Below are 54,944 nucleotides of genomic sequence, written 5' to 3'. Positions count from 1 at the left end.
TTATTCCTTGCGGTTTCCGTCCGAGCGGAAACCGTCACCGCCGCCGGCGACCCCTGGCCTCCTTTTATTGATCCTAACGACCCGGATGGCGGCGTCGCCGTGTCTCTGGCTCGAGAGGCTTTTTCCCGTTCCGGGTTCACTCTGGAAATGAATATCATGCCCTGGGCTCGCGCCATTGACGGCGTCAAAAACGCCAAATACGACGTGCTGATCGGCACCTGGTGGACGAAAGAGCGAACGGAGTTCCTCCACTACAGCGAGCCCTATCTGACCAATGAGATTAAATTCATCAAACGCAAAGGCGATCCATTCGAATACAACGGAATGGACAGCCTGACCGGCAAGTCCGTGGGAATCGTCAGAGGCTACGGATACGGAGATGAGTTCCTCAACGCCACTAACTTTAAGCGCCCGGAAACCGCGGACTTTTTACCGAACGTGAAGAAGGTGGTGTCCGGCAGGGTGGATCTTACCTTGGAAGATGAACTGGTGGCGCGCTCGCATATCGCCAAAGAAGAGCCAGGGCTGCTTGATCAAATCGACTTCACCCAGAACGCGCTGAGCGCCAATGCCTTGCACGTCACCTGCGGCCTCGCCAACGCCAAGCATGAAGAAATCATTAACGCATTGAATAAGGGCATGGCGGCGATGAAAGCGGATGGAACTTTTGATCAGATTTTGAAGAAATATGGCATGAAGTAGCGCTCGCGGACCCTGTCTAGTCCTGAAACAGGCGCCAACCTATTTCAGGACGGGGCGCCCTAAAGTAAAAAGCCGGACGTTTAACAGCGTCCGGCTTTTTCTTGGAGTCGTTCTAACGGCAGGTTAGAAACTGACCATCATGCCTTGCGGCAGCCACTCGTTGAAGACAGCGGAGGCCAGCAGTTGCTTGGCTTGCTCGATGTCCGGGCCGAAATAGCGGTCGTGATCGTAGAACGGCACCACCTGACGCACTGACTTGCGCGCTTTCTCCACCAATGCGGAGGACTTCAGCGGGCTGCGGAAATCCATGCCCTGAGTGGCGGCCAGAATTTCGATGGCGAGAATGCCGCGGGTGTTGTCCGCCATGTCGGTCAGACGACGGCCGGCGTAAGTCGCCATGGACACGTGATCTTCCTGGTTGGCGGATGTCGGCAGGCTGTCCACGCTGGAAGGGTGAGACAGACACTTGTTCTCGCTGGCCAGCGCGGCGCTGGTCACCTGGGCGATCATGAAACCGGAGTTCACGCCGCCATTGTCCACCAGGAAAGGAGGCAGCTTGGACATGTTCGGATCGATCAACAGCGCCATACGACGTTCGGACAGAGAGCCGATTTCCGCCAGCGCCAGCGCCAGATTGTCCGCCGCCATGGCGACCGGCTCCGCGTGGAAGTTGCCGCCGGACAGAATATCGTCTTCGTCGGCGAACACCAGCGGGTTATCGGATACCGCATTGGCTTCCGCCTGCAACACTTCCGCCGCGTTGCGGATCTGGGTCAAACAGGCGCCCATGACCTGAGGCTGGCAGCGCAGAGAGTAGGGGTCCTGCACCTTGCCGCAGTTGCTGTGGCTCTGCGCGATCTCACTGGTGTCAGCCAGCAGGTGGCGATACATGACCGCCGCGTCGATCTGGCCTTTCTGGCCGCGTGCGTCATGAATACGAGGGTCGAAAGGCGTGCGGCTGCCCAGGGCGGCCTCTACGCTCATGGCGCCGGTCACAGTGGCCGCCGCGAACAGATCTTCAGCGAAGAACAAGCCTTCCAGGGTGAACGCCGTGGAGGCCTGTGTGCCGTTTAGCAGCGCCAAGCCTTCTTTCGGCGCCAGAGTGACAGGTTGCAGGCCAGCGATGTCGAGAGCGGTCATAGCGTCGACGATTTTGCCATCGTGTCTGGCCTGACCTTCGCCCAGCAGGACGCAGCTCATATGCGCCAGAGGGGCCAGGTCACCGGAAGCGCCTACGGAGCCTTTCTTGGGCACGATCGGGTAAACTTCAGCGTTAACCAGTTTGATCAGCGCGTCCACTACCAGGCTGCGAATACCGGAGTAGCCCCGCGCCAGCGCATTGATTTTCAGCGTCATCATCAGACGCACGGTGGCGTCGTCCATGAAGTCGCCGGTGCCTGCTGCGTGAGACAGCACGATGGAGCGCTGCAGCACTTCCAGTTGGTCTTCGGCGATACGGGTGTTGGCCAGCAGGCCAAACCCGGTGTTGACGCCATAGACCACGCGACCTTCGCGCATGACGCGGGCGACGGCTTCGTGGGATTTATCCATGACGCGGTAGGCGTCTTCGCTCAGTGACAGTTTCACCGGGCCGCGGCTGACTTTGCGCAGATCCGCCAGGGTAAGTTGACCGGGATTAATTAACAGCTCGTTCACGTTATGTACTCCGCTACGCATTAGTCTTTCAACATCGGCAAGTCGAGGCCGTTCTCTTTGGCGCAATTACGAGCGATGTCGTAACCTGCGTCGGCATGGCGCATTACGCCAGTGCCGGGATCGTTGCGCAGCACGCGGGCGATACGCTGATCCGCCGCTTCGGTGCCGTCACAGACAATCACCACGCCGGAATGCTGGCTGAAGCCCATTCCTACGCCGCCGCCGTGGTGCAGAGACACCCAGGTGGCGCCGCCGGCGACATTCAGCATGGCGTTCAGCAACGGCCAGTCGGAAACTGCGTCGGAACCATCCATCATACTCTCGGTTTCCCGGTTGGGACTGGCGACGGAGCCGGAATCCAGGTGGTCGCGGCCGATAACCACAGGGGCTTTCAGTTCGCCGTTACGCACCATTTCATTGAAGGCCAGACCCAGACGGGCGCGGTCTTTCAGTCCCACCCAGCAGATACGCGCCGGCAAACCCTGGAAGCTGATGCGTTCGCGCGCCATATCCAGCCAGTTGTGCAGGTGCGGGTTGTCGGGAATCAGTTCTTTGACCTTGGCGTCCGTTTTGTAAATGTCCTCCGGGTCGCCGGACAACGCCGCCCAGCGGAAGGGGCCTACGCCTTCGCAGAACAGGGGACGAATGTAGGCGGGCACGAAACCGGGGAAATCAAATGCATTCTTCACGCCTTCTTCCAGCGCCATCTGACGGATGTTGTTGCCGTAGTCCAGGGTCGCTGCGCCAGCTTCCTGTAACGCCAGCATGGCTTGCACCTGCACCGCCATCGATTGCTTGGCCGCTTTGACCACGGCAGCGGGGTCTTTCAGACGCATTTCCGCTGCGTGCTCCATGCTCCAGCCTTGCGGGAGGTAGCCGTTCAGCGGGTCGTGAGCGGAAGTCTGGTCGGTGACCACGTCAGGAGTAACGCCGCGCTTGACCAGCTCCGCGTATACGTCCGCTGCGTTGCCCAATAGACCGATAGAGATGGCTTCGCCGGTCTTCTTGGCGTCTTCGATCATCGCCAGAGCGTCGTCCAGATTTTTCGCCTGCTTATCCAGGTAGCGCGTGCGCAGACGGAACTCGATGCGGCTGAGATCGCAATCCACCGCCAGCATGCAGAAGCCGGCCATGGTCGCCGCCAGAGGCTGCGCGCCGCCCATGCCGCCCAGACCGCCGGTCAGAATCCATCTGCCGTGGGCCTCACCGTTGAAGTGTTGCTTGGCCACGGAAACGAAAGTCTCGTAAGTGCCTTGCACAATGCCCTGAGAACCGATGTAGATCCAGGAGCCGGCGGTCATCTGGCCGTACATCATCAGGCCTTTCTTATCCAGCTCGTTGAAGTGTTCCCAGTTGGCCCAGTGGGGCACCAAGTTGGAGTTGGCGATCAGAACGCGGGGCGCGTCGGCGTGAGTCTTGAATACGCCTACCGGTTTGCCGGATTGCACCAACAGCGTCTCGTCATCTTCCAGGCGCTTCAGCACTTCCACGATTTTGTCGAAGCATTCCCAATCGCGGGCGGCGCGACCGATGCCGCCATACACTACCAGGGATTTAGGGTGCTCGGCGACTTCCGGGTCCAGATTGTTCATCAGCATGCGCAGCGGCGCTTCGGTCAACCAGGACTTGGCGTTCAGCTCAGAGCCGCGTGGGGCGCGGATCTCTCTCTGGTCGTCATGGCGAGGATCTTTCATCGGTTTCTCCTGTGAGTTACTTCTACGCTTTTGTTGTTGGTTTTCCCAGCAGCCCGGCCAGGCGCGCGGCGAGTCGTGCGGCGACGCGGGCGGTTCTGCTGTCGATATCGTAAGTGGGGTTGTACTCGGCGATGTCCGCCATCAGCACTGGCAGGCCTTTACGCTGAATTGCGTCCAGCATGGCTTCGACGATTTCCAATGGAACGCCGCAGGCCGCCGGGGCGCTGACGCCGGGAGCGGTGGCCGCCGGCAGTACATCCAGGTCGATAGTGAGATAGAGACAATCAATTTTGCTCATGAAGGCGTCCAGCGCGCGCAACATGGGGCCCAATTGGGTAAAGCCGCAATGGGTGTCTTTCAGATAAGTGACGCCCAGTTTGTCGGCGCGGTCGAATAAGGCCTGGGTATTGGCGTATTCACTGATGCCGAACACCGCATAGTGAAAGGGCTTGCCGGTGTTTTTACAGTATTTGGCGATCTGCTGGAAAGGCGTACCGGAGCTGGCCCCTTCGCTGTCGCTGCGCAGATCAAAGTGAGCATCCAGGTTAAGGATGCCGAGCACTTTGTCCGGCGCCGCCTGATCCATATGTCGGCGCAGGCCCTGAAAGCTGCCCCAGGCGACGTCATGGCCGCCGCCCAATACAATAGGGTTGTGTCCCGCCTGCAGCTGCTTGAATACCTTGTTGGCCAGCGCCGCCTGGGCGTCTTCCAGCTCGCCCTCCCACTTAATATTGCCGCAGTCATAAACCGGGCGGGAAAGGCGCCAGGGCAGGTTCGCCAGAGCCTTGATGATTTCGTCAGGGCCGTTCGCCGCGCCCACGCGGCCTTTGTTGATATAGACGCCGAGATCGCAGGGGTAGCCGATCAACGACACGCCCGCCGGACTGTCTTCCTGCGGCGCGCGAACTTGCTGGTGCCAGCGTACGGCGGTGGGGCCGTCGGCGCTGTCGATGCGACCTGACCAGACTTTTGCCTCAGACATTGTGAATTTCTCCATGAAAAACCCGTTGATGCGGACCGGTGACGCCGAATTCGTAGCTCAACTGAGCCGGGTGCTGACAATCCCAGACAATAAAGTCCGCAGCCATGCCCGGCGCCAGATGGCCGATGCGGTCCTGCATGCCAAGCGCCTTAGCGCCGTGGCGGGTGACGCCGGCGAGGGTTTCTTCCGGGGTCATGCCAAAGAAGGTGCAACCCATGTTCATCATCAGACGCATTGACGCCAGAGGGCAGGAACCGGGATTAAGGTCTGTGGCCAGAGCCATGGCGACTTTGTGCTTGCGCAACAGATCCATGGGGGGACGCTGGGTTTCCCTCAGGAAATAGAAGGCGCCGGGCAGCAGCGTCGCCACCGTGCCGGAGGCCGCGATAGCCTGCACGCCAGCCTCGTCCAGATATTCCACATGATCGACGGACAGCGCGTTGAATTCCGCGGCGAGCTGGCTGCCGCCGCTCAACGTCAGTTGCTCCATGTGGCCTTTCACCGGCAGGCCCAGTTTCTGCGCGGCTTCGAATACCCGGCGGCATTGCTCTGGGGTGAATGCGATGGATTCGCAGAACACGTCCACGGCGTCAGCGAGCTTTTGCTCATGGGCCAAGGGCAGGGCTTCTTCGCAGATCCAGGATATATAGTCGTCGGAGCGACCGGCGTACTCGGGAGGCAAGGCGTGAGCCGCCAGCAGGGTGGTGCGGACGTTGACCGGATAGCGTTGCCCCAGACGTCGCGCTACGTGCAGCATCTTCAGCTCTGACTCCAGATCCAGGCCGTAGCCGGATTTGATCTCTACTGTGGTCACGCCTTCCCGCAGCAGGGCCAGCAAGCGTTTCTCAGATTGCTGCAACAGCTCTTTTTCAGTGGCGGCGCGGGTGGCGCGCACGGTGGAAATAATGCCGCCGCCCTGTTTGGCGATGTCAGCGTAGGAAACGCCTTGCAAGCGCATTTCGAACTCAGCGGCGCGGTCGCCGCCGTAAACAAGATGGGTGTGACAATCCACCAGGCCGGGGGTGATCAGGCGACCATTGGCGTCAGTGATGTGATCGGACGCGCCGCCATCCCATTCAGACATGGGGACGATGGCTTCGATATTGCCGTGCGCCACGCCGAGTGCATGGTTTTCCAGCAGTCCGTAAGCGTGTTGGGCGTCAGGATCGAGGGTGGCGATCCTGGCGTTGATCCACCAATCCATAAAATCTCGCTCTCCGCAGTGTTTTTATAAATGTATATACATTTAAAGACGAAAACGGCGGTTTGCGCAAGAGGGGGGACGAGAAAAACTTCTTTTCATAACGAACACAGAAACTGGTGTGGGGTAGCCTGAAGACTGTGCTGTCATGCCGTGATGGCTATAAAAATAGAGGGTTTAAGACATTTTTTGAATTTGGCTGGCTGATGCGAATGTAGCGGACTCTGCGTCTGCACCACCCGCATGTAGCGAGGTTTTTAGAGGCTAGGAATTTTAAATGTATATACAAATTTATGGTTCGTTAACTGCTTGATCTATAGTCAAGATGGCTGGAAACAGAGGAAAAGATAAGGAAACCACACGCGTCAGCCCGCGCGTAAGGCGAGCCTGAGGCTGTCAGTCGCTACAAGATAAACTGATTTGATCGTCGCTATGAGAAGAGGGAAGCGATGCCTATGAAAAGTGGCTGTCGGATTGCAGGCGATAGCGGCTGCCAGGATAAGTCAGGTGGGCGCTGCTGACTAATTGCTGACGGCTCCAGGTGCGACGGTAGATGCGCAGGCAGGGCTCATTGGTATTGATTTCCAGCAGCTTGCACTGGTCCGGGTCCGCCAGCACCGCTTCGATAATATGCTCCACATCGGAAACCGGATAAACGGAAGTGAGGTATTGATTGGGAGTGACGACGGAAAAATCCTGGTCCAGATATTCCGGCGCCAGCAAAGGGTTGATGTAGCGATCTTCCAGTTGCACCGGCACGCCGTCTTCCTGGTGGACGATTAAGGTGTGAAACACCGCTACGCCGGTTTTGACGCCCAGCTGCACCGCCACATTGGAAGAGGCGCGCAATTGCTCCTGCTTGACGATGCGGGCGCTGTATTCATGCCCCCGGGCTTTGATTTCTTCCGCGATGTTGCGGATATCCTGAAAAGAAGAGGTGGGCTTGGCGTCGTTGACGAAAGTGCCTTGCCCCTGATATCTCACCAGACGCCCTTCATTCACCAGATCCCGTATCGCTTTGTGCACCGTCATGCGGCTCACCTGAAACTGCTGCGCCAACTGCATTTCCGTGGGAATGCGTCCTCCGACCACATAGCGCTGGCTTTCGATGCCGCTGACGATAAAGTCCTTAACTTGCTGAAACCGGGGTTTGGATGACACGAATAATTTGTCCTTGCGATTACCTGACGAAAGCCGTCAATGATTCGGGCGCATATTGTATAGGCATTTTAGCGGCGAATCAGGAGGTTGTAATGGATGAGGTAGAAAATAGCGCTTGAACCCCCACAAAGGCTTCCAGGAAGGCTTTCGGCATAATGATGAGAGAATTAACTGTTACTCAGTTGTTACGGATATTGAAATCATGACTCGCAGGGGGCTTCATTTGTGTGGCATCGTTCAATGGGGGCCTTAGGGCTTTAAATATGTGTCTTGAAAGGAGGTATGTATAATGGGGCGCTCCTTAGCTGGCGCAGACGCGTATGCCATTTAATACCTATTTGTTTTTCATCTTCTTCGCTACCGTATGGATAGCCTTTAGTACGTGCAATAACTGGCGGCTTCAAAAACTAATACTACTTATCTCTAGCTATATATTTTACTCTGCCTGGAATCCAGGTTTTGTCTTCCTGTTGCTATTTTCAACAGTTTGTGACTGGTATATAGCGAAAGGTATCTTTCGCGCAGAATCGAAAAAGAAGAAGAAAGCATACGTTTGGGGGACGCTCTTTATTAATTTAGGCTTACTGGGCTTTTTCAAGTACTGGAGCTTTCTCTCGGAGAACCTTTCCTTTATCAGTGGTGGGCTTATCCAGGCGTCATCATTCGATATATTACTGCCGATGGGCATATCATTTTATACATTCCAAACAATCTCATACTCAATTGATGTTTACCGAGGAAAGATTAAGCCCGCTACCTCGTTCAGCGACTATGCGCTGTATGTCTCGTTTTTTCCACAGCTGGTAGCTGGTCCAATTGTTAGAGCCAATGATTTTTTACCACAGTGCGAGAAGCCAAAGAAGGCTTCTGCTGATCAGCTGGGATGGGGGTTGTGCTTGCTCGTATTTGGCGTGTTCCAGAAAGTTGCGTTAGCGGATAATCTTTTTGCTCCAATCGTTGATGCGGTATACCAAAGTCCTGATACATATGGGCAACTTGAGACCTGGATTGCGGTATTTGCTTTTTCGGGGCAAATATTCTGTGACTTTTCCGGCTATTCGACTAGCGCCATAGGTGTTGCGCTATGTTTTGGATTTGTATTGCCCGACAATTTTAACTCTCCCTATGGAGCAATAGGGATACAGGACTTTTGGCGACGCTGGCATATTAGTCTGTCTACCTGGCTCAGGGACTATGTATATATATCTATGGGCGGAAACCGTTTAGGTAGCGGCAGGACATACTTTAATCTTTTTTTTACAATGCTTGTCGGTGGATTATGGCACGGCGCCTCATGGATGTTTGTTATCTGGGGGAGTTTGCATGGGGTTTATCTTATAATGGAGCGCCGCTTTCGTAGAGTCTCGGTTTCTTTCAACAAACCAGTCGGAGCGTTCAAAAGTTTTATATTGGCCTTTCTAACATTCGTATTGGTTTCTTTGACATGGGTATTTTTTAGAAGTCAAAGCGTAGAAGAGTGCGCTCAGATACTGCTGAATTTAGTTGGCGGCGCTAATGCATCCGATAAAATTGCCTCTGATAAAACCGGGGCGATTCAGAATAGCCTGTTTTATGCATGCGTTGGAAGCATTGGGCTCTTCGTTATACATTTTAATTTGCGTGAGAGAAGTATTGAGTATCTATTCTCTAATATGGGACCGCTTTTGCGATCGCTTTTTTTAAGTGGTTGTCTGATTTGCCTGTTTTTGTTATCGAGTGGTGACTCCCGTGCGTTTATCTACTTCCAGTTCTAATGATCGCATTCCCAAAGGGAAATGGAGGACGACTTGGTTGGCCGCCATATTGTTAACTGGAGTTACAATATTGGTATTCGAAGTAGGGTTGAGGTTTTCTGGATATACGCCAACACAGGTTGACGCCGTAGAGTATTGGATAGATCAGCGAGATAAAATTGGAGGCGGCTCCGAGCGTCCTGTAGCTCTGATTGGAGCGTCGCGTATTCAATTAGGAATAGATACAGACAGGATGCGTGAGAGGGTAAAGCGCCCGGTTTTTCAGTTAGCCATTGACGCGTCCTCTTTTATCCCTGTCCTCAGAGATATCAGTGAAAACTCCAGCTTTACTGGCGATTTAATCGTATCAGTGCACGAAAAATTCTTGCTTTCAACATCCTTAATGCAGCGCTCTGAAGATTGGATTAGCGCATACCATAAGCAAAAGAAAGAGCCGGTGGAGCCATTTAGGCAGGTAGATAACGCTATAGATCGAGAGTTGAGGTCAAGGCTTGCAAGTAGGTTTATGGGGGCCAAGCCCATGGATTTGATTGATAAATGGGAACCTTCATTAAAGAGTGAGAAAAAGTTAGACATCATTACAAATCCAGACCGAAGTCGTGACGCCTATTATCATCTTCAAGATATGAGTGAAACTTATATGGTAAGAGTGTATAGGTATTATGGCTTGGAGCCTCCTTCTGAAGCTCATGACTTGCCTTATTTTAATAAATATATTGTGGATCAGCTTGCAGGTATAGAAGCCGGAGACATAACCATATTTAGAAAAAATGTTGATAAAATTAGTGCGTATGTAAAAAAAATAGAGAAACGTGGAGGTAAAGTTTACCTTGTGCGTTTTCCTACAGATAAACTAATTTGGGCCTACGACGAACATGTATGGCCAAAGAACGAGTATTGGGACAGATTCATCAGCAAGCGATTTAATGCGGTTCACTTTGCGGATTTTCCTACACTAAGCGGTTTTTCTCTTCCAGATGGCTCCCATTTGGATGTGAAGGATAAAGAATCCTTCACTCGTGCGCTTCTGGATATCTTGCAGGAAAGAGGGTTGAAATAGCGCCCAATTGGACCATTTATTGATCACAGTCTACCCTTTATATCTGAGCCGGGCGTTGGATAGAGTGGTTGCCTCCAGCCAGACGCCGTCTGTGTCCGCTGTATTCATCGTAGTGCCTGTGTTGTGCTCGCCAGAGGGAACTCTGATCAGCCAGAGGAGTCCCTGCAGGATACCGCGGCCGGCTTTTGCGAGTTGCTTCATCCGTTCCCCTGCAGGCGTGGCTAGAACGCCGACAACAACGAGGAGCGAAGCAATGATGATCAAACCTGCCCCGACGCATTCCTATCCGGTTGTTCCAGCAAATCTGAAAGTATTTCTGTTTTATGTGGTAGCGATTCTGTTCGCGGTGAGCGGTATCGCACTGGGTTGACGTTTCTTACGCCCGCTGGGTGGCGGGCGTCATAGCAGTTTGCGGTTGAGCGCGACGTCCTTGTATCCCTTCTGCACGTCGAACATGCGGCTTAGAGAAACGAGGTAGGGACTGTCTGTGGCTTTTTCACCGTTAATGGTTTCCAGGTTGATGCTTTTGAGCGGCTGATGGAGCCGATACAGCAGGTTGCGCAAAGGCGCCAGACAGGCCTCTATGTCTGGATGGTCGGGCGCAATCAAGATCTCCAGTTGTTTGCCGTTACGGCGGGAGATCATGACCAACTCAGGCCCCATGAAACTCATGTGTATGGAGTCCAACCGTTTCGGCAGCCGTTGTTTCAAGCCCGCCAGACCCAGTCCGCAAAGGGACGCAGGATCAGTGGCGTTGAGCCAGTATATGCGCGCCTGCGGTAGGCCGCTCTGTAGTTTCTGCAACGCCGCTGGCGTGATGAACTGTGGGCCGGGAATATCTTTGAAAAAGTAGCCGCCAATAATCTCTCTGGAAAGCTCCATCAGGCGCAGGGAGCGAAACACTGCGCTCCAACGCATTTCCGGCAGCTCTCTTTGTAGCAGTTCGCGAAACACTACGCCGTAGCGGCTTAACAGCAGACGTGCGCGGTCTTTGCCGCGCTCCTGTTCCGTTATCGGGTCTTCCTGCCGCAGGGGCCAGCGCACTTGCCGCCAGGTTCCGGGACTGTTCGCCGCCTGTTTTGACTGGGCGAAGGAATGGCGCATGGCGCGTCGGCGCGAAGGAGGCCTGCCGGAGCTCTGAGCGGGCAGCTCGGGAATAGTGAACTTGTTTTCCACCCCCCTGCGCAACGCGGCGAAGGTGTCATTGTTGACGCGTTGCTTCCATACCCAGTCCCATAAACGTTCCGTCAGCGTAGTGTTGTCCAGCCCACTTTTCACGGAGAGGGCTTGGAAGTCGTAACGACTGTCGGCGTCTGGAAACAGGGTCTGCAGTTCGCTGGCGTTTGCTTCGTTCAGAGAGGCGGGGGCGTCAAGCAGATCCAGGTCCGCATTGAAGCAGAATAGGGTTTTGCCTTCCTCCACGCCAAGCCACTCCAGGTCGGATTCCTGAAACAGATGGTCCAGCAAGGCCGGGTTGTAGTCCGGCAAGCGCGCAGGGAGTATTTCATTCTCCCACAGCGCGGCGGGGGCGGGCGCTCCCTGCAGGCGTTGCAAAATATCGAAGAGTCGCTCATGGGGATCGTCATCACGCTCGCACGCCTGGGTCTGCCAGCAATGTAAGAACAGGGGAAGCTGCTCCAGGGGGAGGGGGGCGAATTCCGGTGCGGCCTCTTTGCGCGCCATATGCAGGAGGATTTCGAAGTTCTCCCTATCGCAATAACGCAGCTCGGAGTCCCCCTCGATCAACGGGCCGGCCACGATTGCGCGCGCTTCCACCAGATCGTCGAGAGCCCGCTGCAAACGTTGTGGATCGACGCCAAGCCAGTGGCTTATCTCCGAGGAGGATACCGGGCCGTAAAAGCGCAGCCAATCGCCCAACAACGTATCGAAGAGCGCATCGGATTCCGCACCCGCGTCGGTTTCCGGATAGAACGCCTGTGCGAAGGAGTCCTGGTTTTCCCGCGCCACCATAATCTGGACGTCGCGATACGTCAGGCGAATGAGTTTGGCCTCCGTCGCCGTCAACATGTCTTGCAGTGTCTCCTTGCCGGATTCCGACTCAATACGGGCGAGTAATTCGCGCCATTCAGAGTCCGCAATAGCGCCGCGTTCCTTGATCCAGTCCAACAGGTCTCGCGCGCTGTCCGGCGCATAACCCGGCGCCAGGCGCTGGCGCTTCTGCACGAAGCGCTGACACAGTTCAGCGTTTACGGTGGGACGCAGCTCATCGTTGTACAACAGCTCTCGCAGCAGCTCCTCACTGAGATTGGAGGTCTTGTCCGAGGTGGGCGTGTCGTCCTTGTACATGTACAGGTTGACCTGTTCCCAGGCGATATTCTGCGCCATGGGGCTGGGCGTTCGGGTGTTGGCGACAGACCACTGAATCTGTCCGGTTTGCAGCTCCTCCAGCAGTTGCTTTAACGCGAGAAGATCGAACTCGTCCTGCAGACAGGTGCGCCAGGTTTCCAGCAGAATGGGAAAGTCCTCGTACTTGAGCACGGAGTTCAGCAGTTTCTGTGACTGTAAGCGACTCATCCACAAAGGCCGGCGCTCATTGAACTTGCCTCTGTTGAGCAGCAACGCCCGGCCTGCGCATTCCCGGAAACGTGCGCCGAAAAAGCCGGAACCCTCCAGACGGGCGCGTAACAGCGTCTCTATCCGCTCCGGGGAGACCAGAGAGAGAATGGTTTCGACGGGAATCTCCTCTGGCATTTGCAGGACGATGCACTCGTTACTGACGTATACCACCGGCTGCTCGCCGAAGGATTCCAGCCAGGCGGCTTCCAAAGCCATGCCCCAGGGGCGGTTCACTTCCGCGCCCCAGCCGGTATGCAGCACCATCTGACGGCCGTGGCTGTGTCCCAGTATTGAGTCGACGATCTCCACCAATAGGTGGTGACGATGCGGCAGGGGGCGTCCCGTGTGGGCCCGTTGGCGACGCAGGAAATCCAGCAGGGAGTCCGCCGCTTCCGCAGTCATGCAGTATTGCGACTGCAAGGTGGCGACCAGATCAGCGGCGTCCAGATTGGCATCGAGATGCTCCAGGAACAGGCCAATTTGTTCGGAGAAGTGGAAATTACGGCTGATGGACTCGGCTTTCCAAAACGGCGGCGTAGTGGCGCCCGCTTTGGCGGGAAGCACGAATACGTCGTTGTGGGTGATTTTCTGGATTTGCCAGAATTGTGCGCCGAGAGTGAAGCTTTGTCCGATTTTCGCCTCCCAGACAAACTCTTCGTCCAGCTCGCCGATACGGGCGCTGCTGTCCTGATGACGCAGATGAAAATAACCGCGATCCGGTATCACGCCCCCGGACTGATACAGAGAGAGCAACGCGCCCGGTCGCGCAGTGACCGTGTTGTCCAGGCGATCCACGGAGACCCGCGCCTGCAGTTCGCGGATGCGACTCTCCGCATAACGCCCTGCCAGCATGTCAATCAGCAGATCAAATTGGCGACAGGGCAAATGGTGGTAAACGCTGGACATGCGCAAATGGGCGTACAGCTCATCCAGGTCCCAGGTGGCGACGCCGGTCATAGAGATAATTATCTGCGCCAGCACATCAAGGGGGCATTGCAATGGGCGCACCGGCTCCAGATCTTTTTCCATAATGGCTTTGGCCAGGACGGCGGACTCCAGAAAGTCCTGCGGGTGTGTGGGAAACAGCGAGCCGACGCTGACGTCGCCCACATTATGTCCGGCCCGACCCACGCGCTGGATCGCCGCCGCCACCGAACCGGCGGTCTGCACCAGTACGACTTCGTCCAGCGCGCCGATATCAATGCCCATCTCCAGAGAGCTGGTGGCGACGATAGCGGCCAGTTCGCCTCCCTTGAGGCGTTGCTCCACCTCGGTGCGAATCTCCCGCGACAGCGAGCCGTGGTGCGCGTAGGCCACCATAGCGTGCGCCGCCTGATTGATTTTGTAAGTGAGCTTTTCACACAGGGCGCGATTATTGGTGAAGATCAGCGTGGCGCGGTTAGCCTGAATTCGCGTCAGCAGGGTTTCCGCCAGGGCGTCCCAGAGGTGTTTATCCGCTCCGCGATGGGCGATGGCGGCCGGGTAATTGACGCTGAGCCGGTAATGCTTGGCGGCGTTGGACTCCACCAGCGTGATCGGACGCTTGCGGTATTGCGGGTGGCGTGCGTAGTCCGGCTGGGCGACATCCAGTTCGTAGCCGGCGATAAAGTCCGCGGCGACGGAGATGGGGTTGATAGTGGCGGACAGGGCGATGCGCTGGAACTCACCGGAAAGGTCTACCAGACGCTCCACGGCGGAGATCAGGTAAGCGCCCCGTTTGACGCCAAGCAGGGAGTGCGCTTCATCAATGATGACCGTATCCAGGTCCTGCAGCAGGCTGAGGCCGCTTTGCGAACTCAGCAGCAGGTTGAGGCTTTCCGGTGTAGTGATGAGTATCTCTGGCGGTTGGCGCAGCATCTGGCGGCGCTCGCCTGAGGGGGTGTCGCCGCTGCGGGTCTGTGCGCGGATAGCCGGGAAGGGCTCGCCTTTGTGTTCAAAGCAGGCTGTCAGCTCCGCCAGCGGGCGGCTGAGGTTATTGCGGATATCGTTATTCAGCGCTTTCAGTGGCGAAATATAGAGGATTCGCGTACGCCCCGGTTGCAACTCACCGGTGGCGAAGCGGTTGAGGGCCCAGAGAAAGGCGGTGAGGGTTTTGCCGCTGCCGGTGGGAGCCGTGATCAGGCAGTGCTCGCCAGAAGCAATGCGCGGCCAGGCTTTGGTTTGAATATCCGTAGGCGCGCCTAAATTGGCGGCGAACCATTCCGCGATAATTGGATGAAATAAAGCCAGGGCCTGGGACATAAGAAACTGTTGTCGTCGTAAATAATGATTGTCGATAAAAGTAACCAGAATCATATATGAATTCGGCGAAAGTTTGACGGTTATGGACTTCGCGTAAAGAATTGAAGGTATAACGTCTATGTCTGGTTTCAGCAGGATGGGGAAACCGATTTGGTGTGGAGGCTTAAAAGCATGCGATGGTATTTCTCTCCTGCCATGGTGGTGCTGGTTGGGTTGCTGACCGCATCCATGAGTCGGGCTGACGACGCGATAGAAAAATTGACGTTTATGACGGAGGACTATCCTCCTTTTAATTATGTGCAGGACAACCAGCTCAAAGGCTTTTCCGTTGACCTGCTGGAACTCATCCTGAAAAAACTGGGTTCGAAGAAGACGCGTAAGGATATTCAGGTGCATCCCTGGGCGCGCAGTTACAGACTGACCTTGAAAACGCCCAATACGGTTTTGTTTGTTATGACCCGGCGGGGTCCGCGGGAAGATCTTTTTAAATGGGTTGGCCCGGTGGCGGCGTCGCCGATTGTGTTGATGGCCAAGAAAGAGCGTAACCTGAGGGTGCGCTCGTCGGAAGAAGTGAAGCAATTCCACATCGCCTCCGTACGTGAGGACATCGCGGAAATCGTACTGGATGAATACGGCGTGCCTCCCGAAAAGCGCGAGCCGGTGCCTTACCCGGAACTGGCGGCGAAAATGCTGGAGGCGGACCGGGTGGACATGTGGGCCTACGGCGACATCGCCGCCTACTGGATCATCAAACAGAATGGCTTCAATCCCTCCGAGTACGCTCCGGTGTATGACTTTGGCTCCGCTGGCGACAACTACTACGCCTTCAATATCGATACGCCGGACTGGGTTATCGAACGCTTTCAGAATGCGTTGGATGAGTTAAAGACGGAAATGGAAGATAACGGCCAGTCCGTCTACCAGAACATCATTGACCAATACATCAAATAGGAACGGACCTCCTGGCATGAACAAAGATCTCCGTCTCGGCGCCCTGTTCGGCCTCGCTTCAGGCTTGATTATCGCCGGCATCGGCGTAGTGCTCGATCTGGCGGATTTGAGCGACGCGCTGTGGGTGAACTACTGGATGCCTGGCGGCGTGTTCGGCGCCGCCATTTGTCTGGGCGCCTGGCGTCGGGGCTGGAACGCCGGGCGCAAGGGGCTGACGCTGTTGATCGTTATCGCCGCCACGATTCTAGGGTGGCGTTTATGCTTACTGTTTTTTATCGCTTCCTGGGAGGTGGTGTCACTGGCGCTGATGGGCGCGGTGGGCGCCTGCGTCACCGCCGTCGGCGTCATCCTCGCCTGGCGCATACGCGCCTGGATGATCTTTTTAGCCTCATGCACTTTGGCCGGCGCGGCGGGGGGCGTCGTCGATTTTGTGCTGATTAACAGCTTGCCAGACACCGCCAAGGACGCCGCCTGGCGCGGCTTTTGGGAGAGTGTGGCGATTTTCCCCGTTTGGCAGGCGATAACGCTGGCCTGCGCCCTTGCTGTAGGCGGCCCCCGCCCCGTCAGGTAGGGCTTCCCAACGCCCAAAGTGGGTAAACGTCGTTAAATTAAATTTGCGTAACCCTTGATCCCCGACTAGCCTTTCAGCTATCCAGTTAGCGGTCCCTGCATTACCGGCGAGCCAAGGTCGGCGACAATACTTTTTTCTTAAAAAACAGGAGCGAAGCCGGTAGGAGAGACTGGATTGAATTGCGTTTCCAATTAATGGAGGAAAAGACAATGCAATCCAGAACAAAAATAAAAACAGCGGTATTTCTAGGTCTTCTTGGCAGTTCAGTTGGCGTATCCGCAGAAATGGGCGACTACTCATTCTGGGATACCCTGGGCAATCTGATCTGGCCCCGGGGCGCGAATAACCCGGTCACGCAGGAGCAGCAAAACGCAGCGCAGTACCCTTTAACGCCCAACCCCTCCGAAGTCGCCGATGGCTTCAGTCCTGGCGGCTATCTGCAATGGCAGACCATTCAACTGCACCCAGACACCGGCGCTATCTGCGGCAATGGCTCGCCCTACAAATTCTTCGTCAATCGCGTGGCGCATTCCAGCAACACGGTGATTTACATGGAAGGCGGCGGCGCCTGCTGGGATTATGAAAGCTGCACCGGCCAGACCGGCATTCGCGGCGCTCGCAATCCCAACGGTATTCCCGATGATTACATGAGCTTGCAGAACCCGTCCGCCAGCCTGGTGAGTCCATTCGTGTTCCGTTTGCATCCCTGGACCCGCACCAAAACCCAGAACTGGAACATGGTATATGTACCGTATTGCACGGGGGATATTTATACCGGGGACAAGGTTGCGATCTACGACGACCCCACCGGAGAAAATGACCCGCTGGTATGGCGCCATAACGGCGTGCGCAATATGCGCGCTGTGGTGGCCTGGCTGAAGAATAACCTGGAGCAACCGGGACAAATGCTGATGACCGGCTGCAGCGCCGGCGGCGCGGGATCTTTCGCCAACTATCACCCGGTTCGTCGCGACATGGACCCCGGCAGGGCCTATCTGATCAACGATTCCGGCCCTATTTTCCCTGCGCCGGTGACCGGTTCTGAAGAAGAATATCCCTCTCTCAAACTGCAAAACACCATTCGTAATGTGTGGGGGCTGGACGGCGATGGCGACGGACCTTTGTATTACCTGCAAAACGAACTGTCGTCTCTGAACCTGAACGACCTGGGCACGCTTTACACCGCACTGGGCGAGCACTATCCAAACGACCGTCTGGGCCATACGCATTTCTGGGATGACCTCAATTACTCGTCATACTCGTATGAACGTTTCTACGACGATATCCAGAACGAGCCGGATGAAGAGAAGCGCAAGCAGAGAATTCATCAGCGCTGGTACAAGGACACCAGCCACCTGATGACGTCGTTGGACGGCTATGATAACTGGGGCTATTACATTCCGCGCTTCCGCGACGTGAATGAAAGCCACTGCACCAGCATTATCGAGTTCAACAACGCGGACATTCAGGAAGACGGACTGGAGCTGGACGACTTCGTCAATAATGTGATGGAAGGCTCCGGCCCGGTCATGTCAGCGTCGGAAGAAGACTCTGTCAGCGATTATCAGAAAGGCTTCAACCTGTTGTACTGGTTGCTGGATCAGTTGCTGTAAACCGATCTTGCCGGTGAACTGGTACGTTGCGATAAAGCCCCCGGATGGGGGCTTTCCTTTGTTTGAAGAGATGGGATCGAAACGGGGTGGGCGCGGGAGCTTTCCTGCGGTCAGGATTAATTCGTCGCTCCACTGCCGTCCAGCGCGTAGGCCTGCTTGAGTTCTTCGTTCAGGCGCTGGGCGAGATAATCGTCGCGACTAAGGCCATTGGGATAATGGGTCATCGCCAGCACTTCCTTCACTATTTCCGCTTCGCGTTTTTTGTATTCGGCGAAACGTGGGTCTGGATTATCCTTGAACTCCTGCATGCGCGCTTCGCCGGCCTTTTTGTATTGCTGGATCAGTTCTATGCCCTTGGCTTTGGCCTCCGGGTCATTGGGAGTAATTTTCAGCAACGCCAGTTTCATAATTAATGCTTCCGCCGCTGAGAGTTTGTGCTCTTTTTCCAGACGCTCGATATTCTGCTCCGCCCGGGAGAATTTTTCCCGGAGGGTGGCGCTGTCCATTTGCTCCGCATGTTGCAGCAGCTCGCGATAATCGCGCCCATAATCAAAGTAGGATTGATATTCCGCATAACGCTCCAGCGCCTGATCCTCCAGCAAAGAGTCCTGGTTTTGGGTCAGGGTGGAAGGGCGCGCCTGAGCGGAAAAATTCTGCATGCCGATGGGGAGAAAAGCGTTGGCGTCGCTGACGGCGGCGGCGACATTGGCGGATGTAGTTGTGTCAGGTGCGGAGGGAGACGGGGAGGAGGAGCCTCCCAGCAGCCAGGTGGAGAGACCCAGTGTGGCTGTTATGAGGGCAATGCCGAAATAGGCCTTGGGTGTCATGATCAGTCTCCTTTTTCTTATTTGAATATCCAATAGTGAGAGATCTTCTCATTTACAAATATAGTCCCCTAATCGGGGTTTAATAAAATTTTTTCTTTTTATGCATCCAAATTGATAACTGGCGTCGTCTTACTAAGTGAAGACATTCTAAACCCAAAAAAATCATTCATTAGGAGACGCTGATTATGAAACTCAAAAGCTTTACCGTTCTAGCCGCTGCGATGATGCTGACTGCTTGCGCCGCTAACTCTCAAAATCATGGCGGCGAACCAGTTTCCAGCAGAGACACCTCTCTTGGTTCCGTGATGACCAACAAGCAGGGCATGACGCTGTACACGTTTACCAAAGATGCAGCCGGCGTTTCCAACTGCAATGGCGGTTGCGCGGAAAACTGGCCTCCATTCATGGCCGGTCCATCTGCTCATGATGCCGGCAAGTTCACTATCATTACCCGCGCTGACGGCTCCAAGCAGTGGGCGTATGAGAACAAGCCTCTGTACTTCTGGGTTGGCGACCGTGCGCCTGGAGATGTTAATGGCCACGGCATCAAAGACGTATGGTTCACAGTGAAAATGGACTCGGCGAAAAGCCACAAGCAAAGCAATTACAGCAGCAGCTACTACTGATAGTCTGGCCTGATCGAGCGCAAGCGCGCGTCTTGTTGCGGCAACGCGAAAACGAAAAACCGCTGCAAACGCCAAGTCCGACTGGTATGCGGCGGCTACCTGGATATAATGCCTGGGAACCTTCGGGGGAATCGATCAGGTGAATTCAATTCAGGAGCCGTCTTTGAAGACCGCAACCGACACAGAATGGTCTGTGGAGCTGGCGCCGCTGTTGCGCCGCATCGTAGACCAGGACCGAGCCGCGCTGAAGCGTCTGTATGATTTAACCGGCGCTAGGCTGATGGGCGTCGCCATGCGTATCCTGCAGGATGAAGGCGAGGCCGCTGACCTGTTGCAGGAAGTGTATATGAAGCTTTGGCGGCAAGCGTCCCAGTATTCAGGAGCAGGGTCCGCCTGGGGCTGGCTCTGCGTGCTGACCCGTAACGCCGCGCTGGACAAACTGAAGAGCCGACAGCGCAAACGTGAAGATCTCATGGATGATGTGGAGCCGTTGATGGCGGATCTGGCGGGCGACGGATGCGGACTGGCGGACCAGGAAGGCATGCGACAATGCCTTGAAAAACTGAATGAAGAGCCTCGTAAAGCGATTTTATTGTCTTATATCCACGGATACAGCCACGGCGAACTGGAAACTCGGCTAGAGCGCCCGTTAGGGACGATCAAAGCCTGGATCAGACGCGGACTGCAGGAGTTAAAACAATGTCTCGAAGCATGAGATATAAAAACGCCACAGTTTGCGACCATCTGGCGAGTCAATATGTGGCGGGGGCGATGAGCGCCCGAGTTCGTCGACGCATGGAAACCCTGATGCGCGACTATCGTGAAATGGATACGGCGGTGGCCTACTGGTCAGACTTGATGACGCCAATGCAGGAGAGTCTGCCGGCGCAACAACCGCCTGCGGATCTGTGGGCGAAGATAGACGCCGCGACAGCGCCAGCCGCGAAACCACAAACGGCCAGGGCGCAGGCGCAGGTCGCCAAAACCAGTTGGTTAGCCAGTTTCTGGGAAAATCTCGCCATGTGGCGTTTCTCCGCGATGGCGGGAACGGCGGCGTCAGTGGTGTTCGCTGTGGCGTTGCTTTGGAACGTCATGGGCGGCGCGCCGGGGCGAGGGGCTGATTACATGGCTCCAATGAGTCGCAACGGTCAGGTGGCGTTGGTGATCTCCGCCTATAAAGGCGAGGAGCCGGGAACCTCTCAGTTGGTGACCCAGTGGTCCAAACGCTTCCAGGACAAACCTTCAGGCCCGCTGCATTTGTGGGCGGAGAAGATGGATGACCATAGCTTGGTGTATCTGGGGCAGATTGACTCAGGTAAAGAGAACTGGACGCTGACCTCCGCGGAATGGAAAGTCATCGCCAACAGCAGCCGTCTGTTGATCAATGACAACCCCACCACGCTGGATGTCGCCTCAGTTACCTTTGAAGGTCCCTGTGTCCAGCTAAACGCCTGGAAGAGCTAAAAGGCTGGCGTCCCGAGTAAAGCTGGACAAGCTGGAATAGATGAATAGAATTGCGCGGAATCTGATCCGTCGTGCTTAGCCCGCGCAATTTTTATTCTCAGATATTCAGAGGCAGTCCCATGGAAAACCCGTATCAAACGCCGCAGGCCGAGCTGGATACGCACAGCGAATCTTCAACTCCCTTCTTCACCACCTCAATTACCAAGCTGATTGTTTTATATATCGCTACGCTGGGTTTTTATCACCTCTACTGGTTTTACAAACACTGGAAAGCGCTGCAGGTTCATGAAGGTCTTAAAGTCGCGCCGGTATGGCGCTCTATATTCAGTATCTGGTTCACGCACTCTCTTTTTAAACGCATTGCCAATAGCCATCAGGAGCAGGGTCTGGGAAGTTGGGGCTCACACGAAATTGTGGCGACCTTATATGTGTTGATGACGATCGGGGGGACAATCATCAGCCGTAAACTGACGAGCGATGTTTTTGGTGTTTGGGATATTGTGCTGCTTGCCACCTCTACCATCTCTCTTTACACGCTGTATGAGGCGCAAACACATGCAAACCGTGCGAATCAAGATTCCGAAGGGAAAAGCAACAGCCGTTTTAGTCCCTGGAATATTCTGTTCATCCTTATTGGTATCGCTATTTGGGGCGTAGTTGTGTTAAGCGTGCTAGTGCAATACACCACCATTCTGGACTGATAATTCCGCACATCTCCCCGGGAGCCATGGTTCGTGACTCCCCAATCTCCCCCTCAAATTCCCCCTCTAAACTCCACTTGGATGGATGTCCGTTCACGTCGTCGCGACTAATGTTACTCCGTGGATGTGCGCGGGTGCTTAACCTTGACGGGCCATCCACGAAAGGAGTTAACAATAATAAGCTTGCGGGAGAGCTGACATGGTCATGGATAACGTGAATAACAAGAATGGCGATAACAGGCTGGGCGAGGGCGTGAAGCGACTTATTTTTGCTTCAGTCTGTGCGGGAGCGCTGTGCGCCGCCGGAAACAGCTATGGCGAGGTGAATCGTCACGCCTCGGTGATGGTGCATTTGTTCGAGTGGAGCTGGGAGGACGTGGCGCAGGAGTGTGAACAGTATCTGGGGCCGAAAGGATTTACGGCGGTGCAGGTGTCGCCGCCGCAGGCTCATATTGAGGGAGCGCAATGGTGGACCCGCTATCAGCCCGTCAGCTATGCGCTGAACAGTCGTAGCGGCGACCGGGAGCGATTTCGGAATATGACGCAACGGTGCGCCGCGGCGGGCGTGGATGTGTATGCGGACCTGGTGATCAATCATATGGCGTCCACCGGGTTCGACTTTCCTGAGGTTCCCTATGGCGTCAATGACTTCCATAACTGGAACTGCGGCGGCATTAACTACGGCGACGCCAATCAGGTCTGGAATTGCGATCTGGTGGGTTTGAAAGACTTAAAGACCGAGAGCGATTACGTGCGCGGCAAAATTGCGGATTATATGAACGACCTGATCAGCCTGGGGGTGAAAGGCTTTCGTATCGACGCCGCCAAGCATATGCCGCCTGCGGACCTAGAAAATATCGTCAGTCGCGTTCAGGACTCACCCTATATCTTTCAGGAAGTGATCAGGGCGTCAGGAGAAGCGGTGCAACCAGAGATGTACACCCATATCGCCGATGTCACCGAATTTCAAATGGAGCGTGATCTGGCCTGGCATTTTCGTAATGGCCGCATGGCGACTCTGGTTGATTTCTCTCAATGGGGCGGCCGCGTGGCCAGCAACGACGCCATGGTGTTCGTCGCTAATCATGACGATCAGCGCCAGCACCCGGAATGGGCGCTGAACTGGAATGATCCTCAGGGCATGTACTATCTCGCCCATATTTTTATGCTCGCTTATCCCTACGGCTATCCCAGAGTGATGTCCAGTTATTACTTCAATGATCACGATCAGGGGCCGCCTAATTCCGGTCCGCATACCCGCGGCGCCTGCGGCGTGGACTGGGTGTGTGAACATCGCTGGGGCGGGATTGGCAATATGGCGAAATTCCGTCAGGCCACCGCCGCCAAGGCTTATATTTCCAATGTGTCCCGCGACGGGGACAATCGGCTGGCCTTTGGACGCGGCGGACTCGGCTTTGTGGCGCTGAACAATGACACAGGGGCGTGGAGCGCCTCGCTGAATACAGGTTTGCCGGCGGGAGAATACTGCGACATTCTGCATGGCGATTACGTCACAGGCGTCTGCACTGGACCCACGGTTTTCGTGGACAGCGCGGGCTATGTTGCCGTCAATCTCGCTGGCCGCGAGGCTATGGCGATTCATGTGGAGGCCAGAGTGGCGGATTGTCCGCAGTGTCAGTCACAAAGGGTGGATGTCTCTTTTACCTGCGATAACGGCCAAACCCAATGGGGACAAAGCGTTTACGCCATAGGCAGTCTCCCTGAACTGGGCGGCTGGAGCCCCGCAGGCGCAGTCAAGCTCGACCCATCCGCCTATCCGGTATGGAGCGGCGTCATTTCCGTCCCCGCAGGAACGCAGGTCGAGTGGAAATGCCTGAAACGGGACGAAAACAACGCTGGTGCGGGAATTGAGTGGCAGTCCGGAAGCAATACGGTATTCAACTCTGACTTGGTCAACGCCACCCGCGGCGGCTGGTAATTAAAAAATCCGATTGAAAGCTCATGACTGAAAGTGAGCCACTGAAAAGACAAGATCCGGCTTCGCCGGGTCTTGTTTAGGTGCGATTCTGAGTATCCGATTGTAGCTTCGCGCATTTCTCCTGAGTTTCAAAAAGAAAGCTGCTCTATACTTTTCCGTTAATTTCTCTGGATACCCGTCCCCCAAATGCGCGATGAGTCATGCTGAACAAGAAAAAATTCCTTACTGAGTTGGCGTTGAAAAATGCGGCGTTATTACTGGTCTTTGCGCCGGCGATGATTCTGTTTACCCTGGATAGCATGCAGCATATGGAGGCGGGCAATCAGTCCGCCATTCTGGCGGTCATCGGGTTATTGATGGCGTCGGCGATTGTGGGGATATTCGAGACTACCTATCAGAAGTCCGTGTTGGAGAAACCGCTACAACGCTGGTTGGCGCACTTGACCAAGGCGTTGCTGTATCTTGGCGTGACCGAATTGATGGCCATCGCGATCGCCGCAGTGGGAACCACTTATCCGTTCTGGGACGATCCATTGATCTGGGCGTTATCGCCGATTTATCTGGCTTTGTATCTGTACGACTGCTGGGATGGCCTGATCGCGGCTGATAGCCTGCCTTGATCATCTCGTCGGGCCTGGACAACAGGCCCAAACAATTGTGTTTACTCCGGCAGCAGGATGCGCACGGATTTAGAAGGCAGAGGAAGCGTCAGCGTACGTTCCTCCGTGATGAAAATATCCCCGCTGAACAACTCCCGCCAACGGCTTCCAGGCGCGCCCAGCAACCGCGTATCCAGAAGCGCTGTAGAGGCGTCGCCCCGATTGGCGGCGATGATGACTGCGCCTTCCTGAGCGGTTCTGGCGAAGCAATAGCTGGCCGTATCCGCCCATAGATCAATGTGTCCTCCCCGACACAGAGCCGGCGTGCTTTTACGCAGGGCGATCAGGGTTTTACACCAGTTCAGAATGTCCATATCCCAACGCTCCCGATCCCAGGGGAAGGGGCGACGACAGTCTGGGTCGCCGCCGCCGGGCAGGCCGATTTCATCGCCGTAATACAGACAAGGCGCGCCGCTGTATGTGAACAGCAGGCCCAACGCCAACTTGTACAGGTCGCGATCCCCTTGCAGCAGGGTGAGGAAGCGGGGCGTGTCATGGGTGTCCAGCAAGTTAAGCTGGCTCAATTGGATGGAGCAGGGAACCGCCGCGCGCGCCTCCGCCAGCCAGGCGGCGAACTCGTGTCCGTCAATGTCCCCCGGTTGTCCAGAGATATCCAGGCCGGCCAGCCAGGCGCGCAGAGGGTGGGCGAAACCGTAGTAGTTCATCGCGCCGTCTTCCTGATCGCCTTGCAACCACTCTGTCGCTTCAAAGAAATGCTCGCCCAGCAGATAAGCCTGCGGCGCTTCCTGTTTGACGCACTCGCGCATGGCGCGCATATGCGTTGCGTTATTGTGGGCGCTGGGACCGTCGCCCAGCATATGCACGGCGTCCAGACGCCAGCCGTCGATGGCGTAGGGAGGACGCAGCCAATGGCGAAGAATGGCGTTGTCGCCCGAGTACATGCTGGCCGCCACTTCGGGATTGGCGTAATTCAGCTTGGGCAGGCTTTCGAAGCCTTTCCAGGCGGCGTAGCGACCTTCGGAGTCAAAGTTATAGAACGCGCGGTAATGCTCATCGCCCGCCTGCGCCTGTTGAAACCAGGGATGATGGACGGACGTGTGGTTGACGACGGCGTCCAGTATCAGCCGCACACCCCGCGCCTGGGTTTCTTTACGCAGCCGCAGCAGCGCGGACTCTCCGCCAAGGCGCGGCTCCACTTGGCTGTAATCATCCGTGTCATAGCGATGGTTGCTGTGAGAGGCGAAAATCGGGTTGAGATAAATCGCGCTGACGCCCAGCTCATCATGCAAATACGGTAAGGCGTCAACTACGCCGTTCAAATCGCCGCCGAAGAACTCTGACGATCCCTTGGACGGATCTGGGGTGGCGTTCCAGTCGCTGAGGGGCGTCTGCTCTTTATGTTCATTAAGTTCTTGGTTAATCGGTGCGGAAACATCGTCGCCGATGCGAAACCGGTCTGGAAAGATCTGGTAGAACACCTGATCCCATACCCATTGTGGCGTCTGTAGAGCCTGTACATGTTTGAAGTGAAAGGAGCGCGAACGAATACGAGGATGCAGGCCGCCAGCGTCAAGACAAAACTGCCGCTCTGCGCAGATAAATTTGAACAGATAATAGGTGGTTGCAGCGCCAGGGTTAGTGGGAATTTCGACCTGCCAGTATTGCGCGCCCGGAGAGCTCTCTGTTGGCTCCAGGGCGGTTAAATACTCTTCATTGTCCAGTTCGTAGCGAATCCAGGCGCCATTGATGTCGACATCGGACGCAGTTTTTACGCGGAGGCGAATTTTGCTGTCATTCAGCCGCTCGACATCGGTGAGAGGATGGTGATGGGCGATGAAATCGGTCTGCATCGTGGCGTTCTCCGGCGTTAAAAATTAGTCGGGCTTTGTGAAGTCGTTCTGGGTATGCTAGTGACGCAATGCGCGCTTGGCATCAGCCGGCGACACGCGTGTTCTACGCCCCCCAAGAGAAGGGTTCGTCAAAGGCCGGGTATGAGCCAACTTGCGCAGCGCTGGCTGCAATTGATCAACGACGCCAGAGCGCAAAGCCGTTATTGCGGCGAGGCGTTTTGTCCGACTGCGCCGCCGCTGTGCTGGAGCGAAAGTCTGGCGCGGGCGGCTCAGGAGCATTGTCGGGATATGGCGGAGAACCACTTCTTCGACCACATTGGCGGCGACGGCTGGCCAGCGGGAGAGCGGGCGACGCGCAACGGCTATGTGTGGTCGCGGGTGGCGGAGAATATTTCCTTTGGCCCCTATCTGGTGGAAGAGGTCATTGTTGGTTGGTTGGGCAGTCCGGGTCATTGCGGCAATATCATGGCGCTGGAATATACTGATATGGGAATGGCGTGCGATTACAGCGATAAAGCGCCTGCAAGCAATTATTGGACATTGGTGCTGGCGCGTCCGTTGTCGTCGAGCTGAGGGCGCGCCTGTTGTCGTGCGAATGCAATCATCGACGAACAGAGTATGAATAGCGGGACGATATGAAGATAGCCATAGTCACATGCGACGGATTCAATGAAATGGATTCCTTTATGGCGCTTACCCTGCTCAATCGGGTGAAACAACCGGGCTGGCGGGCGGAGCTGGCCTGTCCCTCCATGCACGCCTTGTCGATGAATGGCGTCAAGATCACTGCGCAACGACCGCTGATGTTCGCCAGCGAAGCGGATGCGGTGTTATTCGGCAGCGGCGTACAAACCCGCGAGCATGTGAAAAATGACAGCATTATGTCGGCGTTTCATCTTGACCCGGAATATCAGCTGATCGGCTCACAATGTTCCGGCGCGTTGTTTTTACATAGTCTGGGATTGTTGAACAACACGCCGGTATGCACGGACGCGACCACGGGCCCGGTTTTGCAAAGTCTGGGTGCGCAAGTGGTGGAGGGCCCGTTTCACGCCAAGGGTAATGTCGCCACCGCGGGAGGCTGCCTGTCCGCCACTTATCTGGCCATGTGGGTGATCTGGCGCAGTATGGGCGAAGAGGCGGCTAGAGACGTCATCGCCTATGCGGCGCCGGTGGGACAAAAGGAACTGTATGTGGACATGGCCGCCCATGCGATTGCCTCATTCATCTGATTTCCATGTGGAATAGGTTATAGTGCGCGTTGGGTAAAGAGACGGTTAAGGCTTTTCTCATTGAAACCTACGCGCTGAGGTAGTCCGAGGCGTGGCGAAAAACGGTCGTTATACGGCGGCTCCCTGGTATTAAACACGTTTAAATCAGAGACATGTATTCGTTAGTCAGATCCAGCAGTGTGTTGATTCTCCTCGCAGCCTTGTGCAGCGGGTGTGCGAGCCAGTTCAAACCGCAAAACGAACCGATTAAATCCTACAGCAGCGACCACGCTTACCGCTTCCGCACTTACCAGCGCGACAACGACCTGGGGGAAACCCTGTTGATTCTGGCGTTTTCCGGCGGCGGCACGCGGGCTTCCGCTCTGTCTTATGGCGTCATGGAGGAGCTGAAGGATACCCGCATTGAAATCGAGGGCGTCAAAACCCGGTTGCTGGATGAGGTAGACTACATCTCCGCTGTATCCGGAGGCAGTTTCACTGCGGCTTATTACGGCCTGTTTGGCGACAAATTATTTACAGACTATGAAAAAGTGTTTCTGCGTCAGAGCGTTCAGGGCGCATTGCTGTGGCAGTTGCTTAGCCCAGGCTACTGGTGGCGTTCGCTGTTCACGCGATTCGACCGTACGGAAATGGCGGTGGAGTACTATGACAACTACATTTTCAAGGGCAAGACTTTTGGCGATATTCCCCTGAGTCGTCGCCCTTTTATCAATATCAACGCCACGGATTTGAGTCAGGGGCACCGTTTCTCTTTTGATCAGGACACCTTTGATCTGCTGTGCTCGGACCTGGATAAGTTCAATATCGCGCGGGCGGTAACCGCTTCTTCAGCGGTGCCGGTGGCGTTTCCCTCTATCGTGTTAAAAAACCACGGCGGCGACTGCGACCTGAGTGAATCCGCCATGTTCCGCATGTTGAATGAATCCAAGCCTCTGGATATTCGCCAACGTGAACTGGTCAGTGGCTTGTTGTCCTATAACGACAGCAAGCAGCACCCTTATATTCATCTGGTGGATGGCGGCATCTCGGATAACCTGGGTTTGCGAGGGGTGATAGACGGCTTGCAATTGGCTGAGCTGGAAAACGCCGCGCAGGATCAAACCAAGAAAGTAAAGCGAGTGGCGGTGATTCTGGTGAACGCCGAGGTCCGGCCGAAACGAGGCATTGACGAAAGTCCTAACAAACCTTCCATCACAGATACCATCGACGCTGTCACCAATGCGCAAATTCAGCGATACAATGTGGAGTCACGGGCGATTCTGCAGGACCAGGACGACCGTATTGTCAGAGGCTTTCAACGTTTCGGACGGATTCCCTATTACTTTATAGAAGTGAATTTCCAGTCTTTCTCATCGCCGTCGCTGAAAGAATTCTTCAATAGCCTGCCGACCTCCCTGGAACTCAGTAACCGTGAGATAGATACATTGGTTCAGGCTGGGCGCTCATTGCTGCGGAACTCAGAGGAATACACAGAGTTTCTGGAGAACTTTACGACGGAAATGCCGGACGGACACATTGAAATCAGGATTGATGATTTAACGGGCGAAGATGAGTGAACTTATTAAATCATGTTAAAAAATATGTTGTTCCTGATGCTCTGTATCCTGATATCCGCATTGGTGTGGTTTTTTTATTTACTGGGCGAGTACGCCTTTCCTGTTCTATCGCTAATGTCTTTGGTGGGGTTACTGGCTCACAAGAGGAAAAATCGAAAGCCGCAGAAAGCGCTTCTCAATAACACTCCACATCGTCCATCGGACTTTGTTTATGGCGTAGCGCGTCGTCATATACGATGGCGCTGTTTGCGTCAGACTTCGCCAAGTATAGCGCTTGGTCCGCTCTCTCAATCAGCCGCGGCGCCGAATATTCCGGGTTCACCCGGGTAAAGCCGATGCTGACGTTGATTTTGCCGGCGGGGAAGGGGTGCAAGGCGACGTTTTTACGGAAACGCTCCAGGGAAGTCTCTACGCCCTCTTTGTCAGTCTGATTCACGATGACGACAAACTCCTCCCCATCAAAGCGGAATAACAAGTCGGACGAGCGGAAGCCTCTTTTCAACAGGGCGGACACATGCAACAGCGTTTCATCACCATCGGCGCCATTGGAAGGGGCTATGTGATCGATATCCAGTAAGGCGAGCCAGGACGACTGGGCTTCCTCCTCCGGTTGTTTCAAATGGTAAAAGTCGACAACCTGCTCCAGCGCTCTATCCATCGTATTCCGATTTAACAAACGAGTGAGAGGATCTCTTTCCCTCGCGTCGAGCAACGCAACCTGATTGCTGTAGATGCCGAACAAGCCTCTGATCACCTCAAAATCGTAGGTGCTGACTGCGCCTTTAATCAGGATTATTCGTCTGGGTTCCAAAGCGCTGGCGACGTCGTAGTAAATAATCGGCGCGGCGCTACTAATCCAATACCCCACGCCGCCCTGACACTCGGCGATCAGTTTCTTCAATACGTCAGCGTTTTGATTATCAAAGTCGTCGTTGGTGACAAGGGGAAAACGTCGAACCAGAGTGTCTCTTTGATTTGTCTGGTCTGTAGCGGCGATGGGCGCAGCGCTGAATACTTCGTAAGCGGACACTTCGTCAACGCCTTCTATGCTGCGTATGAGACTGATCAGGTTCTGCGTTAAATCATGATAAGACTGGTTTTGCAACAACTCAGCAGAAAGCTGAAACGCTCTCTGCAAATCCTCTGTCGACATGGCGGCGTCCTATCCGTCCGGGAATGAACTTATTAAGAATAGATGTAATCCCCGTCAGGCGCTATTAAAATTTCCGGTTTCCACTTTTGTATAGACGCCCTGAAAGATGAAGCAGGTTCTTATGCACCCTGAAGATGAAAAACTGTGCCGGACGATCTTTTTTATCAAGCATGAGACCAGGGGACGTGAGTCGGTAGTGGCTCGAATCAACGCCGAACGGATATTGCGTGCCGGATTGGCCAACGCGGACTTGGAAGTTGCAACTGAACAACACGAGTTGATGGGTTCAATCAGCTCGCCAAAGAGTTTCCTGGCGCTTTGGGGGCTACTGGAAGAAGCCGCCCCTCAAATGGATGTACTGAATCATGCGGGTCTTATCGCGCTAAAAGAAGGCTTGGAACGGTTTGATCGGTCGGGGGCTTCAGGTATCGCCAGTAGTTGGAGAGGGGCGTTGCAAACGCTGATGTGCAGCGTTCCTCCTGAGCGAACATAAAGACATTGTTCGGCGCTCTATTCTGATATCGCAAACTTTACAATTGCCCTGCGCTGAAAGTGCTAGGATTAATAGCATTAAGTTAAAATTAGCGCTGGCGAACGCTATTTAAAGCAACGGTTTGGATGGCAATGGATACCGAAACCTTCGCAGCTATTCTGGCGAATATGCGGGAACGTTTCCTGCAAGAGCTGGATGAGCGTTGCAACAAGCTTGAAGAGTTGATTCTGACTCTTGAAAGAGATGGCGCGAACAAGGAAGTATTCAATGAATTGTATCGCGGCATCCATAATGTCAAAGGGGCAGGGGGGACGCATGGCCTCAATGTGGTGACCACTATTTGTCACCAATTGGAGAGCTTTCTTGCCGAGCTGGGCGCCAACGCCGCCCTGGACGCCAGCTCCGCCAACAATGCACTGTCTTATCTTGATCTTCTGCGACGGGTCAGCGTCGTTCACCGCAGCGAGCTGATGCAGCAGTCGGACATAGAAACTGAGCTGGAGCGGTTGAATCACCGGGTGCTGGAAAAACGCAAGTCCGGCTTGCTGGCGGAGTCTTCGCAAACGCTGGCCAGTTACTACCAGCAGGCGTTGGAGCCGCTTCCGGTGCGTCTGGTGTGGGAGCAGAACGGCTTAAGCGCACTGGGCCGTCTGCTGCGGGAACATTTCGATTTCATTATCGCCGGCGGCGAACTCAAAGAACTTAACAGCCTTGCCGTCGTCGCCGCTCTACGCGCATCGCAAACCCGCAACCACAATATCCCCGCTATACTCATCACCAGTCGCCAGGGCCTCAAAGCGGAAGAAACCCAATTCGACGCCATCCTCTCCAAAAATAAAGAACTGCCGGAGACATTATTGGCGGCGGTGCGGAAGGCGCTGTCGTTGTGATTTTTCGAACTGCAATTAGCCGTTTGGGCAGTTTAGCAGCGTAACCGAGATGGGCTGGCGCTCATTCAACGCCTTGGCGTCTGTTTTAAACCGCTCTTTTCCGAACACCGTTTCAGACTCGCCACATTGAGCCCTTACAGTAAACTCCCCCTGACTAAATCCTAAGTAGGACGCTTCTGTAATCTGGTAACTAATGCGACCGCCAGCCTCCACTGATACCCGAGGGAACTTGAATCTGTAAGGGCTATCCGGCGTACTTCGAATTTCCAGAATGGTCAGCGGCATGGCTGATGGGTTGCTTATTTCAATCGTTTCAGAAAGCGGAATATCAATATTTGGCCGTTGGTAATTGCAGCATCCTGAAAGAAGTGTAATGAATATTATCGGTAGGGCTATTCTTTTTATGCTCATATCTACTTGAATGACTCGCAATTATCTATTGTTATCAATACATGCGCTTTCTTAGACGATGCTTCGACTCTAAAGCGATCCCCTGGCGCCTCATCATTGTCGAACTCGCCACAAGACCCGCTAATGAAAAAGTACTGATCCGAAATAGCCTCATAACCTCGCCTGGTGATATTGATGGTATCCATTTCTTCATCTGGACGTAAGGATTGCCCAGGTATGGAAAAGCCTGCTACTTCGGTGTCGAAGTTATATAGAAGTCTTATGTTAACTTTGTGATCAGTCTTATTTTTTACGACTAAGTCTGCGGGAACAAAGCTGTCGTGCTGAAATTGGCCATCAAAACAGCATCCGCTGAGAACTATGAGTGGAGCAGTTATAATAAACTTTTTCATTTAAAAGACACCCTTGATATCCATAGTAATGACTTCACATCAGCTTCTCCTGCACGTGTTTGGGGGGTGAAATCACCAGCATTGCCTTCATTGTAGTATTTCATTAAATCGACTTCGGCATTTTCAGGGTATAAAAGCCCGCCTTTGTCAATAGGTTTGGGGCTCTGAGTAAGCAGGGTTGAGCTACCTTTATGGCTGTATGAATACATTGATGTTCCATAGGAACTTAATATTTCATGCCCGATTTCATGAGCGGCGGAATACATGAACTTACTATCTGATAGATCTTTGTCTGCAAAATGCCATATTCCACTTACACGCACCCAACCTGTGTTGTAAACTATCTTTTCAGAAAGCGCGTTCCCAAAAAAAGATATTACACTCCTTACTTTTCCTGGGTTGCGTGATCTGATAAATGGACCATTTGCATTGTACTCTAAATAAATGTCATCCATTGCACTTTTTTCACTTTGTATTGGTTTTGTCAGTATTTCAAAGTAGCTGCATTGGTTTTTTGTGGTTAGGTTAATTCCTCGTGACCAGCTCTTTTTTACAGCGTTAAACACCATCTGCTTTAAATCATTAAACCCTATATGTCTAATGTGTCTGGCGGTCATATAATCAGGCATATGATGATTGCGATACTTTTGAGTCTGAAATATCTCTTCTGGCGGAGGTTTACCTACCCCCCTTGCACCACCATCCTTTAAATTTAACCGAAGCTCAACATATGCCCGTCTAATATTTCTGTCAATTTTCACGTCTACCCAGTCTTCCTGAGCTGGCTCTCCTTTTAGGAGGATAGTGCTGAGTTTAGTTGCTGAATCTTTTTTTGCCGTGACTGTAACGCGTAGATGACTGCTCTTGAGAGTCTTTGTATCAAGAATGCCTGCTTGGTTATATCCATCCCAGTCCCAAGTGTGAGTGCCTACCTGGCGCATGTTCGGCAGGAGTTCACTTTGAAATACTGGAAAATCACCATCAGAGATATTAATAAAAAGCTTGTCAACAGACTGATTCTTTACTCGTATTTCAAAGGTAATAAAGTCTTTGTTTTTTGTGGTATTTGACTTGAGTTCCTGGAAATCAGGGATGCATAGAGGGGTTAATATGGTATCGGGAGATGTTTTGAGTAGTTTTACCTCAACATCAAAATCCATTCTGCTCATCTTCTTCCAAACCTTGATTGCACACTAACAAAAAATTCATGTTACAAAACTTAACAAATAGGAAGAATAGGGCGTAGAGACTAGCCTCTATTGGGTAAATAGGAGCGAAGGGAGTTTAGAATTGAAGGCGGAAGCTGAGTAAGGGGCCGTTGGCTTGGCCCTTTATCTGCAAGCTATGGGAATTGAGAGAGCCAAAGGGGGCGATGAACTTGTGCGAAGGCCACATAATTACTCGTCAGGCATGCGCGTGAAGAGCTGCTCAGGCGTAAACAACTTTTACTTCACTAGCGCCATGAGCTTTTTATCCAGCGTTGTGATGTAATCATAGCCGTATGCGCTTTTTTCCAAATTGTCGTAAAGCGATTGTGCAAGGTTTTTGTCTACTTCTTTCGAGCATACGGCTGCAGCCAGGGCGATAGTGGCGACGGTATCCGTATCTCCGGTGTAAGCGATGCATTTAAGTAGAATGGACTTGAGGTCGTTTTCCGCTATGACCGCCGTGATGGCGGCGCGAGTGGAATCCACGCCCAAGGCGCCGACTTTACCTTTCCAGGGGACATTCCAGTCGCCGGGGACTTTGGAGGCGATGTATTCGCCAAGGTCCTGTTTCGGGCCGAGGTCGTAAATGAAATAGTGCGTCATCAAAGCGGCGGCGAGGGCGGCGTTTACGCCGAGCGGGGTGTTATGGGTGACCTTCGCCTGTAGTGCGCAGTATTCGATGACTTGCTTCTCATCCGCCAGGACGCCGATGGGACTGGCGCGCATAGCGGCTCCACTTTTCTCGCTGTCGGGTTTGATGCGCTCCAGGAACTCCTCCGCCGTCTCTACGCTACAAAGAAAATCATAGAAGCCTTTGGCGTAACCCTCTCTCTGGTCACGCTTGAAAGCGTTAAGAAAGTAGCCGGCGAGAATAGTCTCGTTCCAGTGCTGTTCGGCGATCAGGGCCTCCGCCACGGCGATCGCCATTTGAGCGTCGTCGGTGTACTGGCCCGGCAGAATAGTGGTGTGTCGCTGGTGTTGGATGTACTGCTCGCCGAAGTTGTTCTCGCGCACAATCTTGTTGGAAGCGTATTCGAAACCAGCGCCGTAAGCGTCGCCGATAGCGAGTTCTAATAACATGTTGAATCCTTCTGCGTATACAAAAAACCTGACCGGTCGCTGTAACGATGAATCCGATCGGCTTTGGCGGCGCATCCGCCATTTCTGCGGTATTCACGCTGCTGTTAACCGGCCGTTAACCCGTTTCCCGATAGGATGTCGCCATTGTCGTATCAATCATATCGGGGTCGACGAAATTGTCCGTAGTACTTCAATTCAAACGATACATTATACCTGCTTTGCTGCCGCCGTTGTCCGCTTGCAGTCTGGCGCCGGGCCAGCAGGCGGGAGAGCTGAAAGTTATGTATGCCTGTGGGCATACATATGTCCCTTCTTTATTGAGAGGTCTTAGGGTGTTAGAAAGAGAAAAAAACTTCCCTCACACCTCCCAATTTACTCAAAGCATTAGAAAACTTGTCTAACTTAACTCGGGTGGCAAGAACGACGGTAAATGTCGTCAGACTGCTGGGGCGCTTCCATTCTGTAGAGGTTTAAACTACGACAGGCGAATTGCGTCAGCCCTGGGGGATATCATCTAATGCCTTCAGGTATGCGTTATTTTTGAGGTAAAGAATATCGCCGTCCCAAACGCTGTACTGCGTTTTATCAGCGGGATCGAAGGCCATTTCCCCAACTAGCTCCATACGACCTGAGTACCAGATAGAATAATCATGCTCGTAGTAAATTGTTCCCGTGTAAACGCGGTCGTTGGAATTGCTGTCCTCTTTAACGGTAACGAAAACGCCGCCATCCGCTCCTCCTACCCATACGCTGCCGTTGGGGCCTTCTGTAAGCGGCTCGGGCTCTGTTACGGCTTCTATCTCGCAACCTGTCAGCGCTAGCAAAAGTATAAATAATATATATTTCATGTCGTTGTGCACCATGTTTTATCTGCAGATCGGCCAGAGTGTGATTTCCGGCGATCATTCAGGCCCTGATCCTACTTATAACGTCAGGATATGCAACGCTCTTCTTTGAGCTTCCTCTGATCACCGGGCAAGAAGATCCGGTCTGCACGCCAGCTGAACTATACTTAAGGCGTTCATAAAAAACTGATCGTTGACGCTGTGATTGCTGCATGGTCGTCTCCATTCGTCATATACGCCTGGAGGTTGTCGAATGACGTCCGCTTCATTGCGTTGTAATGGCGCATTATTGCTACTTGTTTGGAATGCTTTGATTTCCGCGGCTTTCGCTGCGAACCCAGTTGGAACTGAGGTAACCGGACAAGACAGGATCGAGATTCGGGTCGCCATTGACGCCTGGCCGCCGTTTCGTATTCTAGACGACGAAGAAGGCTACAGGGGGATCGACTTTGATCTGTGGGCCCGTCTGGCTGACAGGTTGAAGCTTGCTATCGATTATGTGCGCTGCCCGTGGGTGCGCTGTTTGAAAATGATGGAGGATGGGAGCGTTGACGCAATGAGCGGATTGGCGTTAAGGCCGGAGAGAGCTCTGTATATGGACTATTTGCAGCCGCCCTATTATAGCTGCTCAACGGTGTTCTACGTCCGAAAGGGACGGGGAGGGAGTATTCGGAACTATGAGGACCTCTATCAGACTGATGTTGGAATGGTCACTGGCTCAGCTTACTTTAATGCCTTCGATGATGATGCGGGTATCAATAAAGTCGGTGTCAGCACAGAAAAGCAGTTGGTGGAAATGCTCGGGCGTTTACGTTTAACCGCAATTATCGGGACTGACTGTCAGGCGGATTATGAGATCGCTCAGTCACCCTATAAAGGGCAATTCGAGAAAGCGGAGTATCGTCCTGGCAATAGCGTTGACTTGTATTTCGCCATATCAAAAAAATCCCCCTTTCGCGATAAAAGAGATGTATTTTCTCAGGCTCTGGTGGATCTTTTGCAAGCAGGGGCCATCGAAGAAATCCGTCACCAATATTTACATTGAACTATCCATGAGTTGCTCGGTCTAACAGAGTTGGCCGTAAACTCTGGCGTTAGCGAGGCGTTTCAGTTGGCGCCCAAAAACAGTCCTCAGACTTATCGACCGTCCATAAATACCTCATTAGGGAATCACAATGGATAGCTATCCGTTCTTATTTTTTGGTCATGGCGTTGGTAACTTATCCAGTGACTTTGACGCACATATTCTTTTTGCGGAACGACCGGATGAGAAAGCCATGGCGGACGTACAAGGAAAGCTTCAAGGCTATGGAGAGATTCGCTGGAGCGGCAATAGTGCGTCTTTCTGTTTGTCTGATCGCCAGATTAAGGGGGCTATGAAGTATGACCCTGCCTTCGACGATAACCCACAGATACTCAATGATCCTGAGATCTACAAGACTTTTAACTTGGCCCAGGACAAATTAAGTGAGCCGCAGCGGCGGCTGGCGTATTTTTATTATGACTTCCAGTGTACTGTGCGAGATATTCACCAGTCTCTTCCTGTCGCTTTATGTCTCATTCGACAGGGTCCCAAGGTAAAGCTGACGCCCTGGCATACTTGGAGCGAGGCGCAATTACCTCAGGCGCTTGATGTGTTGTCGCGCTACTTTCATCGTGAAGACGTACGAAGCGAGCGCTTTAAAGATTACACAGGCATTTCATACTTCGACGCCAACTCTGTCATTCTTTGCCACTTAATTGAAACGGTAGTAAGGAAAAAGGCGGATGTTAAGAAGCTCTCACCCGAAAATTTGTCCAAGCTAATAAATGTTATAAAGTCGGCCGTTGGCTACTCGGACAACTCTGATAACTTTTTGCTTAGCGCGGCTCTCTATTTAGGGGGAGTGGAAATGGAAGAAATTGTTATCGACTACCCTGAAGAAGCCTTGGCTGCGCTGGAAGAAATTAACGAGGATATGCCCTTGGATGAGCGATTTGCTGAAGAGTTGTAAACTCAATATGGCCCTCGCCGGAATAGAAAGAGAGATAGGCAGGTAAGCTGAGTTTGTTCAGGTATTGAGCGGAAGGCGGTGGATGTCGCATCATAACTCGGCTGTACACCTGTGAAATGAGGTTTTATCCATGCTTGTCGAAAGGGCGAAACTATTCGCCAGCGCCGCTCATGCCGCTATCGGCCAACGGAGACGTTACACCGATGAACCCTATATCGTGCATCCTACTGAAGTGGCAGGAATGGTTGCGTCGGTAACCGACGACGAAGAAATGATCGCCGCGGCCTATCTGCATGATGTCGTTGAAGACACCCAGGTCACTCAAGCACTGATTCTGGAACTCTTTGGCCCCTCCGTTGCGAAACTGGTGGAGGAGCTGACTGACGTCAGTCAGCCGCAAGACGGCAATCGTCAGGCGCGCAAGGAAATAGACCGACAACACCTAGCCAATGCCTCCCCACGAGCGAAAACCATCAAACTGGCGGACTTGATCAGCAACTCAACCAATATCATTCAGCATGACCGCTGGTTCGCCAAGGTCTATATGCAGGAGAAAAAACTCCTGTTGGAAGTGCTTGGCGAAGGGGATTCAAGCCTGTATCAAAGAGCTCATACCATTGTCAGTGAGTATTATGCTGAACGGGAAGCTCGCCGGTTGTTAAGACGCGGCGAGCAAGATGTTTAAATCAGCGGCCGGATGATTCCGGCTATTTTGGCGCTTCTTTTTGTATGAATAAATTTAGCTTAACGGCGCTAAGCGGCGTCATTCTGATCGTTGGCGCGACGCCGTATGTGTCGGCTGTGGAGTCGGTCTCTGATATGCAGACGAGTCCCGTCAGGGAAGCGGAATATGCGTTGATATATAACGGACCTGTATCAGATGCTGAAAGCTCTGAGGCCATCGCGGACGTCGCCGTCCAGGCGGGCCTGACAGTGAGATATATCGCCGACCTGAAAGCGCTGCCGGACATGCTGAGTGGGGCGAAAGTTTTCATCATCGGCGGTACGGAAGACGACGTTGAGCCCTTGGTTGACGCCTTTACGCCGGATCTCTCCGCTTCATTAAAGGCTTACCTGAACAATGGCGGGCGTTACCTGGGTATTTGTGGCGGCGCCTACGTCGCGTCAGTGGGGTGGGCTGAAGAAAATCGGTTTGTGGATGCGTTAGGCATCGCTCCGGCGGAATCCGATAATTACGACAGTGACTTCGCTCCGAAAATCTACCCTGTTACTTGGTCTGGGGAAGAGCGTCAGATGTATTATCAGGCTGGCCCTGCATTCAAACTGACGCAAAGCAAGGAGCAAGTTCGCAACATCGCCTACTTTGAAAACCAACAAATCGCCGCACTCATAAGCTCCTACGGGAAAGGCAAAGTAGCGGTATCCGGCCCGCACCCGGAAGCCCCCGAATCATGGAAAGAAAATGCTTTGGACGGCGCCGAGATGGAATCCAATCTGGACCTGGCTATCAAACTAATGCAGGAGTTGTTATCCGACCGGCCTGTTGGTGGCTCTGGTGGTGTTTGAGGACTGTCAGAGCAAATGTCTTACTCACAGTTTTTATTGCTATTCGAAGAAGCCATATCTGACTACCCCTACAACGCCGGGCTGGTGGAGCAGTTCAAGTGCGTTGGCTTTGGCGATAAGATCTATGCATTTATAAATGCGGAGTTAAGTATCTAAATAAAATTAATCTTATACTCCTGCCCAAACTTTGACAGGACCTCGGTGACTGACTCCTTCAGTCTCTCGAACGTCTCATGCGAACCTAGCGGCAGCCAGTTGTACTTCACCTTTCGCCACAAGATCTCTATCAGGTTTAGCTCCGGTGAATATTTCGGCAAATAGATCGGCCAGATGCCTTTATCCGCCCAATCCAACCTATGTCGGCGAAACTCCGCAGAGCGATGCATGGAGGCGTTGTCCAGAAGCACCACGGCAGGCTTAAGCGGATCTTTACTCTCCGCCAGCTTATTAAAAAGCGCTACGACTTTGGCGGAATCCACCCGCTCCTCTATGGCATGGAATATCAGCTTCTGGCGGCGACTCATAAACCCCAGAACGTTCAGTCTCTTACTGTGAGGATAGGATTTCATTTGCGTCGGCTTCCCCACAGGGCTCCAGCCATAAGGTAAGTTGGAACGCTGACTGAAGCCTGATTCATCAAAGTAGTAAAGCTCGATTTCGCCCGCATCCTCCCAGGATTGAAGATCTTTCACAAAGCCCTGAAATTGTCGGAAGGCGTCTTCATCCCGAAGCGCGCGCAGCGAAAAGCGGAATCGCTTGAAGCTATACTTTGATTTTTTTTAAGTTCCGTTTAACGGTCTCCAGACTAGCGCTTTTTCCAGTTTCTTTCTCCAGACGTATCTGGACGTCTCGTAGTTGTTGGGGCTGCTCGTCAATCCACTTACAAACCCTTTCTTGTTCCTGCTCCGTGTAAATGGGCGGCCTTCCCGGGGAGGCGTCGCTAATGAGGCCACATATTCCCATGCTTTCCCACTGCTCAATCCAGATCGAAATGGTGTTGCGGTGGAAGTCGATAATGTCGGCAATTTTATCGATTTTATACCCCTTATTGCTGAGCAATATGGCGTGACAGCGAATACGGAAGCGGGAATTCGGGCTGTAACGGAATCCATCAGTTAGTGTTTTGATTTCGGCAGGCTTAAGATGATTGACGTACTTCACGGTGCAAAATATGATCAGTTCGGGTGGTCGTAAGTAGCCTATTTTATTAGAAAATTTTTATTTTGCTACTTAGCCAAACAAGCCAATAACTTAGATCCTGTCAGACTTAGCGTGTTGTTGCGGGCGATGTATGCCAAGCCTTCCTCCAATTACGTCGAGCCCTTGATCAGCTTTCTTAACTATTGCTTTGACTTGAATGATGATGATTTATTCAGTGTTATTGCAGAGGGTGAGTTTTCTTTCTGCATATTAGGCGTGATCAGGGGCGCCCGAGCTCTGGAGGTCCTGGAACGCTTTAAGCGTGAACCTGTCTCATGGGATGAAGGGAATATAGCCAGAGCTGCAAACTACGCAATCCAAGCGATCCAGCGTTAGGCTTAAGAGGAGCCGGCTTTACTTACAAAAAAGTCTATGAAATGGAAAAATTGATACATAATTAACAGCGCCGGATTATTATCAATAAATATGGCGGGACTGAAACGATGGGAGTGGAAATGTAATTCTATGACAAAGAGATATATTCCTAAAGTCACAACCGAAGAGTGCGATGAAGCAGATGCGGCCTTTGAAGAATATAGAGAAAAAGGTAAGACTGGAAAGAAATGCCTGACATGTGGTGGAAATTATATTTTTTACATAAAAGGTAATTCGTATCAAATTACATGTGATGGCTGTGGTTTTTCTATGACAGTAAGAGGGGTTTAAAGAGAGACATAAAAGCGACGCTAATAGTTTGATAACTAAATTCCTGGCGCTGAGTTGCAAAAAATTGAGCGAGACTATAGAACTGAAATTTTTCTTTTTTAAATAATCATCTAAAAATAGACGTGTTAAATGGACAGTTTTCAATAGTTGCTGAGTGTAAGAAATGGAAACTGTTTTCTCCAATAGAGGTTAATGGCATCTGTGAAGGTGAAATTAATCTGGATTTATTAGTGGTTAGCCTGCTGTTGGCATGGTTTAGATATGAATACAAATCTCATTATCAAATGTATTGATGTGTTTTTCGTTAAACCTTTCCCTTTGGTGTTATTGTAATGCGCTCTCTATATTTAATGGGTATTTATAGTATATGGTGGTTTTATAAATGAATGATGTGAAGTCAAATTGCGACTAGAATGAGGCTGATATGAGAAGTGTGTTTGTTATATGTGATAGACCATTGTCTTATGGTGAGTTTGAGAAGTATTTTGTATACCCTGGTAGTGAGGTGTATGTCAATGATAATATTTTTTGTGCGAATATTAAAAATGATAGTGGGTCAGTGACTGACTACTTCGAAATAGAAGTTTTTACTGAGGATGAGGCTATCGAGGAATGGGAGACCAGCTACTCAAGCTACAAAGCTCTCTTTGAAACGGATCGTTTTTTACATCACACTGTGTATGAGGTTAGGTATACCCGTTACCATCCTGGCACGAACCGAATCCTTTTGGCGCTTTTTGAAGGAATAAAGAATAAAGGGGAGCCATGGATAATTAGTGATGCTAGAAATATTAGAATAACTATTCCTTACGCTAATAATTTTGAAGAGTACGATTTATAAACTGGAAAGCGTTTTACATGCTTTAGAACGATGTTTGTCAATTCTGTTTTTAATTATAATAAATATTTTTTATATTAGGGGGTGGAAACTCTAATTTTATGGCGTCTGTCAGAGCGGAGAGTGTCACCGGGCAATCAGATACTTGGTCTAAATGTTGGGAGTGTAAGCTCGCTCTATATGGATTTTAGTGGCGCCTGTGGTGTAGAGATTTCCACTACTGAGAGTGATCCAAGGTTTACCGCTCAGGCACAAGCTGTGCCAAATAATAGTGTATATTAACTTTCTTGATGGGTGTTGGTAAGTAATAATCTGCGAATATCTATTGATGGTTTTGAATCTAGAAATTTGATTGTTTAATATGCGGAAAAACAATAAATTTAAGTCTATATTGGACACAGATACTGAATTATTAAAGGAGTACTCTAGATTGCTTGCAAAGAAATTGATGGCTTTATCCTGAGGCATTTGATTAATGAGTGCAAATATGACGTTTGTTTTTAAAGTTTCAGAGAGACGCGAGAGTAGTTATTTTTTGTTTAAAAGTTATATGGATGATTTGGGTATAGAATACGGTGGAAGTTGCTCTGAATATGTTAAAGGTGGTGATATTCTAGCTGGAGAGCCGGATGAAACAATCACGGAAGACGATTTTGACTTTGAAGAGATGGTTGATTTTTTTATCAGTGGTGAAAGGCAATTGATATCTGCATGGCAAGCAAGTAACTTTGAGTTTGAACTAGGAAGTGTAGAGTACGGTGGTGAGCTATATTTTATTTTCCTAATGTCAGATAGATTTTTTTCTAGTCTAAGTTTTTATCTGGAGGAAAGAGGTGAGTCTGGCGTCCTTTTTCTTTTTAGAGTGTTTGAGATATTTCATGGTGTTTCTGGATATTTTATTACGGATGGTTTGTTTGTTGACCATTTGCTGCTTATTTCATCTGGAAAAAATGTCCAACCATACAGTAGTAAGCATACTCCTAGGTTAGCATTTAATGATTTTGGAAATGAGATTTTGTATAGAGAAGAGGTTGCCGTCGGAGGAGTAAAGGTATCTTTAAACGGCTTTTATGGAGACCTTAGGAGTAATAGTTTAGAAGCTGAGTTTGCTGGCGCTATGAGCTAGTTTTATAATTGCTAAGAGCGCTCCATAGATATTTAATACATGATAGAATGTGTTGGGTTTGGTGTCTATTCGAGTTCGTGAATATATAAATAGAATTGATGTGAAAAAATAATTCTATTTTCTATTTTTTTACTTCGGGGAAAGACCTGCCTTTAACTATTGGTCTATGTTAATAAACGGTAATAGAGACTCCCGCTTCTCGATCCACTGATGAGGAATTTCATTTAAGTGGTTTAGTGAAACAATGCTGCCTGTTATAGCGCAAGTCGTATCTCTGTCTCCTAAAGCCGATAAAGTTTCCCAGATTGCATCACTGTAGGAGTTAAGATGGTGCGCGCTAAACCAAAGAGAAATGGGAACCGTATCAAAGGAGCATAGCTCGATACCATTACCTAACTGTTTAACCACAGAACTAAGCCTAGTGTTTGGTGATAGCTGTAATCCTCTGCAAATTCTTGACTTTGTTTCGCCATCTGGGGTGTGGCTGATTATAGTTTTCAAGAAGTCAGTAGAATTAAGTGCTTCTGGCGATGAATGCCTAGTGCAATATGCGGCTGCTATGGCGACGGCAATTGCTCCCGCTTGGGCGTCATCGTGAGAATGTGTAACCTCGGCCGATGCCTTGGCTTCTCTTGCCGCTCGATCAAAATCATCGTAAAAGTAAGCGCCAATTGGGCCCGCGCGCATTGCCGCGCCATTCCCCTTCGAGCCCATTCCACTAAATGCATTTGCTGCAGAAACTGACCAGTGAAGGCCATTATCGATATCCCTGAGTATTTTATGAGCGGTTCCGCCATAGCCTCGGTCGGGTTGCTCTTTATATCTATATACGAATCGCTCCGCTAAAAAATCCTGGTTTATGTATCCAAACTTACAGAGGGTCTCAACTACGCTGATCGCCATGATTGTATCATCTGTAAAGTACCAGACAGGAGGAGGGGGTTTGCGTGCAGCTATTTCTGCTAGTGCAGTATCATCGTCAACAAAAAAGCATTGGCCAAGCGCATCACCTACAGATAGCCCTTCTAGAGACCGATAAGCGTTACGTATTCTAATTTTGTGGTCGGAGGGCAGCATCTGTTGCATTGTCTCTTGATATGAATTCCTGTAAAAAACTAAGCCATGGCAGACCATTGACGGCATATCGAGCCCTTTTGATGAGCTGATTGCACAAATGAAAACCTCAGATCAATACTGAAAACAGCCTGTTGGACATTGTTTCTAATCGCCTATTATAGCTGGGCGAGTACTAAATGATAGACCCTAAGTAAAATGACGCTATAGCATGATGCATCATTTTTTTCCTCTAGAATCAAGAGAAAGTGTCGACGACTGGTTAGATCCGATGTATATAATGTATAGGGGCTTTAAAATGATTTGGAAAATTGACGATATTGACGAAGCTAATGAATATAAGTTGGAGCTTTGCCAGTCCCCAGAAGGGCTCCGCTACTTCAATCTTGTCTTGTATGCAGAGAGGGAGCTAACTAAAACGGATGGTTACTGCTTTACGACTAAAGTTAACAATGAGCTATTGTTACAACGTGACTTAAAAAGAATTAGTGAGCAAGTACTGCTTGAAGATGGCCGTAAGTTTTACGTTGATCCTCACAATACTTGGTTTGTGGAGAGTGAAGCAGTTGAGTGGAATCAGGGGATTAATTTTGTTGACGTAAATTGGGTTACTGGAAAGCCTCCACTATTGGCGTCTCAATAGTGGAGGCTAAATTCAAGAATAATATAGCGAAGGTTCTGAAGCCTTGGTTTATGTCAGCAGGATTTTCTCAGATTGGAAGAATAAAATAATGGTTTTGGTTCGATAAGGTGCTAAAGAAGATAGCCCCAGGCAAAGCGCACTGCGGGGTGAATAATTAACCATTTTTCCGTGAGAGGTGAAAGTGGCGCTCAATATCTCAAATTCGCTACTTTACTCGCTATGCCATGGTTTCCGGGGATTCTCTGCTGCAGAGTATTTCCTTAAAATCGTACTATTAGCATTTTCCTGCCACTTTAATAAAACTTCAAGCAAGAAACGAAGTGCGATTCCCCTGGTTCAGGGGGGAGACGTGTATTATGAAAACAGGATGCAGAATGAGATTGATGAAGTGCTTTATTTGTGGCTCTCCAGTACTTGAGTTACAAGGTGAGTTTCGTAAATTTGATAGCTTATACCTAAAGCAGGGAGACGATGAAGCTAGTGAGAGTAAGGCATTTGGATGGTGCCACAATTTATGCTTGACTCATTCAAAATGGGGGCGGTTCTGGGCCGAAAGACTCATTGAACATTACTCCTGTAGGGAGACCTCTTTGAGTCAGTTGAAAGCAGAATGCTCGGTTTTTTAGATGCTAGCCGTGGAGAGATAACGATTATTAGAAAAGATGGTCTGACTCTTTATACAACTATTGACAATGTCAGAAAGTCCCTTAACTACCATTCAGGTGTGCTATGCCCCGTCATAGAGAAAATGAACTTGGTGTTCAGTGGCAATGAAGTAGTCAATGCAATGAAGAATGAGCTGGAAACAAAAGGAAAAGTTCCATTGGATGCGGTTGTGGGCGCATATAATTTGTCTGATAGGATTTTATTTCCTGATGTGGTCGCTAAAGGGGAGATAACTTTTGTGAAGAAGCTAAGGTCAGAATGGGGAGCTAATTCAATTTATGTTATGGCTAACTACTATCAGTTGATACCTCAGGAAGCTATAAATACTTTGCGTGAATCGAAAGTAATTAACAGATAAATGTGTTGTTATTTATAAATGTATGGCGTTGTTTTAATTCTCTATGCAATAGAGCAAGCTCATAAATAAATAAAGAGATTGAACTTCCTCTGTGTGGCTAGGAAGTAGTGCCCAGTGAAATATTCTGAATTGACAGACATATTACCTTCGCCTGCTAGTAGACATGATGTTTTCTGGGATGAGGTGGAAAGTAAACTGAATATGACTTTGCCTGATGAGTACAAGCAGTTTGTAACTGAGTACGGACCCGGGTGGATCGATGATTTCTTTCTGATTTTAACGCCTTGCTCTCCGAAGGAAGATTATAATTTGATTACAGGTGGAGGAATGCTTTTGCATAGCTATAAAATGGCTAAACTAAGCACTTTAAGAATGAAGAATATGACGGTATAGATGGAATTTTTCCCTGGGCGATAACTACGCTAGGTGGAGTGTTTTATTGGAATTTTAATAATAGAAAAATAACAGAGGTTGTTGTCTACGGACCTAGAGGATGGGATTACTTTTCTATAGAGCTTACATTCCTAGACTTTCTAGTCGGCGCTTTAAAGGGAGATATTGATTGTTATGATTTCCCTTATGAGTTCCCATCTGATCATGTGACGTTCGAGGTGGATGAATAAGGCTATGCTTGAGCCTCCTAATTGTATTCTTGGGCTTTCGATGTGGGCATCTGACCATTCCTCAAAATTAGTCGAAATTGTGAGAGAGTCCGGCCGCTTCCATAAAATTTCAGTTATACCTTAGGCCCCATGCCGCTGATAGCTTTTTTTGGAAATGAGTATCAACATGACAGGTGATATAAAGCTTGTAAAAGAGCTGCTTATTAAGAACTTTACTGCACTGCCTTATTTTTCCGAGTTGGGTTATGTTGTCGAAAAGTGCGAAAAAGTAATTTCGAGAGCATCATGCTCAAATGCAGTGTTGCTTGTCGCATCTTCGAAAGAATTAGATAGATCCCTTAGATTTGTTTTGATTCCGGACAAGAGCTGCTCGGGCGTCATGACTGTTGAGGTGGAATACCCTAGGGCGTGTTGACGTTTCGTCATAGGTGATAGATAGGCGCAAACTCGTCAGAGGCGATTGTCGGAGACAAAGGCTACGACAGTGAACGAGTGCGGGCACAGATCGAAAGGAAGGGGGCCAGGGCCGTGATACCGAGAAAGCGAAACTCTGTCAAAGGTAATGACGATATGGATTGGGGTTTATACAAGTATCGCCATTTGGTGGAAAATGCCTTCGCCCGACTCAAACAGTACCGGGCCATCGCGACGAGATATGACAAGTTGAAGAGAAACTATGAAAGTATGGTAGCCATGGCTTGTGGGTATTTATGGCTGCCGATGTGAAACGTCAACAGGCCCTAACATAACCAATCTTTTTTTCTTCAACATTGGATTATGGGTCATAAAAAGGAAGGTCTGGGGCATGAATTTAAGCTTAGTTACTATTCTTTAGATTTTGAAAAATCGGTTGAGGATTTCTTCTGCTTTTTTAAGGAATTAGTTGATGACCCTGAGCTTAAGGCAATAATTTCCGGGAAAAAGTGGAGAAATATTGGATTCAAATGGGGCGATGTACGATAAATTTTGAGAGTGTATTTTGCATTGTGTGGGGCCATCCTCAAATTTTACATAGATAAACACTCCATTGTGGGGGAATGCTTTCATCTTTCCGAGATTGTGGCAAAGTTGTAATTTTCTACGGTGGAGGGTATGAAAGGAGATATGCTTATTTATATAAGATATTATATGGTTTTATGAGCAATGCTGGAAAGTAAAAATGTTGCGCATATAACAGTGAGGGTGCAGTGATAGTTACAAGGATAGTTATTAAGTAGAAAATTTATATTTTTCTACTTAGTTGTCAAGGCGGGAGAAGGCGTTCATCTCTCTAATCCAAAGGATCCGAGACGATCTTTGTCAACTGATATTGATATTGAGACGCTTACGGAGCTTATAGAGATGAAAGCGGGTGGGAACGGATCAGGGGAAAGACAGATTGCTGCTATATTGGAAAAGGCGAGACTAGACAATAAACTTCCTGTGTTTGCAGTTAATGGTAATACGCATAAAGATTTATACCAGATGAAAAAAATCTCGATAGGGTGAAGTCTATGTTTGAGAGGAATACAGGAGTTAAGTTGCCTGACTATGAAATACGTGTCTTAGATCACTTGCCAAAAAATATCGAGGACTTTATGCGGAGACTGTTAGACTAATGGGATCAAATGTGAATTTTTCCTTTAAAGTTTCGGAAAGAAACAGAAATGGTTATTTTTTGTTTAAAGATTATATGGATAAATTAGGCATAGAATATGCTGGAAGCTGCACTGAGTATATCAAAGGTGGAGGGATTTTGGCTGGAGAACCTGAAGGAGCGTTTATGGAAGACGATTTTGACTTTCCAGAACTGGTTGATTTTTTTTCCAGTGGCAATAGGCAGCTTATATCCGCGTGGCAAAAAGATGAGTATGAATTTGAACTTGGAAGTGTAGAGTATGGTGACGAGCTATATTTTATCTTTCTTATTTCAGATAGATACTTTTCGAGCCTTGGTTGGTGTTTGGAGGAGAAAGGAGAGTCTTATGTTATGTTTTTTTTTAAAATGTTTGAAATTTTCTGTGGTACTTCTGGATATTTGCTAACAGATGCGACATTTATTGATTTTTTGAGGCTTTTTTCATCTGGAAAAGATGTCCAGCCATATAGTAGGAAGCTTATTCCTCGATTAGCTTTTAATGATGTTGGAAATGAAATTCTGTATGCAGAAGAGGTTACTGTCGGAGGAGTAAAAGTATCTTTAAACGGCTTTTATGGAGACCTTAGGAGTAATAGTTTAGAAGCTGAGTTTGCTGGCGCTAAAAAATAATTTGACCTGACATTGTGACTAAGTATGGCTGACCTTGTGATGGAAAATCAGCTTCACTTGAATCTGTAATGGGGGGCTTAGGCTTTGATCATGTCTCCACCTAATCAGAATAAGCACTCAAATACTTGTCATAGCTCCCGTCAGACATCATCTCTTTCAACGCAGCGTCGAATTTGTCCCGTAAGCCGGCGAGGTCTTTCTTTTTTGAGAAGGCGATGTAGCTGGGGACGCTTTGGATGGAGGGGGTGAGTTCTTTGAACTGACCGGCGAAGCCGAGGTTTTTGAACATCGCCAGGGCGGTGTATTTGTTGCTGATGAGTAGGTCGATGCGTCCGGATTCGAGTTTTTTAACGCTTTGCTCCAGGTTGGTGGTTTCGGAGATTTGTTTGAACATGCCATTTTTACGGGCTTCATCGAAGGTGCTGCCGTAGCTGATGTCGCGCACCACGCCGATTTTTACGTTGGCGAGGGCGGTCAGGTCGCCATTGAAGTTGACGTTGCTGTCTTTTTTGGCGAACAGGACGATTTCCTGGGGCATTAATATGACGTTGGAGTAATACAGAAACTCTTCGCGTTCGGGAGTTTTATACGCGGTGAAAATGGCGTCGGCCTGTCCGCTTCTCACCATCTCCAATGAGCGGGGCCAGGCGTTCAGGCGGATGTTGGTGTCCATGCCCACACGGCGAAAGGCTTCATTCACAATATCCACAACCAGACCTTGAACCTCATCTTCTTCCTGATACTGGTAAGGAGGGTATTGCAGGGTGACGAGTTCTACCGTCTCTGCTTTAGCTAAGCCTGACATCATGACAAGGCCGATTAACGCCGTATAAAGTATTTTCATAGCCGGTCCATCTTGAAAAGTAGCGAGTTGATCTCTTTGCTGTAAGTATAGAAATAGATAGCTCAAGGCGACGGGATTATCCAATGACGGTTTAAATTCTGTGCTGGGGCGGTTAATTTTTTCGATATTGCCTTTTATTTGATCTGTTTTGGGGCGTGGGATATCCACACAACCTGTGGATATCTCTTTGGAAAACGCTGGCCTCCCTTTATTCCGTAGGGCTTCCGGGAATTTTTACAATTTATGATCAGTGTTATTTTTATACAGGCTCGCCACGTCTGACGCTTGTTATTGGGTTGTTGGGAAGGAATTGCTAAAGACACAACCGTATTTGTGTCAGACGATCATTTTTGGCCTTCAATGGTGCTTTAAAGGGGAGAAAGCATGCTCGATTTGTATAACCCTGAGTTTTTAACCGCACTGCCGTTACTTATTGTGCTGCTGGTGACTCCCGCTTCTTTGGCGAAATATAAAGAGCCTGCGCCATTGGTCTCGCGTCGGTTGTCGCTATTTTATAATCTGCTGGGAGCCGTTGGCGTAGCGATATATTTTGTGAGTGAGTTTATAGAGCCGTTTCAGGCGCCTTTTGCGCATATGGACGCGACCTCGTTCTTTGCCGGGCTATGGCTGATATCATATGCGCGAGTGGGACGACGCATGAGAGTCGTCAGCCTTGACGATGTTTTGGAGGAACGTTAGCGGGACGAGACAAACCCCCTTATCGCGTCGCCAGCAACCTATTTGCCCATGTATCAGAACCTTGCCTTCATGACTTTGAAATACGTTTCCACAGAGGAGAAAGAGAAATGACGCTGAAAGAAAAAGCGACCCAGCATATCCTGGAGATCTATCGCGATAACTATGATGACGACAAGTCTGACGAGGAGATTCTGGCTTTTGACCCGAATGAGTATGAAGTGGACCCGGAAAACTTTTATGAAGACGTGTTGTACTCTTTTTTCGGTATGGGAGCAGATGTTGATATTCAAAGTGGTACGGTTCAGGAGTTGATCGACCAGGTGGCCGCGAAGTGGGACGGTTCCGACATTGATCGAGACTGGATGGAAAACGCCATGCCGGACGATTTCTAGCGTCCACCTAACAACTGGCCGCCCGTCGATCCTAGGTCTGGTTGACTATTTTTTCGGTTAAGCGGCAGCCTTGTCCTTATGTTCATTGCCGCCTCTTCACCGACCGTCTAAGCTTAACTTACAGACCAATGCTTCTCTGCGTGAAGGAGTCTTATGGCGGTATTCCTAAGGTGGTTCAGGGGATTGGCGGTTATAGCCCTGCTGTCGTTCGCAATGGGAGCGGTGGCGAAACCGCTTATCGTGGTAGGGACGCCTGAACTGCGTTATCGAATGGAGCTAAATGGCGTATACACGGGCATCGATATTGAAATCGTCAGAGCCATTCTCAATGACCTGTCGATTGAGCATGAATTCCAACTGATAGAGTCCGGCGCCCGCATTATTCGTGAGGCCTACCAGGGCCGGGTTGATCTGGTGATGAGCTTTTCTTTCAAAGAAGAGCGCGCCGAGTATTTGAACTACCCTCAGGTGGCCTACAAAGACCTGAGCTGGCATTTCTTTGTCCTCAAGGACAACCAGCCCTATATTACTTTCGATACGCTGGAGGACCTTAAAAACCTGCGTATCGGCGCCGTGAACGAGTGGGCTTATACGCCAGAGTTCTGGAGTTCCGACTTGAACATCGTCAAGGTGAGTCGGCATACGCTGCTGGTGGAGATGCTGCTGAACCGACGCATAGAAGCCGCGCCGATGAACACTCAGGAGGCGCTTTACGATTTGCGCCAGAGAGGCCTGGATAAACACATTACCTACCTGCCCAAACCCCTCGTCAGCCGGCCTTACTACAACGTATTCGTGAAGGCCTCCGTGCATCCGGATATGGCGAAACTGCAGGCCGGTTATGATCAGTCGCTCAAGAAACTGGAGGAAACAGGCTTTGTGGCGGAGATCTTCAAGCGTTTTCTTGGACAGTTTCCTCTGGAGTGACGTCGACGCGGGCGCAGCTTAGCCTTCAGCGCCGTCGTCGTTAGGCTCACTGATATTGAAGTGTTTGTAGTAATAAGTGGCCCACCTTCTAAACAAGCTGTCTTCAGGGTAGTCATTTGAAACCATCTGTTGTTCGATAAATTGCTGCATCGCGGAGATGTCGGCATTGTTCAAGGCAATACGATACCAGCGATGCAGCTCCACGGCTTTCTTGGCGATGGACATCTGATTATGCCGCCCGGCGGTTTCAATAATTTTTCCTGATGTAATGTAAAGAGAAGCGCTAAGCCGGGAGCGCTCTTCAGAAAGGTTAAATGCGGTGAACTTCTCCGTGTTGGCGACCGTGACTTTGTTGATGAAGTTTTTTATCAAAGCGAAGGTTCCCCATTGAGAACGTCAAAATTTCTATGTTGATCCGCGTGCGAACAGGAACGGGGCATCCAAATAGAATAAGGCGAATAACGGCTTGAACGTATTCGTAGGGGTACCGAAAAAGTTTGTCAGGTCTAGGTAATATTACGGAAAGCGCTCATCGATCCGGCTTGCATTGATCAAGGGATTAAAGTTTTTCCTGTGCAACGTGGGCGTGATGCCGAACTCTTTGCGGAAGTGGTGGCGCATGGTGGTGGCGTTGTCAAAGCCGGAGAGGGCGGCGACTTTTTCAATGCTGCAGTTCTGATTTTCCAGAATTTCTTTGGCCAGATTCAGGCGCTGGTGCGTCAGCCACTCCTTCGGCGTGATATTAAAGTCCGCCCGGAATTTACGGTCGAAAGTGCGCCGGGACATGCTGGCTTTTTGAGCGAACAGGTTGATATCGATAGACTTGTCCAGGTTTTGCAGCGCCCAATCAATGGCGTTGTGGAACTGACTGCTGTTTTCCGGCACAGGCGTCTCCGCGAACTGGGCCTGACCGCCTTTGCGGTGGGCGGACAGCACCATGCCCCGCGCCATACGGTTGGCGACCTTGTAGCCGTAATCGTCCCGGATCACCTCCAGACAGAGATCAATGGCGGCGGAACTGCCCGCAGAGCAACCTATCTGGCCGTCGTACACATACAGCACATCATCCACGTAATCGACGCCGGGATAGCGGCTTTTGAATTTGTCGCCGTAGCGCCAGTGGGTGGTCGCCTGACGTTCTTCGAGCAATCCGAGTTCCGCCAGCAGAAAGGCCCCGGAGCACAGAGACAGCACCCGTTTGCCCTGTTCGTAAAAGCGCTTGACGGCGATGGCGATGGGCGCAGGTATATCGGTGAGCTGGGTGGGCCAACTGGGGATGACCAGGGTGCTGAATGCATCGAGATTATCTACCTGACGGGCGCAGATCTGAAATCCCGAAGTGGTGGTCAGCGGTCCGGGAGTGAACGCGACCAGGTCGCATTGGTACCAGTCTTCGATGCCCGGACGGGGCAGGGCGAACAGCTCTACAGCACAACCCAGCTCAAAAAACGCCACGTCTTCGAACGCCAGAATGGCCACGTTATGCATCCGCTATCTCCTGTTCATTTCTTCAATAGAGCTGCTGGCTTGATATTAACGAACAATGTCTTTCAAGCCAATGGCGGATTGATCTTGAAAGACAAATAATGATCACGCATTAACCCAAAGGAGAACGCTATGTCATCTGTTGTATCCAGAATTCCCGCTGCTGACAGCCAAGCCGCATTGGCGCATTTTCAGGCGCTATTACAGTTTGAAACCGATTGCTGGGACGTTCACCACGCCATCAGCAACAAGCGCCAGGATTTTATTCTGTTGGATGTGAGAGGCGATGAAGCCTATCGCAAAGGCCACATTGCCGGCTCCATCAGTCTGCCGTACACGCGCCTGAACGAGCAGAACCTGGCTGAATATCCCTCCGACACTCTATTTGTTGTTTACTGCGCCGGTCCTCACTGTAATGCGACGGAAAAAGCGGCGATCAAGCTGGCGAGCCTGCAGCGTCCGGTCAAAAAAATGATCGGTGGCGTAACGGGGTGGATTGATGAGGGCTTCACATTGGAGGCGGATGCGGATGCCTAGCGACAATCCCTGCGTCATCCGGCCGGCGCGCCTGGAGGACGGGCCGCGCCTGTTAAGCATGATGCGCCAGTTGGCTGAGTTTGAAGGCTACGCCGGGGATTTCGCCGTCACCTTGGAGGAACTGGAGCGACGCTTGTTCGTCAAGCGCGATTTCGGCGTTTATGTAGCGGAATCGGACGCCCAGGCGGTGGGCATGCTGGTGTACTACTACCTGCCGTTCACCTATGACCTGACGCCTTGGATTTATGTCAAGGAGCTGTATATCGAGCAGCCATATCGCTACCTGGGTCTGGGTGGAAAGTTAATGGCGGCGTTGGCGCGGGAGTGTCTGCGTGAAGGGGGCCGTAAAATTCGCTGGGATGTCCTGGCCACAAACGAGCCGGCGGCGATGTTCTATCGCTCCCAAGGGGCGGAGTGTGAGGATAACTGGCGAATATTCAGCCTCAATGCGTCGGATATTTCCAAGCTTGCCGGTTACGCATGAAGATAGAAAGGCGCTTTTCTTCGCCCTGGCTCGTCCGGGGCTCCTTATTTTTGCAGGCGCCAAGACGCTGCCGATCAGTCCAGCTCCAGATTCAATCCTTCCGCGCGCAATATTTCTTCTAACTCCCGATAGCCCTCAAGCTCCATTAACAAACGCGTCTTTTCCGACTTGGCGATTTCCATCCAGTGGCGGTCCTCCACAGCGCCGACCATGGCGTATAAAAAGTTCAGGCTGGGCTTGGCGGCGCTGGCTTGCTTCAACTTCAGAAACGTCCTGACCGGACCGATTTCCCGGAGCTTTTCCGGCGTATCGACGCCGATAGCGATGAGGTCTTTTTCTGACTTGGGTCCAAGCCCCTTAAGGTCTCTAAGGCGCATAATAGTATTAACAATAATGATATTGGCCCGATAATAATCAGGCGCATGGATGCGCCTGCGCGGGGACTGGCCCCAGGAGACAGGCCCTGTCATTGCAGACGAATAGCTGTCGTTGCAGACAAATAGAAGAAAGAGATTTGTCTGTCTGATTAACAGTGTCTCTGAGCAATGAGGCGGGACGCCCGGCGAGGCCATATTACCACCTTTTCGCCCGAACCCGGGAATAGGGCTATATTAGAATCGTTGATCAAAAAAATGCTGCCGCAGCGCTGTTGATAAATGAGGCCAATTCATGGAGATAGCCGTTCATCTGCCGGATGTAACGCTGCTTGATATATTACGCGTACGCTCGATTTACCCTATCGCCGCGATAGGGCAGTCGGTGCAGAAAGGGCAAGTGATCTGCAGGTTGAACCTGGCGGGAGGCGAGATTGATCTGGTGAGTCCAGAAAGCGGCAGGTTGGAATATCTGGACGTCTATGCGCTGGAAAAGGTCAGACCTGAACGTCCGCTGTTATTTCGTATCGGCTCCATCCAGCAAAACCGGGTCAATACGGAAGCCATCGCCAGAGATATCTGGCAGAGCCTGCTCAAACTGTTTGATCAGCGCACCCAGAGCATTCAGGAAGACATTAAACGGGACAAAACCGCCCGTTGGGCGCTGCCTCTGTGCTTCTTTGTTTTCTTTCTGGTGGCGTGGGCCCTGGCGGAATCCGTACAGCATTTTTCCGGCGACACCGCCGCCTATAAAATTGCGCTGATCTTTCCGGCGGTTTCCTCTGTCGG

The 54,944-nt window shown here is 51.3% G+C and carries 60 protein-coding genes and 1 pseudogene (2 of these 61 running past the window's edge); 39 read left to right on the top strand and 22 right to left on the bottom strand.

Annotated elements, in window-relative coordinates; genetic code table 11:
- A protein-coding gene (locus AC2IBB_RS20330) for a transporter substrate-binding domain-containing protein (protein WP_486328583.1) crosses the window boundary here: on the top strand, nucleotides 1–702 show its 3' portion. 36 nt of this gene lie to the left of the window's left edge; the window shows 702 of its 738 coding nt (coding positions 37–738); the start codon falls outside the window, past its left edge; the stop codon is at nucleotides 700–702.
- Nucleotides 703–825: 123 nt separating this feature from the next.
- On the opposite strand, the gene hutH is transcribed toward AC2IBB_RS20330, so the two are convergent.
- The 5 genes from hutH to hutC form a co-directional block, all read right to left on the bottom strand.
- Nucleotides 826–2,379 (bottom strand): histidine ammonia-lyase, encoded by a 1,554-nt coding sequence (gene hutH, locus AC2IBB_RS20325; protein WP_253938636.1) that lies wholly within the window; start codon nucleotides 2,377–2,379, stop codon nucleotides 826–828.
- The gene (gene hutU, locus AC2IBB_RS20320; RefSeq protein ID WP_486328582.1) at nucleotides 2,379–4,052 is read right to left on the bottom strand and encodes a urocanate hydratase; all 1,674 of its coding nucleotides are present in this window, start codon (nucleotides 4,050–4,052) and stop codon (nucleotides 2,379–2,381) included. Before hutU ends, hutH begins: the two co-directional genes overlap by 1 nt.
- Before the next feature lie 22 nt (nucleotides 4,053–4,074).
- Nucleotides 4,075–5,034 carry a formimidoylglutamase gene (gene hutG / locus AC2IBB_RS20315; RefSeq protein ID WP_486328581.1) on the bottom strand — a complete coding sequence of 320 codons (960 nt, stop codon included), beginning with the start codon at nucleotides 5,032–5,034 and terminating at the stop codon, nucleotides 4,075–4,077.
- The gene (gene hutI / locus AC2IBB_RS20310; protein WP_486328580.1) at nucleotides 5,027–6,238 is read right to left on the bottom strand and encodes an imidazolonepropionase; all 1,212 of its coding nucleotides are present in this window, start codon (nucleotides 6,236–6,238) and stop codon (nucleotides 5,027–5,029) included. The genes hutG and hutI overlap by 8 nt, the downstream gene beginning before the upstream one ends.
- 450 nt (nucleotides 6,239–6,688) lie before the next feature.
- The gene (gene hutC, locus AC2IBB_RS20305; protein ID WP_486328579.1) at nucleotides 6,689–7,396 is read right to left on the bottom strand and encodes a histidine utilization repressor; all 708 of its coding nucleotides are present in this window, start codon (nucleotides 7,394–7,396) and stop codon (nucleotides 6,689–6,691) included.
- A gap of 320 nt (nucleotides 7,397–7,716) precedes the next feature.
- On the opposite strand from hutC, the gene AC2IBB_RS20300 reads away from it, so the two are divergent.
- Nucleotides 7,717–9,150 (top strand): MBOAT family O-acyltransferase, encoded by a 1,434-nt coding sequence (locus AC2IBB_RS20300; protein ID WP_486328578.1) that lies wholly within the window; start codon nucleotides 7,717–7,719, stop codon nucleotides 9,148–9,150.
- 37 nt (nucleotides 9,151–9,187) lie between these two features.
- Nucleotides 9,188–10,210, top strand: coding sequence for a hypothetical protein (locus tag AC2IBB_RS20295; protein ID WP_486328577.1), 1,023 nt, complete (start codon nucleotides 9,188–9,190; stop codon nucleotides 10,208–10,210).
- 30 nt (nucleotides 10,211–10,240) lie between these two features.
- Here the strand turns inward: AC2IBB_RS20295 and AC2IBB_RS20290 are convergent, their stop codons facing one another.
- Both AC2IBB_RS20290 and AC2IBB_RS20285 read right to left on the bottom strand, forming a co-directional pair.
- The gene (locus tag AC2IBB_RS20290; RefSeq protein WP_486328576.1) at nucleotides 10,241–10,411 is read right to left on the bottom strand and encodes a hypothetical protein; all 171 of its coding nucleotides are present in this window, start codon (nucleotides 10,409–10,411) and stop codon (nucleotides 10,241–10,243) included.
- Nucleotides 10,412–10,609: 198 nt separating this feature from the next.
- Nucleotides 10,610–15,028, bottom strand: a complete 4,419-nt coding sequence (locus AC2IBB_RS20285; RefSeq protein WP_486328575.1) for a DEAD/DEAH box helicase — start codon at nucleotides 15,026–15,028, stop codon at nucleotides 10,610–10,612.
- A gap of 171 nt (nucleotides 15,029–15,199) precedes the next feature.
- Between AC2IBB_RS20285 and AC2IBB_RS20280 the strand changes: the two genes are divergently transcribed.
- From AC2IBB_RS20280 to AC2IBB_RS20270, 3 genes are all read left to right on the top strand, one after another.
- Nucleotides 15,200–15,979 carry a substrate-binding periplasmic protein gene (locus tag AC2IBB_RS20280; RefSeq protein ID WP_486328574.1) on the top strand — a complete coding sequence of 260 codons (780 nt, stop codon included), beginning with the start codon at nucleotides 15,200–15,202 and terminating at the stop codon, nucleotides 15,977–15,979.
- Between the two features lie 16 nt (nucleotides 15,980–15,995).
- Nucleotides 15,996–16,550: a hypothetical protein gene (locus AC2IBB_RS20275; RefSeq protein WP_486328573.1), complete on the top strand. Its 555-nt coding sequence runs from the start codon at nucleotides 15,996–15,998 to the stop codon at nucleotides 16,548–16,550.
- A gap of 209 nt (nucleotides 16,551–16,759) precedes the next feature.
- Nucleotides 16,760–18,163: a pectin acetylesterase-family hydrolase gene (locus AC2IBB_RS20270; protein ID WP_486328572.1), complete on the top strand. Its 1,404-nt coding sequence runs from the start codon at nucleotides 16,760–16,762 to the stop codon at nucleotides 18,161–18,163.
- A gap of 116 nt (nucleotides 18,164–18,279) precedes the next feature.
- Here AC2IBB_RS20270 and AC2IBB_RS20265 read toward each other — a convergent pair whose 3' ends face one another.
- Nucleotides 18,280–18,990 carry a hypothetical protein gene (locus AC2IBB_RS20265; protein ID WP_486328571.1) on the bottom strand — a complete coding sequence of 237 codons (711 nt, stop codon included), beginning with the start codon at nucleotides 18,988–18,990 and terminating at the stop codon, nucleotides 18,280–18,282.
- 185 nt (nucleotides 18,991–19,175) lie between these two features.
- Here AC2IBB_RS20265 and AC2IBB_RS20260 point away from each other — a divergent pair, with 185 nt between their 5' ends.
- The 6 genes from AC2IBB_RS20260 (at nucleotide 19,176) to AC2IBB_RS20235 (ending at nucleotide 24,340) form a co-directional block, all read left to right on the top strand.
- Nucleotides 19,176–19,616 carry a COG4315 family predicted lipoprotein gene (locus AC2IBB_RS20260; RefSeq protein ID WP_486328570.1) on the top strand — a complete coding sequence of 147 codons (441 nt, stop codon included), beginning with the start codon at nucleotides 19,176–19,178 and terminating at the stop codon, nucleotides 19,614–19,616.
- A 163-nt stretch (nucleotides 19,617–19,779) separates the two neighbouring features.
- Nucleotides 19,780–20,331, top strand: coding sequence for an RNA polymerase sigma factor (locus AC2IBB_RS20255; RefSeq protein WP_486328569.1), 552 nt, complete (start codon nucleotides 19,780–19,782; stop codon nucleotides 20,329–20,331).
- On the top strand, nucleotides 20,316–21,080 hold the full coding sequence (locus AC2IBB_RS20250) for a hypothetical protein (RefSeq protein WP_486328568.1): 765 nt from the start codon (nucleotides 20,316–20,318) through the stop codon (nucleotides 21,078–21,080). Before AC2IBB_RS20255 ends, AC2IBB_RS20250 begins: the two co-directional genes overlap by 16 nt.
- Nucleotides 21,081–21,199: 119 nt before the next feature.
- Entirely contained in the window at nucleotides 21,200–21,781 is a 582-nt protein-coding gene (locus tag AC2IBB_RS20245; RefSeq protein ID WP_486328567.1) for a hypothetical protein, read from the top strand.
- Nucleotides 21,782–21,980: 199 nt separating this feature from the next.
- Nucleotides 21,981–23,720, top strand: a complete 1,740-nt coding sequence (locus AC2IBB_RS20240; protein ID WP_486328566.1) for a carbohydrate-binding module family 20 domain-containing protein — start codon at nucleotides 21,981–21,983, stop codon at nucleotides 23,718–23,720.
- A 200-nt stretch (nucleotides 23,721–23,920) separates the two neighbouring features.
- Complete coding sequence (locus AC2IBB_RS20235) at nucleotides 23,921–24,340, top strand: hypothetical protein (RefSeq protein ID WP_486328565.1); 420 nt, start codon at nucleotides 23,921–23,923, stop codon at nucleotides 24,338–24,340.
- 41 nt (nucleotides 24,341–24,381) lie between these two features.
- Here AC2IBB_RS20235 and malZ read toward each other — a convergent pair whose 3' ends face one another.
- Nucleotides 24,382–26,190, bottom strand: a complete 1,809-nt coding sequence (malZ, locus tag AC2IBB_RS20230) for a maltodextrin glucosidase (RefSeq protein WP_486328564.1) — start codon at nucleotides 26,188–26,190, stop codon at nucleotides 24,382–24,384.
- A 141-nt stretch (nucleotides 26,191–26,331) separates the two neighbouring features.
- Between malZ and AC2IBB_RS20225 the strand changes: the two genes are divergently transcribed.
- The 4 genes from AC2IBB_RS20225 (at nucleotide 26,332) to AC2IBB_RS20210 (ending at nucleotide 29,160) form a co-directional block, all read left to right on the top strand.
- On the top strand, nucleotides 26,332–26,763 hold the full coding sequence (locus AC2IBB_RS20225; protein WP_486328563.1) for a CAP domain-containing protein: 432 nt from the start codon (nucleotides 26,332–26,334) through the stop codon (nucleotides 26,761–26,763).
- 62 nt (nucleotides 26,764–26,825) lie between these two features.
- Nucleotides 26,826–27,422: a DJ-1/PfpI family protein gene (locus AC2IBB_RS20220; protein ID WP_486328562.1), complete on the top strand. Its 597-nt coding sequence runs from the start codon at nucleotides 26,826–26,828 to the stop codon at nucleotides 27,420–27,422.
- Nucleotides 27,423–27,601: 179 nt separating this feature from the next.
- Nucleotides 27,602–28,978 carry a patatin-like phospholipase family protein gene (locus tag AC2IBB_RS20215; RefSeq protein ID WP_486328561.1) on the top strand — a complete coding sequence of 459 codons (1,377 nt, stop codon included), beginning with the start codon at nucleotides 27,602–27,604 and terminating at the stop codon, nucleotides 28,976–28,978.
- Complete coding sequence (locus tag AC2IBB_RS20210; RefSeq protein ID WP_486328560.1) at nucleotides 28,975–29,160, top strand: hypothetical protein; 186 nt, start codon at nucleotides 28,975–28,977, stop codon at nucleotides 29,158–29,160. Before AC2IBB_RS20215 ends, AC2IBB_RS20210 begins: the two co-directional genes overlap by 4 nt.
- On the opposite strand, the gene AC2IBB_RS20205 is transcribed toward AC2IBB_RS20210, so the two are convergent.
- On the bottom strand, nucleotides 29,154–30,131 hold the full coding sequence (locus AC2IBB_RS20205) for a GGDEF domain-containing protein (RefSeq protein ID WP_486328559.1): 978 nt from the start codon (nucleotides 30,129–30,131) through the stop codon (nucleotides 29,154–29,156). The genes AC2IBB_RS20210 and AC2IBB_RS20205 overlap by 7 nt on opposite strands.
- Before the next feature lie 121 nt (nucleotides 30,132–30,252).
- Between AC2IBB_RS20205 and AC2IBB_RS20200 the strand changes: the two genes are divergently transcribed.
- Both AC2IBB_RS20200 and AC2IBB_RS20195 read left to right on the top strand, forming a co-directional pair.
- Nucleotides 30,253–30,624, top strand: coding sequence for a hypothetical protein (locus tag AC2IBB_RS20200; protein WP_486328558.1), 372 nt, complete (start codon nucleotides 30,253–30,255; stop codon nucleotides 30,622–30,624).
- Between the two features lie 131 nt (nucleotides 30,625–30,755).
- Nucleotides 30,756–31,514 carry an Hpt domain-containing protein gene (locus tag AC2IBB_RS20195; RefSeq protein ID WP_486328557.1) on the top strand — a complete coding sequence of 253 codons (759 nt, stop codon included), beginning with the start codon at nucleotides 30,756–30,758 and terminating at the stop codon, nucleotides 31,512–31,514.
- A 15-nt stretch (nucleotides 31,515–31,529) separates the two neighbouring features.
- Here AC2IBB_RS20195 and AC2IBB_RS20190 read toward each other — a convergent pair whose 3' ends face one another.
- From AC2IBB_RS20190 to AC2IBB_RS20170, 5 genes are all read right to left on the bottom strand, one after another.
- Nucleotides 31,530–31,925 carry a hypothetical protein gene (locus tag AC2IBB_RS20190; RefSeq protein WP_486328556.1) on the bottom strand — a complete coding sequence of 132 codons (396 nt, stop codon included), beginning with the start codon at nucleotides 31,923–31,925 and terminating at the stop codon, nucleotides 31,530–31,532.
- 2 nt (nucleotides 31,926–31,927) lie between these two features.
- The gene (locus tag AC2IBB_RS20185) at nucleotides 31,928–32,317 is read right to left on the bottom strand and encodes a hypothetical protein (RefSeq protein ID WP_486328555.1); all 390 of its coding nucleotides are present in this window, start codon (nucleotides 32,315–32,317) and stop codon (nucleotides 31,928–31,930) included.
- Nucleotides 32,314–33,477 (bottom strand): hypothetical protein, encoded by a 1,164-nt coding sequence (locus tag AC2IBB_RS20180; RefSeq protein WP_486328554.1) that lies wholly within the window; start codon nucleotides 33,475–33,477, stop codon nucleotides 32,314–32,316. Before AC2IBB_RS20180 ends, AC2IBB_RS20185 begins: the two co-directional genes overlap by 4 nt.
- Before the next feature lie 285 nt (nucleotides 33,478–33,762).
- Complete coding sequence (locus tag AC2IBB_RS20175) at nucleotides 33,763–34,605, bottom strand: ADP-ribosylglycohydrolase family protein (protein WP_486328553.1); 843 nt, start codon at nucleotides 34,603–34,605, stop codon at nucleotides 33,763–33,765.
- 494 nt (nucleotides 34,606–35,099) lie between these two features.
- Nucleotides 35,100–35,468: a hypothetical protein gene (locus AC2IBB_RS20170; protein WP_486328552.1), complete on the bottom strand. Its 369-nt coding sequence runs from the start codon at nucleotides 35,466–35,468 to the stop codon at nucleotides 35,100–35,102.
- A 235-nt stretch (nucleotides 35,469–35,703) separates the two neighbouring features.
- Between AC2IBB_RS20170 and AC2IBB_RS20165 the strand changes: the two genes are divergently transcribed.
- From AC2IBB_RS20165 to AC2IBB_RS20145, 5 genes are all read left to right on the top strand, one after another.
- Nucleotides 35,704–36,495, top strand: coding sequence for a substrate-binding periplasmic protein (locus AC2IBB_RS20165; RefSeq protein WP_486328551.1), 792 nt, complete (start codon nucleotides 35,704–35,706; stop codon nucleotides 36,493–36,495).
- Nucleotides 36,496–36,625: 130 nt separating this feature from the next.
- Nucleotides 36,626–37,444, top strand: coding sequence for a hypothetical protein (locus tag AC2IBB_RS20160; RefSeq protein WP_486328550.1), 819 nt, complete (start codon nucleotides 36,626–36,628; stop codon nucleotides 37,442–37,444).
- A gap of 130 nt (nucleotides 37,445–37,574) precedes the next feature.
- Nucleotides 37,575–38,129 carry an HD domain-containing protein gene (locus AC2IBB_RS20155; protein ID WP_486328549.1) on the top strand — a complete coding sequence of 185 codons (555 nt, stop codon included), beginning with the start codon at nucleotides 37,575–37,577 and terminating at the stop codon, nucleotides 38,127–38,129.
- Nucleotides 38,130–38,173: 44 nt separating this feature from the next.
- On the top strand, nucleotides 38,174–38,971 hold the full coding sequence (locus AC2IBB_RS20150; protein ID WP_486328548.1) for a BPL-N domain-containing protein: 798 nt from the start codon (nucleotides 38,174–38,176) through the stop codon (nucleotides 38,969–38,971).
- A gap of 15 nt (nucleotides 38,972–38,986) precedes the next feature.
- Nucleotides 38,987–39,127: a hypothetical protein gene (locus tag AC2IBB_RS20145; protein ID WP_486328547.1), complete on the top strand. Its 141-nt coding sequence runs from the start codon at nucleotides 38,987–38,989 to the stop codon at nucleotides 39,125–39,127.
- Here the strand turns inward: AC2IBB_RS20145 and AC2IBB_RS20140 are convergent.
- Nucleotides 39,124–39,711 (bottom strand): IS630 family transposase, encoded by a 588-nt coding sequence (locus AC2IBB_RS20140; RefSeq protein ID WP_486333981.1) that lies wholly within the window; start codon nucleotides 39,709–39,711, stop codon nucleotides 39,124–39,126. The genes AC2IBB_RS20145 and AC2IBB_RS20140 overlap by 4 nt on opposite strands.
- 22 nt (nucleotides 39,712–39,733) lie before the next feature.
- Complete coding sequence (locus AC2IBB_RS20135; protein ID WP_486328546.1) at nucleotides 39,734–40,132, bottom strand: helix-turn-helix domain-containing protein; 399 nt, start codon at nucleotides 40,130–40,132, stop codon at nucleotides 39,734–39,736.
- A 504-nt stretch (nucleotides 40,133–40,636) separates the two neighbouring features.
- On the opposite strand from AC2IBB_RS20135, the gene AC2IBB_RS20130 reads away from it, so the two are divergent.
- The 3 genes from AC2IBB_RS20130 (at nucleotide 40,637) to AC2IBB_RS20120 (ending at nucleotide 42,801) form a co-directional block, all read left to right on the top strand.
- Nucleotides 40,637–40,837, top strand: coding sequence for a hypothetical protein (locus AC2IBB_RS20130; RefSeq protein ID WP_486328545.1), 201 nt, complete (start codon nucleotides 40,637–40,639; stop codon nucleotides 40,835–40,837).
- Between the two features lie 424 nt (nucleotides 40,838–41,261).
- The gene (locus AC2IBB_RS20125) at nucleotides 41,262–41,678 is read left to right on the top strand and encodes a hypothetical protein (RefSeq protein ID WP_486328544.1); all 417 of its coding nucleotides are present in this window, start codon (nucleotides 41,262–41,264) and stop codon (nucleotides 41,676–41,678) included.
- 472 nt (nucleotides 41,679–42,150) lie between these two features.
- A complete protein-coding gene (locus AC2IBB_RS20120; RefSeq protein WP_486328543.1) occupies nucleotides 42,151–42,801 on the top strand; it encodes a hypothetical protein in 651 nt (216 codons plus the stop codon).
- 156 nt (nucleotides 42,802–42,957) lie between these two features.
- On the opposite strand, the gene AC2IBB_RS20115 is transcribed toward AC2IBB_RS20120, so the two are convergent.
- A complete protein-coding gene (locus AC2IBB_RS20115; RefSeq protein WP_486328542.1) occupies nucleotides 42,958–43,887 on the bottom strand; it encodes an ADP-ribosylglycohydrolase family protein in 930 nt (309 codons plus the stop codon).
- A gap of 286 nt (nucleotides 43,888–44,173) precedes the next feature.
- Here AC2IBB_RS20115 and AC2IBB_RS20110 point away from each other — a divergent pair, with 286 nt between their 5' ends.
- The 7 genes and pseudogenes from AC2IBB_RS20110 (at nucleotide 44,174) to AC2IBB_RS20080 (ending at nucleotide 48,413) form a co-directional block, all read left to right on the top strand.
- Complete coding sequence (locus tag AC2IBB_RS20110) at nucleotides 44,174–44,518, top strand: hypothetical protein (RefSeq protein ID WP_486328541.1); 345 nt, start codon at nucleotides 44,174–44,176, stop codon at nucleotides 44,516–44,518.
- A gap of 610 nt (nucleotides 44,519–45,128) precedes the next feature.
- Nucleotides 45,129–45,542: a hypothetical protein gene (locus AC2IBB_RS20105; protein ID WP_486328540.1), complete on the top strand. Its 414-nt coding sequence runs from the start codon at nucleotides 45,129–45,131 to the stop codon at nucleotides 45,540–45,542.
- A 114-nt stretch (nucleotides 45,543–45,656) separates the two neighbouring features.
- Nucleotides 45,657–45,935, top strand: coding sequence for an SMI1/KNR4 family protein (locus AC2IBB_RS20100; protein ID WP_486328539.1), 279 nt, complete (start codon nucleotides 45,657–45,659; stop codon nucleotides 45,933–45,935).
- Nucleotides 45,936–46,615: 680 nt separating this feature from the next.
- Nucleotides 46,616–46,891, top strand: a pseudogene (locus AC2IBB_RS20095) (transposase); the annotation flags it as partial.
- Nucleotides 46,892–46,942: 51 nt separating this feature from the next.
- Nucleotides 46,943–47,128 (top strand): hypothetical protein, encoded by a 186-nt coding sequence (locus AC2IBB_RS20090; protein ID WP_486328538.1) that lies wholly within the window; start codon nucleotides 46,943–46,945, stop codon nucleotides 47,126–47,128.
- A 333-nt stretch (nucleotides 47,129–47,461) separates the two neighbouring features.
- On the top strand, nucleotides 47,462–47,653 hold the full coding sequence (locus AC2IBB_RS20085) for a hypothetical protein (RefSeq protein WP_486328537.1): 192 nt from the start codon (nucleotides 47,462–47,464) through the stop codon (nucleotides 47,651–47,653).
- A gap of 109 nt (nucleotides 47,654–47,762) precedes the next feature.
- Nucleotides 47,763–48,413 (top strand): hypothetical protein, encoded by a 651-nt coding sequence (locus AC2IBB_RS20080; protein ID WP_486328536.1) that lies wholly within the window; start codon nucleotides 47,763–47,765, stop codon nucleotides 48,411–48,413.
- Nucleotides 48,414–48,513: 100 nt separating this feature from the next.
- Here AC2IBB_RS20080 and AC2IBB_RS20075 read toward each other — a convergent pair whose 3' ends face one another.
- Nucleotides 48,514–49,257 carry a substrate-binding periplasmic protein gene (locus AC2IBB_RS20075; RefSeq protein WP_486328535.1) on the bottom strand — a complete coding sequence of 248 codons (744 nt, stop codon included), beginning with the start codon at nucleotides 49,255–49,257 and terminating at the stop codon, nucleotides 48,514–48,516.
- Nucleotides 49,258–49,641: 384 nt separating this feature from the next.
- Between AC2IBB_RS20075 and AC2IBB_RS20070 the strand changes: the two genes are divergently transcribed.
- The 3 genes from AC2IBB_RS20070 (at nucleotide 49,642) to AC2IBB_RS20060 (ending at nucleotide 51,275) form a co-directional block, all read left to right on the top strand.
- Nucleotides 49,642–49,956: a hypothetical protein gene (locus tag AC2IBB_RS20070; protein WP_486328534.1), complete on the top strand. Its 315-nt coding sequence runs from the start codon at nucleotides 49,642–49,644 to the stop codon at nucleotides 49,954–49,956.
- Between the two features lie 107 nt (nucleotides 49,957–50,063).
- Entirely contained in the window at nucleotides 50,064–50,348 is a 285-nt protein-coding gene (locus AC2IBB_RS20065) for a hypothetical protein (protein WP_486328533.1), read from the top strand.
- A 153-nt stretch (nucleotides 50,349–50,501) separates the two neighbouring features.
- Complete coding sequence (locus tag AC2IBB_RS20060) at nucleotides 50,502–51,275, top strand: substrate-binding periplasmic protein (protein WP_486328532.1); 774 nt, start codon at nucleotides 50,502–50,504, stop codon at nucleotides 51,273–51,275.
- 18 nt (nucleotides 51,276–51,293) lie between these two features.
- Here AC2IBB_RS20060 and AC2IBB_RS20055 read toward each other — a convergent pair whose 3' ends face one another.
- Both AC2IBB_RS20055 and AC2IBB_RS20050 read right to left on the bottom strand, forming a co-directional pair.
- Complete coding sequence (locus tag AC2IBB_RS20055; protein WP_486328531.1) at nucleotides 51,294–51,647, bottom strand: hypothetical protein; 354 nt, start codon at nucleotides 51,645–51,647, stop codon at nucleotides 51,294–51,296.
- Between the two features lie 144 nt (nucleotides 51,648–51,791).
- The gene (locus tag AC2IBB_RS20050; RefSeq protein ID WP_486328530.1) at nucleotides 51,792–52,763 is read right to left on the bottom strand and encodes a helix-turn-helix domain-containing protein; all 972 of its coding nucleotides are present in this window, start codon (nucleotides 52,761–52,763) and stop codon (nucleotides 51,792–51,794) included.
- Nucleotides 52,764–52,892: 129 nt separating this feature from the next.
- On the opposite strand from AC2IBB_RS20050, the gene AC2IBB_RS20045 reads away from it, so the two are divergent.
- Complete coding sequence (locus tag AC2IBB_RS20045) at nucleotides 52,893–53,297, top strand: rhodanese-like domain-containing protein (protein WP_486328529.1); 405 nt, start codon at nucleotides 52,893–52,895, stop codon at nucleotides 53,295–53,297.
- Nucleotides 53,290–53,781 carry a GNAT family N-acetyltransferase gene (locus AC2IBB_RS20040; protein ID WP_486328528.1) on the top strand — a complete coding sequence of 164 codons (492 nt, stop codon included), beginning with the start codon at nucleotides 53,290–53,292 and terminating at the stop codon, nucleotides 53,779–53,781. The genes AC2IBB_RS20045 and AC2IBB_RS20040 overlap by 8 nt, the downstream gene beginning before the upstream one ends.
- A 74-nt stretch (nucleotides 53,782–53,855) precedes the next feature.
- On the opposite strand, the gene AC2IBB_RS20035 is transcribed toward AC2IBB_RS20040, so the two are convergent.
- Entirely contained in the window at nucleotides 53,856–54,158 is a 303-nt protein-coding gene (locus AC2IBB_RS20035; RefSeq protein ID WP_486328527.1) for a TfoX/Sxy family protein, read from the bottom strand.
- Between the two features lie 292 nt (nucleotides 54,159–54,450).
- On the opposite strand from AC2IBB_RS20035, the gene AC2IBB_RS20030 reads away from it, so the two are divergent.
- Nucleotides 54,451–54,944 carry the 5' portion of a hypothetical protein gene (locus tag AC2IBB_RS20030; protein WP_486328526.1) on the top strand. Its footprint extends 130 nt past the window's final position, so 494 of the gene's 624 nt are visible here — the first part of the coding sequence; its start codon is at nucleotides 54,451–54,453; its stop codon lies off the right edge, out of view.

It is taken from the genome of Hahella sp. NS-SX17 (assembly GCF_057367735.1).
The sequence above is the reverse complement of the archived record's forward strand: the minus strand, read 5'-3'. Positions and strand labels throughout refer to the sequence as shown.

Excerpts from the sequence above, each read along its gene's own strand:
- AC2IBB_RS20120 (WP_486328543.1), top strand. The coding sequence starts at position 42,151 with ATGAGTGCAAATATGACGTTTGTTTTTAAAGTTTCAGAGAGACGCGAG.
- AC2IBB_RS20225 (WP_486328563.1), top strand. The coding sequence starts at position 26,332 with ATGAGCCAACTTGCGCAGCGCTGGCTGCAATTGATCAACGACGCCAGA.
- AC2IBB_RS20190 (WP_486328556.1), bottom strand. The coding sequence starts at position 31,925 with ATGAGCATAAAAAGAATAGCCCTACCGATAATATTCATTACACTTCTT.
- AC2IBB_RS20270 (WP_486328572.1), top strand. The coding sequence starts at position 16,760 with ATGCAATCCAGAACAAAAATAAAAACAGCGGTATTTCTAGGTCTTCTT.
- AC2IBB_RS20130 (WP_486328545.1), top strand. The coding sequence starts at position 40,637 with ATGACAAAGAGATATATTCCTAAAGTCACAACCGAAGAGTGCGATGAA.
- AC2IBB_RS20155 (WP_486328549.1), top strand. The coding sequence starts at position 37,575 with ATGCTTGTCGAAAGGGCGAAACTATTCGCCAGCGCCGCTCATGCCGCT.
- AC2IBB_RS20220 (WP_486328562.1), top strand. The coding sequence starts at position 26,826 with ATGAAGATAGCCATAGTCACATGCGACGGATTCAATGAAATGGATTCC.
- AC2IBB_RS20150 (WP_486328548.1), top strand. The coding sequence starts at position 38,174 with ATGAATAAATTTAGCTTAACGGCGCTAAGCGGCGTCATTCTGATCGTT.
- AC2IBB_RS20180 (WP_486328554.1), bottom strand. The coding sequence starts at position 33,477 with ATGGATTTTGATGTTGAGGTAAAACTACTCAAAACATCTCCCGATACC.
- AC2IBB_RS20080 (WP_486328536.1), top strand. The coding sequence starts at position 47,763 with ATGGGATCAAATGTGAATTTTTCCTTTAAAGTTTCGGAAAGAAACAGA.
- AC2IBB_RS20160 (WP_486328550.1), top strand. The coding sequence starts at position 36,626 with ATGGATAGCTATCCGTTCTTATTTTTTGGTCATGGCGTTGGTAACTTA.
- AC2IBB_RS20245 (WP_486328567.1), top strand. The coding sequence starts at position 21,200 with ATGGAAAACCCGTATCAAACGCCGCAGGCCGAGCTGGATACGCACAGC.
- AC2IBB_RS20060 (WP_486328532.1), top strand. The coding sequence starts at position 50,502 with ATGGCGGTATTCCTAAGGTGGTTCAGGGGATTGGCGGTTATAGCCCTG.
- hutH (WP_253938636.1), bottom strand. The coding sequence starts at position 2,379 with ATGCGTAGCGGAGTACATAACGTGAACGAGCTGTTAATTAATCCCGGT.
- AC2IBB_RS20115 (WP_486328542.1), bottom strand. The coding sequence starts at position 43,887 with ATGCAACAGATGCTGCCCTCCGACCACAAAATTAGAATACGTAACGCT.
- AC2IBB_RS20170 (WP_486328552.1), bottom strand. The coding sequence starts at position 35,468 with ATGGTGCACAACGACATGAAATATATATTATTTATACTTTTGCTAGCG.
- AC2IBB_RS20070 (WP_486328534.1), top strand. The coding sequence starts at position 49,642 with ATGCTCGATTTGTATAACCCTGAGTTTTTAACCGCACTGCCGTTACTT.
- AC2IBB_RS20040 (WP_486328528.1), top strand. The coding sequence starts at position 53,290 with ATGCCTAGCGACAATCCCTGCGTCATCCGGCCGGCGCGCCTGGAGGAC.
- AC2IBB_RS20045 (WP_486328529.1), top strand. The coding sequence starts at position 52,893 with ATGTCATCTGTTGTATCCAGAATTCCCGCTGCTGACAGCCAAGCCGCA.
- AC2IBB_RS20195 (WP_486328557.1), top strand. The coding sequence starts at position 30,756 with ATGGATACCGAAACCTTCGCAGCTATTCTGGCGAATATGCGGGAACGT.
- AC2IBB_RS20280 (WP_486328574.1), top strand. The coding sequence starts at position 15,200 with ATGCGATGGTATTTCTCTCCTGCCATGGTGGTGCTGGTTGGGTTGCTG.
- malZ (WP_486328564.1), bottom strand. The coding sequence starts at position 26,190 with ATGCAGACCGATTTCATCGCCCATCACCATCCTCTCACCGATGTCGAG.
- AC2IBB_RS20175 (WP_486328553.1), bottom strand. The coding sequence starts at position 34,605 with ATGTTATTAGAACTCGCTATCGGCGACGCTTACGGCGCTGGTTTCGAA.
- AC2IBB_RS20090 (WP_486328538.1), top strand. The coding sequence starts at position 46,943 with ATGGGTCATAAAAAGGAAGGTCTGGGGCATGAATTTAAGCTTAGTTAC.
- AC2IBB_RS20300 (WP_486328578.1), top strand. The coding sequence starts at position 7,717 with ATGCCATTTAATACCTATTTGTTTTTCATCTTCTTCGCTACCGTATGG.
- AC2IBB_RS20035 (WP_486328527.1), bottom strand. The coding sequence starts at position 54,158 with ATGCGCCTTAGAGACCTTAAGGGGCTTGGACCCAAGTCAGAAAAAGAC.
- AC2IBB_RS20050 (WP_486328530.1), bottom strand. The coding sequence starts at position 52,763 with ATGCATAACGTGGCCATTCTGGCGTTCGAAGACGTGGCGTTTTTTGAG.
- AC2IBB_RS20205 (WP_486328559.1), bottom strand. The coding sequence starts at position 30,131 with ATGTCGACAGAGGATTTGCAGAGAGCGTTTCAGCTTTCTGCTGAGTTG.
- AC2IBB_RS20185 (WP_486328555.1), bottom strand. The coding sequence starts at position 32,317 with ATGAAAAAGTTTATTATAACTGCTCCACTCATAGTTCTCAGCGGATGC.
- AC2IBB_RS20250 (WP_486328568.1), top strand. The coding sequence starts at position 20,316 with ATGTCTCGAAGCATGAGATATAAAAACGCCACAGTTTGCGACCATCTG.
- AC2IBB_RS20200 (WP_486328558.1), top strand. The coding sequence starts at position 30,253 with ATGCACCCTGAAGATGAAAAACTGTGCCGGACGATCTTTTTTATCAAG.
- AC2IBB_RS20125 (WP_486328544.1), top strand. The coding sequence starts at position 41,262 with ATGAGAAGTGTGTTTGTTATATGTGATAGACCATTGTCTTATGGTGAG.
- AC2IBB_RS20075 (WP_486328535.1), bottom strand. The coding sequence starts at position 49,257 with ATGAAAATACTTTATACGGCGTTAATCGGCCTTGTCATGATGTCAGGC.
- AC2IBB_RS20105 (WP_486328540.1), top strand. The coding sequence starts at position 45,129 with ATGCTCGGTTTTTTAGATGCTAGCCGTGGAGAGATAACGATTATTAGA.
- AC2IBB_RS20285 (WP_486328575.1), bottom strand. The coding sequence starts at position 15,028 with ATGTCCCAGGCCCTGGCTTTATTTCATCCAATTATCGCGGAATGGTTC.
- AC2IBB_RS20065 (WP_486328533.1), top strand. The coding sequence starts at position 50,064 with ATGACGCTGAAAGAAAAAGCGACCCAGCATATCCTGGAGATCTATCGC.
- AC2IBB_RS20240 (WP_486328566.1), top strand. The coding sequence starts at position 21,981 with ATGGTCATGGATAACGTGAATAACAAGAATGGCGATAACAGGCTGGGC.
- AC2IBB_RS20290 (WP_486328576.1), bottom strand. The coding sequence starts at position 10,411 with ATGAAGCAACTCGCAAAAGCCGGCCGCGGTATCCTGCAGGGACTCCTC.
- hutU (WP_486328582.1), bottom strand. The coding sequence starts at position 4,052 with ATGAAAGATCCTCGCCATGACGACCAGAGAGAGATCCGCGCCCCACGC.
- AC2IBB_RS20265 (WP_486328571.1), bottom strand. The coding sequence starts at position 18,990 with ATGACACCCAAGGCCTATTTCGGCATTGCCCTCATAACAGCCACACTG.
- AC2IBB_RS20145 (WP_486328547.1), top strand. The coding sequence starts at position 38,987 with ATGTCTTACTCACAGTTTTTATTGCTATTCGAAGAAGCCATATCTGAC.
- hutG (WP_486328581.1), bottom strand. The coding sequence starts at position 5,034 with ATGTCTGAGGCAAAAGTCTGGTCAGGTCGCATCGACAGCGCCGACGGC.
- AC2IBB_RS20260 (WP_486328570.1), top strand. The coding sequence starts at position 19,176 with ATGAAACTCAAAAGCTTTACCGTTCTAGCCGCTGCGATGATGCTGACT.
- AC2IBB_RS20235 (WP_486328565.1), top strand. The coding sequence starts at position 23,921 with ATGCTGAACAAGAAAAAATTCCTTACTGAGTTGGCGTTGAAAAATGCG.
- AC2IBB_RS20275 (WP_486328573.1), top strand. The coding sequence starts at position 15,996 with ATGAACAAAGATCTCCGTCTCGGCGCCCTGTTCGGCCTCGCTTCAGGC.
- hutI (WP_486328580.1), bottom strand. The coding sequence starts at position 6,238 with ATGGATTGGTGGATCAACGCCAGGATCGCCACCCTCGATCCTGACGCC.
- AC2IBB_RS20110 (WP_486328541.1), top strand. The coding sequence starts at position 44,174 with ATGATTTGGAAAATTGACGATATTGACGAAGCTAATGAATATAAGTTG.
- AC2IBB_RS20165 (WP_486328551.1), top strand. The coding sequence starts at position 35,704 with ATGACGTCCGCTTCATTGCGTTGTAATGGCGCATTATTGCTACTTGTT.